Origin of the sequence: Deinococcus yavapaiensis KR-236, from assembly GCF_003217515.1 — a bacterium.
GTDB classification, from domain to species: Bacteria; Deinococcota; Deinococci; order Deinococcales; family Deinococcaceae; genus Deinococcus_A; species Deinococcus_A yavapaiensis.
In genome coordinates this window covers 1-52467 of the sequence record NZ_QJSX01000023.1, presented here as the reverse complement: position 1 = coordinate 52467, position 52467 = coordinate 1, and the positions used below count along the sequence as shown (strand labels likewise).

Here is a 52467-nt window from a genome sequence, read left to right as displayed (position 1 = left end):
TGTTATCTTGACCTTTGGTCCTTCATTTCACACTTTGCGTGTGTCGCTTCCGGTTGTCATCCTGCTCGCCTCAATCGAGGCTCAGAAAGAATAGTTCAACTTCAAAAATCTGTCAAGCGTCCAGCGACGCGACTTCGACGGGCGGTCTCGCGTCCACGAATTCTCGGTCCGTGGCAAGTTCCAGCGCGTGCGCGACCGAAATCAGACGCTCGTCGGCAAGCGCCGGCGCGATGAACTGAACGCCGACCGGCAGGCGCGTTCCACGCTCGTCGAAGCCAGCCGGAACAGACAAGGCCGGAACGCCCGCGAGATTCACGAGTACGGTGTCGACGTCCGCCATGTACATCGACAAAGGGTCGCTCGACTTCTCGCCGACTCCGAACGCGGCGAAGGGAGACGTCGGCGTGATCAAGACGTCGAACGACTCGAACGCCCGCGCGAAGTCGTTCGCCACGAGACGGCGCACCTTCATCGCCTTCGAGTAGTAGGCGTCGTAATAGCCGCTCGACAAGGCGTACGTACCCATCAGGATTCGCCGCTTCACCTCGTCGCCGAACGATTCCGCACGACTCGCGCTCATGGACGCATTGAAGTCGCCGCCTTGTGCGGCGCGGCGACTGTACACCATCCCGTCGTAGCGCGCCAGATTGCTGCTTGCCTCCGGCGTGGCGATGAGGTAGTAAGCGGCGATGCCGTACTCCAACGTCGGCAAACTCACCTCACCGACCGTCGCACCCAAGCTTTCCAGCAACGTCCTCGTACGCTCCAAGGCCGCCTCCACGCTCGCCGAGTTGCCGACGCCCAGCGCTTCTCGCACGAAACCGAAACGCATGCCCCGCACGCCCGCCCCGAGCGCCTCCACGAATCGATTGGGAGCCTGCAAACTCGTCGCGTCGAGGACGTCGTGGCCTGCCATGGCGTCCATGGTGGTCGCCAAGTCCTCGGCGTACGCGGCGAACGGGCCCACTTGATCGAGGCTCGACGCGAAGGCCACGAGGCCGTAGCGCGAAACGCGGCCGTACGTCGGCTTGAGACCGTAAACACCCGTGAACGCCGCGGGCTGCCGCACGCTGCCACCCGTGTCCGAACCCAGCGACACGGGAACCATGGCCGCCGCGACGCTCGCCGCGCTGCCGCCCGACGAGCCGCCCGTCACCTTCGAGGCATCCCACGGATTGCGCGCCGCGCCGAACGCACTCGACTCGTTCGAAGAGCCCATCGCGAACTCGTCCATGTTCGCCTTGCCGATCACCACCGCGCCCGCCGCTTGCAAACGGTGGACGGCCGTCGCCGTGTAAGGGCTGACGTAGCGCTCCAACGCGCGACTGCCGCACGTCGTGCGCGTACCCCGCACGTTCAGGTTGTCCTTCACGACGATCGGCACCCCCGCGAGTGCGAGCCGTTCGCCTGCACGCAGGCGCTCGTCGACAATCGACGCCTGCTGCTCGGCATCTTCGACAACGCTGATGAGCGGCCGCAACGGCGCGAGGTCCTCGGCAGCCTTCAGCGCTTCACGAACGAGATCGATCGAACGACGCTCGCCGCGTGAAACGGAGCGAGCGAGCGAAACGGCGGAAACACGAGAAACACGCATTCGACCAGTGTAAATCGAATCGTGACGGTCGCACGAGGAACGGTCGAGAATCCTCTAGCGCGCGTCGTGCTTTTGGGCGTCGTCCCGTTCCGGCGGACGGGCCAGCACGGACGTTCCACCCTGTAGTCCGAAGCGCATCAAGACATCCGGCGCCACGAGCAGGCGCACACCCAGGTTCGGAACGGCCACGAGCGGCACCCGCACGACCTTCCCTTCGTCGGTTCTCAGCAGCACTTCCTTGGGCGGAGCGCCGAGTTGCTGCGTCCACAGCGACACGATACTCGTGTCGAGCGCGACGGTCGATTCTCCCCCGCGCCACACCTCCAGCGTCAGGCGCGCCACCCGAACTTTCCTAGGTGCGAGCACTCCGAGGCGCACGAGTCGAGCGACCACGCCGCGCTCCACGCTTCCCTCCTCGAACGACCCCAAGGTTCGACCAGCCGCGACTTCACGCACCACGCGGGCCTCGTCGTCGAGCAGACCCAGGTCTTTGAGGGCCGCGTCGTCACGTACTTTGGCGGGACCGTCGAATATCAGTGGAGGGGGTGGCAAGAGGCGCGTCGCGCCGAGGAGCATGGCGAGCATGGGCGTGCTCGCCTCGCCCGGCACAGGACGAGGCACGAACGTGAACGAACCGCGTGGTTCGCGCAACAGCAGGGCGAGCGCCCCCTCTCCTCGAACGATGCCGAACTCCGCGTTTTGCACCACGCCGTCACGAAAGGCGAGCCGAAACAACCCGAGGCGATGCGTGACCTCAAATACGCCGCTTCGACCCGACTCGGCCAGCAGCAGCAGCAACTCCGCGACGTCGTAATCCTGCAAATTGCCGAGCATGTCCCGCGCCGTCACATCCTCACCTCCCTTAGCCGCGCAGCAACCCGGCAAACTCGCCATCGGTCAACGGAGGCAAGTCTTCAAGGCCGCGAAGCCCGAATTCCAACAGAAACTTCTGGGTCGTACCATACAGGAGCGGACGCCCCACTGCATCCCCTCGGCCAACGACCTTCACGAGCTCGCGCTCTTGAAGCGTGACAAGCGCGCCGGCCGGAGCGCCTCGCATCGCTTCGATTTCCGCGCGCGTCACGGGCTGCTTGTACGCCACGATCGCCAGCACCTCCAGCGCCGCGCCCGACAAGCCGGGCAGAGGCGGCGGCGCGAGGAGCGGGCGAAGGTGCGATGTCAACGCAGGCGGAACGATCAATCGGTATCCACCCGCGACTTCCTCCACCTCGAAACCGAGCGCCGCCTCTCGCAACATGCTGGCGTATTCGTCGAGGACACGACGGGCCGCCTCGCTCGGCACGCCGAGCACCTCGGCGAGTTCCGAAAGGGTCACGGGCCGCCCCGCCGCCAGAAGCGCCGCGCCGACGACTTCCCGTTCGATCACGCCAACGCCTCCAGCAAGCGGCTCGAGGAAAGCGCTCCTTCGCGCAGTACGCGCCGTAACGGCAAGTCGAAGACGGTGCTGGCGAGTTGCCCGGCGTCCGGTCCGGGCAAGACCACGTCGGCGATGTCCGCGTCGCACGCGGCTTCGAAGGTGTACACCGACGGCTCTCCCGAGCGGTTGAGGCTCGTCGCGGCGAGGAGACCTCCACATGCCGCGAGCAGATCGCACGCTTCGCGCGAGTTCGGCATGCGAATCCCGACTTTGCCGTCCTTGACGAGCCACGCCGGGCATGCCGCAGCTGCGGGAACCACGAGGGTGAGCGCGCCCGGCCACAAAGCCGTGACCCGCCGCCAATCGTCCTCCAGGAATGACGGGATGTCCACGAGGCGCGCGACTGCCGAGGCGTCGGCGCACAGCACCTGCAGCACCTTGTCTTGCGAACGGCCCTTTTGCCGGTACACCCGCTGGACCGCCACGGCGTCATCGTGCCGTACGCCCAGGCCCCACACCGTGTCCGTCGAAAACGCGACGGTGAGGCCCGCCAGCACCGTCGACCGCGCCTCGTCCACGGACCGTGCCACGGTGGAAGCGGACACCCTGCTCCTCGCCTTGTCGTCCGGCACGACTTCACGCGTCCCGTCGTCCACTTCGTCGTTGCGATTCACAGCCGTCCTCTCATCTACGAAACTTCACGCGACCTTCCACGACCACAGACTATAATCACACTATGCCTGTCTTTCAGTACCGTGTGCGAGACCGCAGCGGCAATATCATCTCGTCCACCATCGAGGCTGAGACCGTCTCGCAAGTGCGGGACGCGCTGCGACAAAAAGAACTGTTCATCGTCGACATCAAGGCTCCGAGAACCGGGCTTCAAGGCGACGTCAAAATTCCGTTTCTCGACAACCGCCCGCCGAATCTCAAGCAAGTGGCGCTCTTCTCGCGTCAACTTTCCACGATGATCAACTCGGGCGTTCCGCTCGTTCAGTCGCTGGCCATCATGCAGCGTCAAACCGAGCACAAGGGCTTCCAGGAAATCATCAAGAAGATGCGAATGGACGTCGAGTCCGGACAACCCTTGTCCGACGCGGTCGCCAAACACCCCAAGGTCTTCTCGCGCTTGTATCTCAACCTCGTGCGGGCGGGCGAGACGTCGGGCACGCTCGACTTGATTTTGGACCGCATCAGCAATTTCTTGGAGAAGCAGCTCGCCCTGCGCGGCAAGATCAAAAGTGCGATGACGTATCCCGCCATCGTGATGGTCTTCGCGGTCGCCATCACGTACTTCCTGCTGACGACGATCGTGCCGCAATTCGCGCAGATCCTCATCCAACTCAACGCGCCGCTTCCCTTGCTGACGCGCGCCCTGATCGCCGTGGCGGATTTTCTGCAGCACAGCAGTTGGATTCTGCTGGTCGTCGGAATCGCGGTCTTCTTCGGATACCGCGCGTACTACCGAACGAATCAAGGGCGCCACGTCATCGACGACTTCAAGTTGCGCATCCCCATTTTCGGAACGCTGCTGCAGCGTACGGCCATCGCGAGTTTCGCCCGCACGTTCGGCCTGCTTATTTCGAGCGGCGTGAACATCATCGAGGCGCTTGAAATCACGAAAGGCACGGCGAACAACATCATCGTCGAGGACGTCCTCGACAACGCCCGCAACGTCGTCATGGTGGGCGAGCAGATGTCGGGAAGCCTAGCGACGTCGAAGGTCTTCCCTCCCATGGTGGTGTCGATGGTCGCGATCGGTGAGGAGACGGGCGCGCTCGACAACATGCTCAACAAGGTCGCCGACTTCTACGAGCGGGAAGTCGACGAAGCGGTCGAGAGTCTCACGGCCGCGATCGAGCCGATCATGATCGTCGTCCTCGGAGCCATCGTCGGCGTGATCGTCGCGGGCATGTTCCTTCCGATGTTCAGCATCATCGGCCAGCTCAGCAAGTAAGGCTGACCGCCCCGGAAATCCATGTCACCACCCCGAGAAGCGCCCTCTTTGAGGGCGCTTCCCTTACTGTTGTTTCCCCTTGGGCCAGGTGATGAGGTTGAGCATCCAAGGTACGCCACGCCGAGCAATGATCGTGTTCGACGCTCTGCCAAAGCAGCGACCAAAGCGTGAGCGGAAGCTTTCGAGCATGACGGCTCGGTCCTCGACACAGCGTTCGGAAGGGCGCGTGCCGTTGCGGCGAATCTTCATGGGCCTCCTTGCTCGCGGCGGCGGAACGAAGGGCGGTGCGGCCCGAAGTCCGTCCACACGAGAGTGTACGGAGGCTCGGCCCGAGCGAGATACTTGCCTGGAACTCTGGATTTTTCACCTGATGCTCTCGGCGTATATGACGAACTCCGTCGGGTCGGGTGACACATCGAACTCGCCGCCGACCTCTACTGAAAGGAGGATCTCGACCTGACGACTCGGCATCACGCCCTCGTCGTCGGTCCACCCCACGGCAGCGTGAAGGAACAGGGACTCGGCGTGTACGCACAGGAGATGGCGAGGCGCGGCTTCGTCGCCCTCGCGTTCGACCCGTCGTACAACGGCGAGAGCGGCGGAACGCCACCTCACATCACGTCACCGGAGTGGATTTCCTTGGCACGCTATCGTACATCGACCGCTAGGCCATGGGTGCGATGGGCATCTGCGGCAGCGGCGGATTCGCTTTAAGCGCGGCGCAGGTGGACACGCGCATCAAGGCCGTCGTGCGACCGCTGCGAGGTACGACATCAGCCGCATCACCCGACAAGGCTGGCAGCACGGCACCACAAATGAGGCGCTCGACCGCCTCGCGAGGCAGCGCTGGAGCGACGTCGATTCAGGCGAATCGGCACTCACACCGACCTTCCCGGCCCAAATTGCCACCGAAGGCCTCGACGCTATCACGAGTGAGTTCTTCGAGTATTACGTCGCCGACCGTGGCAGGGGCGTTTTTCGCGGTGTCGCCCTGACGCTGGTGTGGCTGATGCCGAGCCTGCCGTCCATGCCCTCCGGTCGCGCCGTGCGCTGCGGGTCCGCGTTCCGGGTGCTGGGTCGACCGCAGGTGCCGATGGGCTTGCTGGCCGTCACGCTGTTCTTCCCGGGCAGTTCAAGCTGTTCACGTACCTGCCCCCCCTTCTTGGAGACGGTGACGCGCCTGGACGTCCCGACGATCTCGCTGCTGCTGATCAGCGGTGCGGCGGCCTTGCTCGGCACGGTTCTGATCGGCGCCGTGCTGCGCGGGCGACTGTACAACCTGCTGATCGTGATGCCGCTCGTGATGGCCGCTCTGGCCGTCCTGCTCGCGGTTCTCGGAAGCGCGCCCATCGTCGTGGGGATCTTGCTCGCGTTGTGGGGACTCGTCGGTACGGCCGCGCCCGTCGCGTGGTGGCTGTGGCTGAGCAGGGTGCTCCCCGACGAGGCCGAAGCGGGCGGCGCGTTGATGGTCGCGGTGGTCCAGCTCGCCATCACCCTCGGCGCGGCAGGAGGTGGCGTTCACTATGACTGGAGTGGCTTCCCGCAGCACCTTCACGGCGAGCGCGGTCACGCTGTGCGCCTCGGCCCTGGTCGCGTGGTTGGGTTGGCGGGCGGCGCGGCGGTCGTAGCACCACACGGCGTGGCCGCAAGGATCATTCACCAACTCGGCAGTTTGCCCACACGAGAAGCAACGCCGTGCAATCAAATTGGCGCCCCGCAAAGCACCGGGGCAGCTCGAGAAGGGCCATTCTCTCGCGCTGGCCCTTCTCGTCGATTCGTGATCCTCAATGCTTGCGTGGAATCAAGTGCAGCGCGGCGACGATGAGACCGCCTACGAGCAGTCCGACAAGCCCAGAGCCCAGGGTTTCCACGAACCACTCCAGCACGCCCTGCGCGAAGGGAACGGCGTGGCCGACGGCGAGGGCCGCGTCATGAAGGACGTGCGCGGGTGCGCCGAAGCCGAACTTGTCCAAGCCGTCGATCAGGATGTGCCCGCCCACCCACAACATCGCCGCCGTGCCGATCCACGAAAGCGCGCCCATCACGATCGGCATGCCCTTCACCAGTCCTCGACCGAAGGTTCGCCCGGCCCCCGACGATCCTTGCGCCAACTTCAAGCCGAAGTCGTCCATCTTCACGATGACGCCCACGACGCCGTAGACGAGCGCGGTGATCATGACGGCCACGACGACGAGGATGAGGGCGCGGGACACGAACGATTGCTCGGCGACTTCCGCGAGGGCGATCGCCATGATTTCCGCCGAGAGGATGAAGTCCGTGCGGATCGCGCCCGTGACCATGGCGTCCTCGTGCGCTTTGCTCGACAGTTTCGACGCTTCCTCGGTCGGCGTGTCGTGGTGACCCGCGACCGCTTCGTACAGTTTCTCGGCGCCCTCGAAGCACAGGTAAGCGCCGCCCAGCATCAGCAAAGGCGTGATCGCCCACGGTACGAACTGGCTGAGCAAAAGCGCGGTGGGCAGGATGAACACGATTTTGTTTCGAAGGGAGCCCTTGGCGATGCGCCAGATGATCGGAAGTTCGCGGCTCGGTGAAAAGCCCGTGACGTAGCGTGGCGTGACGGCCGTGTCGTCGACGACCACGCCGATCGCTTTGACGCCGGCCCGACCCGCGGCGGCCGTGATGTCGTCGAGGGACGCCGCCGCCAAGCGCGCGATGGCGACGACGTCGTCCAGCAAAGCGACCAGACCGCCGCTCATCATGCCCTCCGGAAACGACGGCACACCTCGGCGGCGTGCCGAGGCGACAAGGGAAGGCTTCTGCCGAGGGCACTTGGCACATCGTCATAACGCAGCGATGAAATCATGACTGCCAGCGTAGCAATCAACGCGCGCTCGAAGGTCAAGTGAACGTGGGGACCGCCGAGCGTTCTCATCTTGCAATTCGGATAAGCACGAATTCAATCCATGAACGTCAGCGTGGCGCTGATGGACAGCTTGAACCGTCACCTGCTCGAACCGTGGGGCGGTCATCCCGAACTTGACGCGGTTCGCTTCGCGCGCCTTGCGCTTCGATCGGCATTACGTCGGCTCGCTGCCGTGCATGCCCGCTCGACGAGAATTGTTCACGGGCCGCAAGGACTTCCTTTGGCGCGGCTGGGGCCACTTGGAGGCGTGAAGATCCGTTGCCTCGCGAAGCGGCTCGGCACGCTTACGCCACTCACCTCGTGACGGACCATTACCACTACTGTGAACTCGGCTCGCACGGCTACATGGAATCCTTTCAGCGGGCACGAGCTCGATCCTTGGAACACCGACGACGTGACCGAGGTGCCGCCTTGGGTGAGCGCCATCGAACGGTACCGTCCGGGGCAGGGACGCCGACACTACCGCAGCGTCCGGTCATTTCATGACGAGACGGACTTCTTCCCCGCGAAGGTCTTCTCGGCGGCCTGTTCGTGGCTGCGCCGAAATCACGGGCGGCGGTACTTCCTGCAAGTCGAGTCCTTCGACGTGCACGAACCCTTCCACGTCCCGGAACCTTACCGCTCCATGTGGACACCCTTCGTGGACGACGCCTTCGATTGCTGGCCTCCTTATGGCGACCCGGTCGTGGAAGATGCGTTCTTTGACACCATCACGCTTCAGGAACTCGCCTTCATTCGCGGACAGTATCTCGGCAAACTCACGATGACCGACCGCTGGTTCGGTCATCTGCTCGACACCCTCGACGCGTAGCGAGATACCGCCGTCGTCACGACCGACCACGGACACGACCTCGGAGAGCGGCGCAAGCTTGGCAAGCAGTTTGCACACTACGATTCGCACGCGCACATTCCCCTGCTGATCTGGCATCCCGACTTTCCCGGTCCGCGGGCGGTGGACGTGAGCGCGTCCACCGTCGACCTCAACGCCACCTTGCAAGACGTCCTGGGCATCGAAGACGTTCCTCGCGTGACTCGAAGTCCTTGATGTCGCTCGTTCGAGGCACCACGGCGCGAAGTCGAAGTGCGCTTCTGTATGACACGTGGGGTGCGGGCGCCTGCGTGAATGACGGCGAGAAGGTCCTGCTGCAAGGGTATGACAACGATCGTCACCCGTTGTACACGTACTCGGGACGGTTCTTTCGCCCCACGCCCCGCAACGCTTCGGTGGAAGCGGGAACGTTCATTCCCGGTGTGCCGTGCCGGTGTGGTGCATTCCGTCGAATTGGATGGGAGGCGCCCAGCCGACGCGGCTCGTGTCGCGTGACGCTTCGAACTGCCGTGACCGCGCGCCCGCCGAAGGCGCGGAAGTTCGGCGCCTTCAGCGCCTCATGCGCGAGCTGATGGATGAGGAAGGTGTTCCGGCCGAACACCTCGCTCGGCTGGACCTGATCTGAGCGAACGGCCAGCCGACTCCGAAACGGTTCGCTTGCCGAACGACGTTCAGATGCCGCCTGTCTCGTACTCGACGTTCGTTCCGAGGTACGTCACCTGCCCGTTCGAGATCGTCGGCTTCAACTCGAAGGTGGCCGTCGCCGTCGAGTGCGGTCGGCTTTCACTTGACTTCGCGCGCACTTCCACGTTGATCACGCCGTTCCCCTTGACGCGGCTGACGATCTCCAGGTCCTCCATGTCGACGTTTCCACCGTTCAGCAGGCGCTCGCCCAGCTCGGGCAGCTTGGCTTCCACGCTCCGACGAACCTGCACGTCGAGTTCTCTGGTAGGCATGCCTACAGTTTGGCGACGTCACCATGAGGATTTTCGAGGTCCCGTGGCGAGCTGTTCGTCTGCCGTTACGCTCTCCTTCAAAGAAAAGGTGGGCCACGAACTTCCGCAGCGGGAAAAGCCCGACGTCGAAGACGCACGCCTCGCTTCAAGCCCTAGAGTAGAAGGGTCGTCAAGCCGTACGACCCGATGGAGGACAAGGTGGAATCATTCTGGATCGAGAACGTCCGAGTCGTCACGGATGAAGGCATCGTCGAACGCGGAGCCGTTCAGGTTCGCGAGGGGCGCATCGAGGCGATCGTGGAAACGAATGCGCCCGCGCAAAGCTCGGCCTACGATGGGCGCGGCGCGCTCCTGATGCCGGGGATGATCGACGTGCACATTCACGGAGCAAACGGTCGAGACATGATGGACGGAACGACCTCCAGCATCGAGGAAGTGTCTCGGGCCTGCGCCAGCACGGGATGCACGTCGTTTCTCGTGACGTCCGTCAGTTCCAGCCTGGAAGACCTGCTGCGGCTCGTCGACGGCGTTCGCGTGGTAGTCGGACGCGAGCCGGGCGCGACCATCGTCGGGATTCACGCGGAAGGACCTTACCTCAACGCGCGCCGCAAGGGAATGCAAAACGAACTCTACTTGCGCCACCCGGACCTCGCCGAGATGGAGCGGGTTCTTCAGCACGCGGGTTCGCTGCTGCGCATGGTGACGCTCGCGCCCGAGTTGCCCGGAGGTCTGGAGTTGACGCGCTATCTGCGTGACCGAAACGTCATCGTGGCCGTCGCCCACTCGGACGCGACGTATGAGGAAGCCGCCCAGGCTTTCGCGTGCGGAGCGAGCCACGTCACGCACTGCTTCAACGGAATGCGGCCCATTCATCACCGCGATCCCGGCTTGGTCGTGGCCGCCCTCGAGAACGACGGGGTCAGCGTGCAAGCCATCGTCGATCACGTTCATCTGCATCCCGCGATCGTTCGGTTGATGTACCGCGTGAAGGGAGCGAGCGGCATGGTCCTGATCACGGACGCCTTGCAAGCCATGGGCCTCGGTGACGGCGAGTACATGTTCGGCGGCCACAAGGTGACGGTCCGAGACGGCGTCGCGCGCCTCGACGACGGAACGCTCGCGTCGAGCACGGTCACCATGAACGAGGCTCTGCGCAACACCGTGCGGCTCGGCGTGCCCCTCTCGGACGCCGTGAAGATGGCGACGTCGACGCCCGCCGAGCTTCTCGGTCTGCACTCGAAAGGCCGAATCGCGGTGGGAGCGGACGCCGACCTCGTGCTTGTGAACGACGAATTCGAAGTCCTCTGGACGCTCGTCGAGGGCCGCACGGTACATGGCGGCGCGAATTCGACTTTTCAGCGCGCGACCGGCGCTTGAGCGATCACGCCGTCGAAGGGGCGGTCGGACAGGCATCCGACCGCCCCTTCCGCATCGAAGCCATGCCGGGCTTTCTCACGCCGACGGCTCTTTCACGTCCGAAGAGGACGTTCGAACGTCCTCTTCGAGGAAGTCGACTTCTCGTGAACGGCCGTCCTTGCCGATTCGGTACGTCTTGATTTGATTCGCCGAGAGCGTCACCTCCAGGGAGGTGTTCAGCAAGTGCAAGTCCACGCGGGCGCGCGCAGCGCGCCCGTGCGGTTCGTAGAGGCGTACGATCCAGTCGTCGCCTTCCTCCGCCTTCTTCAGCGCCGTGAGGACCACGGTCCGAGGAGGTGAAATCGCCAGGAAGGATTTCGCGCGAGGCAAGGTCCCGGCGTGCGCGTATTCCCGCACGAACGTCAAAGGCTCGTTGAAATCCTGGGCCGCGTGAACCACCCCGGCTTCCTGCCAAGCGCCCGCGTGGGGCAGCAGTGCCCAGCGCGTCTCGGACACTCCCTGATCCAGGTACTGATCCACGTGGCGGGGATGATCGGGGCGGTCTCCTCCTCCGAAGATCGGGCTGCGAAGAATGGAAAGCCGCACCTCGCCTCCCAGAACGTCCGCACCGTACTTGCCGTCGTTGAGCAACGAGACGCCGTAGGGTACGTACCTTGCCCGCGCTTCGGCCATCGAAACGGTCTCGTCGCCGAGTTGCTCGACGTTCGCCTCGGTGGGCTTTCCCGTGCTGGTCAACAGGCCGGTCACGTCCAGCCAAGCTTGAGAGGGCATTTCCTGACCGCCGGGCGGTTGCGTCACGTGGCCGAACGGCACGGAGAACGTGGCCGTCACGTCCTCCAAGGCGAACGGAAACGCGAGCTTCACCATGCGGTACTCTTCGTGCCAGTCCATTTGAAGGTGCCCGTGAATGGCGGGCGAGTCCCGGTAGATGGAAATGTCTTGCCGAGCGGTGGATTGGCCCCAGCGCGTCGTGATTCGAATGGTGGCGCGAACGGGTCCCTCTTCGAGCAATTCGATTCGCGGCTCACCGAACACCCCGGCGAGGTGGCGAAAGAAGTCGCCTTTCCCCCAGGGGTTGGTGGGGTCCTCGATGACGAGGACTTGAGCGCCCGCACCCGACAGCAGTTCGCGGTCGAGTCGCTTGTCGTGCAGGCGTCGAAGCGCGCCCGTCCTCGCGTCGAACTCCAGACGCCACCACGCGTTTTCCAGGACACGCTCGCGGGCGAGCAGCGGGCGGGCGTCCTCGGCGGGCGGATGCGGCGGCGCGTCGATGATGCGGTACACGCGGTACCCGAGCGGTGGAATTTCAGCGAGGAACGCGGCCCGCTTGCGAGGCGGTTTGGCTTCGCTCGAGGCGAGTTGATGCACCACGGGACGGTTCTCGTCGTCGAGCACCCGCATGTCGGTCACGTGCCAGTCGTTGAGCTCGACGTCGATGACTTCTCGCCGTTCCCAGGGATTCGGATTGAAGACGACGATGGGAACGCCGTCTCCCATGTCGGCCACGGCGTTTCCGAAACCGGTGCGAACTCGGCGCATCGCCTCCTCGACGACCACGTGCTCGTCGTGGCGAGTGTCGATCTGATGGGCGACGACTTGCATCGCCTCGTGGATGGTTCGTTTTCCCGAGCCGATCGCTTCGCCGAGTTCGTACCGAACGTCGTCGTACGCCCGGGGAATGCTCGTGCCGCAGATAATGTCATGAAACTGGTTGAACAGCAGGTGCTTCCACGCGCGGTCCAAGCGCTCGCTCGGGTAGGCACGACCGTACGAGGTGGCGATCGTGGACCATTTCTCGGCGGCGCTCAGCGTGTGCTCGCCTTGCCGGTTGAGGCGCTTGACGCCGCTGTGCGAGGTGTAGCAACCGCGAAACGTGTACTGCAAGGGCGCGCGGAACACCGGGTGGTCGTCGAGCTTCTCGGACCGCTCGAAAAAGCCCTGCGCCGTCCCCATTCGAAGCGTCGGCCAGTCCGGGTCGTCCATGAGGATGCGGACGTTCGCGATGGCCTTCTTGGTGGGCCCGCCTCCGTGGTTGCCGACGCCGTACACGACGAGCCATTCGGGGCTGTGCGGCGCCCGCCAGTCGAGGGACGCTTTCAAGGTGTCCACGACGTCGCTGGGATTGGAGTTGTACGCCTCGATTCGGGCGCTCAGGATGCGGGTGCCATCTGGCCCTTCCCACCAAAACAAGTTGGCGGGCAAATTCACCTCGTGCGGATGGGGACGCCAAAACAGGAAGTAGTCCAGGCCGGACAGCTTGAGAATTTGCGGCATGGTGTTGGGGTGACCGAAGGAGTCGGGCAGAAACGCCACGCGCGCCCGCCGACCGAACGTGTGCTCGAAGAATCGCTGACCGTGCAGAGCTTGACGCGCGAGCGACTCGCCGGAAGGGATGTTCAAGTCGGGTTCCACCCACTGCCCTCCGACGAGTTCCCACTGTCCGGTGTTCACGGCGCCGCGGATCTCGTCGATCAAGGAGGGGTGGACTTGCATCCACTCGTATTGAGCGGCGGAAGTGTGCATGAAGTGAAAATCGGGGTTTTCCCCCATGCGGTCGAGCGCGCTTCGAAACGTCGCCTTGACGACCTCGATGCCCTCTTGTCGGTCCCAGAGCCACACGGGATCGATGTGAGCGTGACCGGTCAGCGTGAAGGTGAAGGCTTTGCTGCGTGAGTTGGACATGGCGCGTCCATCGTACAAGTTATTTAAAATTATTGAGAAATATCGAGACGTCACGTCCCGCGACACTCGATACGTTCAAGGAGACTCGGGGCGATTCGAATCCATCTCGGTCCACCCGTCGACGCGCTTCGAGGGGCGCCTCTCCCCTCTTGGCCGAGTACACCTCCTAGTCGATCGGACGGTCACAACGGTCCGGATCGCACGTCCAGACGCGGCAAGTGCGCCGCCAAACGCTCCTTCAAGTCACTCGCCGAACGCTCGGCGGGGTACGACCACACGACCTCGCCGAACGCGCACAACCTCGGGAACATCATGTACTCGGCGTGCTCGGGCGTCGCGATGTACTCCGTCCACACCTGCACCTGGGCTCCCAACACCCGATCATGAAGCGCGTCGGGCGTGCCCTTCGGATACACCGTCCAGGCGTACACGTCCTCCCAAGACGTGAGCCCACCGATCGCGAGCGGCTGCTCCACCTCCGCCGGGGGCTTCTGGTAGTGATCCAGGTAGGTGAGGTTGTTGGGCGTCATGACCACCGGAAAGCCCCGCAGCAACGCCTCGAGGCTGTTGTCCCTCGGCTGCCACGCCATGACGACCGCGTCCCGTTCCAGCCGGGTGTTCTTGAGCACCTCGTCCCATCCCACGAACGTTCGCCCGTGCCGTTTCACGAAGTCCGCCATGCGCCGCATGAAGTACGGCTGGACGTGCCCGACGTGCTCCAACTCGAGCTCGCGCATGCGCTCCGAGACCCGAGAGCTTCGTTGCCACTCGTCGACGCGGCACTCGTCACCACCGAGGTGGACGAAAGGCCCTGGAAACACGTCGAACACTTCGAGGAGCACGTTCTGCACGAACTCGAACGTCGACTCCTCCAAGTTCAGCACCGAGTCGAACACGCCCCAATGACAGCAGACTTCCGGCGACGCTTCGAGCTCGTTTCCGAGCTCCGGATACGCGGCGAGGGCGGCCAGAACGTGCCCTGGCAAGTCGATCTCCGGAACGATCGTCACGTGACGGTCGGCGGCGTACGCGACGAGGTCGCGCAGTTCCTCTTGAGTGTAGAAGCCTTCGTGAGGCTCGTCGTCGTATATCCGCGGGCGAACGTGGCCATGCCCGAGCAGCGTGCGGGCGCGCCGCGACCCTACCTCCGTGAGACGCGGATACTTACGAATTTCCACTCGCCAACCCTGGTCGTCGGTGAGATGAAGGTGGAGCACGTTCAGCTTGTGGTGCGCGAGCAAGTCGATGCACTTGCGCAAGAACTGCACGGGCATGAAGTGACGAGCGACGTCGAGCAGCATGCCGCGCCAGGCAAAGCGAGGCCCGTCCTCGATTCGCAAAAACGGCAGGTCCGTTCCGAAGCGGAGCAGCTGATTCAAGGTCTGCAGCGCGTAGAACACCCCCGCCTCCGCACCTGCACGAATGTCGATGCCTTCGAAGTCGATGCGCAGACGATACCCTTCGGCGTTCAACGCGGAGTCGAGGGCGATCGACAAGCCGACGTCGCTCATCTCGTCGCGCACCACTCCAGCGCTTTCGAGCAAAGACGCCGCGAGCCGCGCGTGCGGCGCGTTCGATTCGGGAAACCTCGACCGAGCGAGACGCAGGGTACCGGGATGCCGTTCGAGTCGGCGCGGGTAGGGCACGAGCGGAAGCGTGTCGCCTTGCGGCAAGGACACCATCGGGTCGGGATCGGGAACGGAAGTCACGCGTCGCTTCCAGCGCTTGAAGAGGCCACACCACAGTTTGATCCGCCCGGCCAAGAGGAGGCTCGACCTGTCTCAACGTCCACGAGAGTCGCTTTCCGTCGATTTCGTCGCACCGACGTCACCGATCCCGGAGGTGCCACGAGTCCGCCTCGCTCGTCACGCGACTTCTTGCCTCACGTACCTCGTTCCTGTTTTCGGCTCACTGGAAGTGGGTACGCTGTGAAAGCGAAAAGGAGGCACCATGACATCCATCGTGCGAGCAACCCTGCACAACGAATTCCGCCCCAGATTCGAGCGCGAGCAGACCTGGGAGGCCCACGCGTGACCGCCTCTCTCAAAGTCGGCGTGCTCGGCGCGGGCGGCGTGTCCCGCTTTCACCTCGCCGGGTACAAGGAAGCCGGGGCGCAAGTCGTCGCCATCGCCGATGCGCATCCCGCCACCCTCGAAGCCACCCAGACGGCGTGGCACGTGCCACGCGGCTACACCGACTTCGAAGCTCTGTGTGCCGATCCGGAAGTGCAGGCGGTCAGCGTGTGCCTGCCCAACGCCTTGCACCACCCGGCCACGCTCGCGGCCGCTCGGGCGGGCAAGCACGTCTTGTGCGAAAAGCCCATCTCGCTCTCCCTCGCGCAAGCCGACGAGATGATCGACGCGTGCCACGAAGCGGGCGTCATCTTGCAAATCGGACATCACCTGCGCTCCAACCCCTACGCGGCGCACGCCAAACGCTTGATCGACTCGGGCGAGCTCGGACGCATCACCTTCATCCGCTTGCGGCAAGCGCACGACTGGGGCGGACAGGAACCTCGCGCGTCCTTCCGTACCCTCGCGAGCGCCGGGGGTGGAACGCTCCTCGACAACGGCAGTCACGTCATGGACCTCGCGCGGTACTTCGGCGGGAACGTGCGCGACGTCTTCGCCCGCGTCGCGACGCTCGCGTACGACGTGGAAGTCGAAGACACCTCCGTCGTGTCCTTGCAGTTCGAGTCCGGCGCGATCGGCAGCGTGGAGAACGCCTGGACGGCCACCGGGTGGGAAGAAGCGTTCTGGGTGTACGGCACGAAGGGAGCCTTGGAGTACACCAACCGCTCCGGCACGCCGGTGATGCACCACTCCTTCCGCGCCTCGCCCGGCACGGCGTGGGACCGGCCGGACGTCACGACCTATCACTTCGCGGGACTCGAACCGCACTCTCGCAACGTCGCCGACTTCCTCGCCGCGATTCGCGGTGAACGAAGCGTCATTTGTACCGGCGAGGACGGCCGAGAAGCCGTACGGCTCATCCTGGCGAGCTACGAAAGTGCGCGAGAGCAGCGTCCCGTGACCGTTTCGAACGTCTCCTCGTCGGCGCGTTCGTGATCGCGGGCGGCGAGCGCCGTTCCGTCTGCCCTAGGAGCGAAGGAGCGGCGCCTCCGCGAGGACCGCAGAAATGGGCCGGACCCTCGTTGATTTCGCGGAAACTCGACATCGAAGACGTTCCGCGTGACCTCCGACCGTAGGACTCATCGCGCGGGCACTTCCACGTTGCTTCGAGCTTCCCGGCGAGCGAGGTAGTACGTGAGTGCCGCGCGGTCGATCCAGCTGAACAGCGTCGGCTGCTCGTCGAGCAGCCGCTGAAGTTCGCTCAACTCCACCCACCGAAGGTCTTTGCTGTCGTCGCCGCGCTCCAGAAGAGTGCCGCTCGCGTGACAACGAAAGTAGTATCCGAGCGAGTCCACGGGGCCGTGAAGGGTCTGGTACGCGAAGTACGGCTGAAGGCATTCGGCCGTGCCGTCGTCTCCCGCGACGAGCAGGGGGCGGGGGTCGTCGAGGATCTTCGTGACGTGCAAGCCGGTTTCCTCTCGCACTTCACGGCGAAGCGCGTCCAGGATGCCTTCGAACGGCTCGATGCATCCACCGGGCGTCTCCAGGCGCGACGGGACGCCATCCTCGTCTCGTCGCTGCAGCAGGAGGGCGGGCGCGTGGGGTGGTTCGGATTCGACGAGGGCTCGGGCGTTGATGTACATCACCGCAGAAGCTTAACTCTTCTCGATTTCGCGGCTCTCGAGGTCCGAGGCTTCGAATGCAAGAAGGAGGCTCGTGGTCGAAGGACCGTGTTCCCGAGCGCCCCTCGCCTTTTTGTTCACCGACCCAATCGTGTGAGCGCTGCACCGGGGCGGTCCAGCGCGGCGATCACCTGTCGACACCGCTCGGGATCGACGGTCAAGCCTCCCTCCAAGCCCGACAGCCAATACGCCACCGTGCGCACGTACACCCATCCCTCCAGGCGCCGAACGTCCAACGCGGCCGCTTCGGTCAGCACGTCCAACGCCCATCGGACTCCTCCGCGCGCCTCGATGTCCTCCAGCCGCCACCAGAGCAGTTGCGCCACGCCGTACTCCACGTCTCCGGCCACCACTTGCGGATCGATCACCTGCCAAGGTTCACGCGTTCCACGAAGCACGTTGTCATAGTGCACGTCCCAATTCACGAGCTTCTCGTCGACGTCGGGCAGCAAGTGGCGAGCAAGCGACCGAGCGCGCTCGACGACCGCACGAGGCATGGGGCGACGCAACTTCTCCCACTGCGCTTCGATGCCGTCGATGAGATCAAGCGCGAGGGACGCGAGGGTGGGCACGTCGAACGGAGCCGGAAGGGCGTGACGACGCAGCAAGCCGCCCGCTACCCGCAGAGCCTCCTCGATGTCGACGTGCCTCAGGCGGGTCGTCGCGTCCAACCGCTCGAGAAGGAGGGCGTGCCGTTCGGTGTCGGCGCGCAGCACACGCACCGCCCCGTTCCCGCTCCATAACTGCAAGACGCGCACTTCGCGCTCGAACGTGTCGCCGTGCGGCCACGAGACTTTCAGCGCGGCGGCACGTTCATGCTGCTGCACGGCGTACACGACGCTCCATGTTCCGAATCCGATGAGGCCTTGCAAGTCGAGCTCCCAACGCGTGCACACCTCGAGAATGCGCGCGGGTAGGGACGCGAGCCATCCAGAGCCGACTTCACCGAACCGACGCGTCACATCGGCGGCGAACGCGGAAGGAACGAGAGACATCACGGCGACCTTACCGAGTTCCGAGGGTCGCTGCAACCAACCATTCTTCTCGCCGAGCTTTCTTCGGCCTCGTCGCCGCCTGACACGCACGTGCCGCTTCGCCACCCTCCGAGCGTCGAACGAGGGTGACGCGCCCGCAAGGTCTTGGAGCGCGAGTCAGCACAACTTGGCTCTCAAGCTTCTGACGAGCGTCACCACGTCGACCGCGTCTTGCAATGACAGCTTCGAAAGGTCGATGCTGGAGGCGCTTTGCAAGAAGTCACGCACTTCCAAGAAGGCGAGACGTTCAGGCGTGGCCTTCACCAAGCGGTCCGTGGGAACACCGTGGGGAACTTGCAGGCGAATGTTCGACCGCGCGTCGTACGAATGGCCGTTCGTCGTGGTGATCACGTCATTCTCGAACGAAGCGATCGTCGCGCGCCTCCACGGACGGCCGCGACGTTCGACGACAACGTTCTCTCCGATTTTGAAGGAGTCCACGTTCATACGATAACGAAGGAACCTCGTGGAAAGCGCCGAATCTGACACCTTGCGACGAGCCGAGGACGCGAGGAAGAGCTTCGGCGAGGCATGAGTCAAAAGCGCCATGGCGTTTGGCTTACGCGCCCCGCCCGCTCGCTCGAAACGTTCAGGAACGCTCGAGCCGATCTTCGAGACGAGGCTTCGAGTCAAGGCACCGAACAAAGCCGACAAGTCCTGTTGCGCTGCGAGGCGCGCGCAAGGCAAGGCGGCCCACACCACCGCACGCTCCTCTCCTACCCCCATTCGCAGTCGGGCAGGAGGGGAGCGTGCGGACGTTCACATCGAATACTGCTGCTCGATGAACGCCATCAACTGACCCACGTGCGCTTCGTCGAACGCCAGCTTGGCGCCCGCCGCCTCGAACAACTGCGGCAGCGAGCGGGTACCGCCGAGGGCGAGGGCGTCGAGGTACCGCGCGAGCGCCGTTTCCTGATCGGCGAGCGCGCCGCGCCACACTTGAATCGCGCCGAGCCACGCGATCGCGTAATCGAGGTAGTACAACGGGTACCCGTACAGGTGCAGGTACTGCCAGCCCTTCTGAACGAACGACTCGAGTCCCGTGTAATCCACGTGCGGAAAGTACTGACGCATGAGGCTCAGCCACTTCGCGTCCAACTCGGCGATGGTGACGTCCTCGCCCGTCTCGGTGTACACCCAGTGCTGGAAGCTGTCGAGGACCGCCGCGAACGGCAAGAAGGTGACGATGCTGTCGAGCTGCTCTTCACGCACGCGCGGCAAGTCGGCCTCGTCGTACAGGCCGCCCTGTTCACGCGCCAAGTACGGCAAGGTGAGCAACTCCATCGACTGGGAAGCGACCTCGGCGAACTCCGCTCCGGAATGCCGAGCGAACATCAGGATGTCGGCGTTCGCCGTCGCGAACACGTGAAAGGCATGTCCCGCCTCGTGGAACAGCACCGTCGCGTCGCGGGCGGTTCCCACGAAATTCCCATGCAAGAACGGCATGCCTCTCGCCGGAAGCGACGAGCAGTACGCGCCGGGCGCCTTGTTCTTGCGCGCGGCGAGATCGAGGTAGCCGCCGTCGCGCATCGCGTCGAACTGCTCGCCGAGCTTCGGGGCGAGCTTATGGAAGATCCGCGACGCGGCGTCCTCCAGTTCCCGAACGTCCTTGAACGCCACGACGGCCGGACGGCCGAGCGGGTCGGCCCGCAAATCCCACGGACGCAGCGACGGAAGCTGCATCTGGACGCGTTGCGCTTCGCGGCGGCGTGACACCAGCGGCACGACGTGCGTGGCGATCGCGCGGTGCAAGGCGGCGCTGTCCTCGGGCGTGTAGTGGAAGCGTTTGAGTTGCTGCCAGCGGTAATCACGGTAGTTGCCGAAGCCCGCGTTGCGCGCCGCCTCGCGCCGCAGGCGCAACAAGTCGAGGAAGATCCGGTCGAGTTCGGGCGCGACGCGCGCGTTCGCCTCCTGCATCAAGCGCCAAGTGCGTTCGCGCAGCTCGCGGTCGGGGTTGAGCAAGTTCGCCTGGGCTTGCGGGAAGGTGAGCTCCTCGTCGCCGAGGGTGATGGTGAGCCCCCCGGTGAGCTTGAAGTACTCGTTGACGAGATTCGTCACGCGGACGTCCAATTGCACGTTCTCCTCGCGGTACAGCTCGGCGTCCGTGCGAATTTTTCGGAACATCAGCTCGTCCTGCTCGTCCGGTTCGTAGTTCTCGACCGAGAGCAGCTTGCGGTTGAGCGTCTGCGCGGCTTGCTGCACCTTCGGGCGGACTTCCCGCACGAACTGCAGGTACGCGTTTTCCGCCGCTTCGTTCGCCGTGTCGCGGTCGCGGGCACGCTGAAGGGTGGAGTACGCTTCCGAGACGCGTTTTTCCAAGTTGCTCCACGCACGCAGGAAGCTCGGCACCTCGCCGGGCGTGAGGTCCTGTTGCTGCAACGCCTGGTAGGAAGGTTCGAAATCGGTCCAGTTGAACGTAGGCTGTGAAGTGCTTGTCATTTGTAGATACCCGCGTTCAGGGTACCACCGCGACATGGAGCGCCGTCTTCTCACAGGTCGATCGAGGGCGCGCCTGCCTCCTCCTGCTTTCCCGAGCTTGCCAGCGATACCATGAAACATGCCAAGCATCGATGGTGTCGTCTGGTCGATCTCGGTCGGAGTTGAAGCGCGGGCGGACGTTGGACTTGCGTGAAGTGCGCTCGATCCGCGCGACGCGCCTCGTCCTCAACGGCGTGCGCGAGCTTGCTTTGGAACAGTTCGCGCTTCCCGAGCCGGGCGCCCTCCAGGTGGTTCTTCGCACCCGCTTGAGCGCCGTCAGCGTGTCGTCGGAGCTCGGCGTCGTCGAGGGTCGCGTCCCGACTTCGTTTCCGACGACGCTCGGCTACCAAACGCTCGGCGTCGTCGAAGCCGTCGGCGAGGGTGTGACCTTGCCGATCGGGACGCGGGTGGTGACGACCCTCGGGCACGCGAGCGCGGGAGTCGTGCCCGAAGCCCGCTGCCTCGTCGTGCCGCCGCACGTGTCCGACCGCGCGGCCCTCGCGGCGATTCTCGGCGAGGAGACTTTCAAGGGCGTGCGCAAGCTCGCGGCGTCGCGGCACGAAAGCGTACTGATCGCCGGGGCGGGATTGCTGGGCCTCTTGACGGTCTTCAACCTCACGCGGCGTGGCGTCTCGAACGTCACGGTCGTCGAGCCGAACGCCGAACGTCGCGCCCTCGCCGAGACGTTCGGCGCGGTAGCCACGTCACCCGGTCATCTCGCTCGTGAAGACTTCGACGTCGGCTTCGAGTGCAGCGCGAGCCCCGAGGGCTTCGCCGAGCTCTTGTCGCACCTTCGGCCGAGAGGACGTGCGTGCGTGCTGAGCGACGGCAACTGGGGCGCGTTGACCCTCCCGCGCGCTTTTCACGAGCGAGAACTTTCCGTCGTCGCGTCGAGCGACGGCGAAGACTATCAAGGGTACGCGGCGTGGCTGTGGACGCATTCCCGAGAAGGCCTCGAGCGGCTGTTCGAGACCACGGTCGCCCCGTCGGACGTTCCGAGCACCTTCGAGAGGCTGCGCCGTCCTCCTCGGCCCGTGTCGGTCGTCGTGGACTGGTCGCTCGAAGGAAGCTGAGCAGTTCGAAGAGGAAGCGGCGAACGTCCCGTGGGCGAGTCATGCGGCAATCGGGCGCGACGTCCTTTCAGCGCGACCCCGCCACTTTCCCGAAGGTTCGCCCGAACGACCTTCGGGCGCCGAGCGACCTTCGTCCGTGCTTGCGCCCTTTCCGTGCCGCCGTCGCCTTGCGTACACTGCGCTAGCGGCTTCGCCACCCCGTCGCGAACGCATCGAACGCGAGGAGCGGGACCGACGTCGAGGTGCTTATGAACGCGTCGCCTTCACCGTTGTTAGCGTTGTACCGCATCGTGCTCGTGGTGCTCGGCCTCGTGGTGCTCGTCGCGTGGCTCTCCGAACGCCCGTGGGAGGGGCGAGACCGGTTCGATCAAAGGTTCCAATCCCTGAGCGCGCTCACCTATGGCGACGGTTGGCCGTTTCGAGTGGACCGCGCCATGCTGGAGTGCGTGGACGGCCGTTACCTCACGGTTCGTGCTGCCCCCGACGGCGGGATTTCCGATGAGCCATTCGCGCTCGACGACGCGGCGAAGCGCGTCGCGGAACATCGAGGGTGGCGCGACGTGCGTGAGATCCAATTGCGGAACGCCGACGTGTCACCGCTGCTCGACGTGGGCCGACGGCTGTGCGATTGATCGTCCTTCAAGCCATCGCCCACGTCACCACGCGCCTCCGGCGGGAAGTGCAACCCTCCCCGACCGAACTCGACCTCACGGTGCTCCTCGGAACGCTCGGCGGGCTCGACCGTGTCGGCCCCTCGCACCTCGAACATGAACGCCGGGCCCGTACCTTCCAGGAGCCTGCCGTCGAGCTTGCCTCGGGGAGCAAAACGTCGTTCGCGCCGTGCTGCACACGCCCTTACCGCCCTCTATTCACCCGCGACGAGGTCACCGCATGAACAGCGACGTCACCAGCGCCCCTTCGAATACCACAGCGCGCCCTCAGGCCGTCATCCTCGTGCTGCTCATCGGCGCGTTCGTCGTGATCCTCAACGAGACGATCATGAACGTCGCCCTGCCCACGCTGATGAGCGAGTTCGGCGTCACCGCCAGCGTGGTGCAGTGGCTCGCCACGGCCTTCCTGCTCACCATGGCCGTCGTCATTCCCATCACCGGCTACCTCCTTCAGCGCTTCACGTCTCGCACGGTCTTCTTCGCCGCGATGGGCTTTTTCAGCCTCGGTACGCTTCTCGCCGCGCTCGCCCCCTCCTTCGAGTTGCTGCTGCTCGCGCGGATCGTCCAAGCGGTCGGCACGGCGATCACGCTGCCCCTCTTGATGACGACCGTCCTGACCCTCGTGCCGCCCGCTCGACGTGGCGTCGTCATGGGGAACATCAGCATCGTCATCTCCGTCGCGCCCGCCCTCGGCCCGACCCTCTCCGGATTGATCCTCCAGACGCTGTCTTGGCGCTTCATGTTCCTGCTCGTGCTGCCCATCGCCCTCGCCGTGCTGACGTACGGAGCACGCACCCTCGTCAACGTCGGGCACCCACGTCGGCTAACGCTCGACTTGCCCTCCGTTCCCCTGGCCGCCGTGGGATTCGGCGGCGGCGTGTACGCGCTGAGTCGCCTTGGAGAAGCTCGCGCGAGCTTCACCGACGCGCAGGTCCTTTGGCCGCTCGCGTTGAGCGCCGTGAGCCTCGCGCTGTTCGTGGCGAGGCAGCTGATGTTGCAGCGTCGAGACGCGCCGCTGCTCGACCTGCGCACCTTGCGGTACCCGATGTTCACCCTCGGCCTCGTGCTGTTGATGCTGGCGATGACGGCGCTGTTCGGCGGCGCGATCCTGCTGCCCTTGTACCTTCAGGCGGTCGTGGGGCTCAGCACCCTCCAGACCGGCCTGCTTCTGCTGCCGGGCGGCGTGCTGATGGGCGTGCTCGCACCCATCGTGGGTCGCTTGTACGACCGGTTCGGACCGGCTTGGCTGACGACGCCCGGCGCGGTCTTGCTGACGTTGGCGTTGTGGCGCTTTGCCCAACTCACCGTCGACACGAGCGTGCCGGTCCTGCTCACGCTGCACCTCACGTTGAGCGTCGGCCTCGCGCTGCTGTTCACGCCGCTCTTCACCAGCGGGCTGAGTCCGCTTCCGGCGCGGTTGTACTCGCACGGCAGCGCGCTCCTGAGCACTTTGCAGCAGGTGGCGGGTGCGGCGGGCACGGCGCTGCTCGTGACCGTCATGACCGGACGCGTCACGCGCGCCGTGGCAGACGGAACGGCGCTGCCCGTCGCGCAAGCGGAAGGCGTCCGCGCCGCGTTCGGCCTGGCGGCGGGACTGGCGGTGCTGATGGTGCTCCTCGCGCCGTTCACACGCCGGACGTCTCCACGAAACGACGCTTCGAGCGACGAGGAGCCGACCGTGACGTCCACGGGGCACTGAACTCGGGCGCGCAGGGAGAGCTTCGTGGCCCGGCGTCACTCCAGAAGGCCTTTCCGTAGCACGCCAGGGTCAGGCAGGGGGAAGGCTCGGCAAGCCGCTGAAAGCTCCGCGCGCCCAAACGGCTCGAAGCCTCGTCTCTTGTCTGTCCTATGTGCAGTCTTTCCGACAGGACGGCGTTGCACGACTTCGTACAGTTGAATCGTGGCGAAGCAACCACCCTTTCATCCACGCCTCCTCGTCATCGACGACAACAACCGCGACGCGAAGCTCGTCGTCGAAGGCTTCCGTGAAGTCCGGCCCGACGCCATCGTCGCCACGGCCATCAACGGCTCCGACGGCCTTGAAACCGCGCGACGAGAGCTGCCCGACTTGATCCTGCTCGATCTCGTGTTTCCCTCGGAATCCGGGCTGGACATCCTCCAGACGTTGAAACGCGACGAGATCGCCAAGCGTATTCCCATCGTGGTGCTGTCCGGTCATCCGCGCGACGACCTCGTCTGGTCGGCGTATCACGAGTACGCCGCCGCGTTTCTCCTCAAACCTCCGACGTTCGACGAGTTGCTGCAGATGCTGCGCGTCATCGCCGACTTCTGGTTTTCGTCCGCTCGCCTGATCGGTTCGTCGCGCGCGTTGCTGCAAGCGCCACGCCAAGACTGAACGAAGACGGGGCGCTCCAGCCAGGCTCGCTTCCCGTGATGGAGGAGGCCGCTCGTGCTCGCCCGCGACGGCTTCTTCGCTGCTCGCGGTGCGCGAGGCAGACGCGAGTGTCGACTCGCACCCCGTTCGCTTCCTCCTCTTCGCGCGAGCATCTTGACAACGCCAAGATGCCGCTTTGTACACTGCGTCGTCATGTCGTCGTTGCAGCCTGTCGTCGTTCTCGCCGTGAAGGATGACTTGAAAGCCCTCGGTCTCCGCGCGGCCCTCCAAGCCGTCGAGAGCGCCACGGCGCGTTCGTTCACGTTGCGCGTCGAGTGCTACATGGAAAGCGTCTTGAGCGCCCTTCAAGAAGCGCGACCCGACCTCATCGTGCTGGACCTCGACGCGCGAAGCGTGGACGCTTGGACATTCCTCGACACCGTGAAAAGCGATCTGGGCACGACGGCGATTCCCGTCGTCGCGTTCTCGCGTGACGACAGCCCTTCGCAAGCCGAGCGAGCTTACAACCTCGGCGCGAACGCCTTCGCGCCGAGGCCGAACACGGACGAGCAATGGCACGAAGTCGTTCGCGGCTTTCAAATGTTCTGGCTCGGCCCGATCATCCGACTTCCGAAGCCGCCCGAGCAGTGGTAGCACCACGACGATCAACAGTGGCGCGTGGCATACGTCGAGGGTGCCGGAAGTACTCGGCACGACTGAGCAAGGGAGAGAAAACTGTGCTCGGCACAGCGACGAGCGGGAGCCACAGTGGTTCCCGCTCGTCGCTGGAGGAGGCATGAAGCAGGCTGAGATTACTGCCCGTTGTTGGTGACGACGACGTTGGCTTGCACGTCCACGCTCTGCCCCGTGGACGTGTTCTTCAACGTCAACACCACCGGGTACACGCCGTTGCCTTGCCACCCGTCGCTGTACGCGATCACGTCCACGCGCAGCATGCCGTCTTGCAGAGCGGTCGACGCGATGGAGGCGGCGTTCAGGTCGAATGACACTCCACTGACCGACGTCGTGATGGCCGTGAGTTGCACGCGGCCGCTCTCGTCCGTACCGGAGACGTCGTCGAGGCCGAGCAGACCGGCGGGTACGAACAAGCTGGTGGTGACGCCGTATTGATTGGCGTCCAAGGTGGCGACGTTGCTGTAGTAGCCTTGCGCGTCGTACGTGGTGACGTACGACAAGACGCTGGACGCCGAGGCGAGGCTGGTGGTGAGGGTGAGGGCGGCGAGGGCGGACAGGGCGAGCGTGCGGATCGTGCGGGTCATGGTGGGTCTCCTTGGTGAAGCGGTCTCGCTTCTGATGCAGACAGTGTCGCCGTGCCGCGTTCAAGCGCCGCGTACAAGATGTTCACGATTCGCGTAGAGCGCGAAGGGATATCCGTTCTTGGCGGCCAGAAGCAAGAGCCGACCGCCGTCCGGCTCGACCTCGGCGGTAACGGGCAGCGCAGGGTAGGCTGGAAGCATGTCACCGAGAAGGCCTTCGCGAACCCTCGATCGTGCTTGGTACGTCCAGCCTTTGCTGTGCGCGCCGACCGAACTCACAGCGGGCGAGGCGAGCATCGAGGAGCTCGCGCACGTCCCGTGGTGCGCGTGAGCGGCGTCGCGCTCGGCCTTCTCGCGGCGCTGAGTTGGGGCATCGCGGATTTCCTCGCGCGCTTCGCGTCACGCGCGTTCGGAGCGTACCGCGCGCAGTTCTACTCGACCTTCGTGGGTCTCGCCGCGCTCACGGTGGCGCTCTTGACGACGGGAGAGTTCAGCCGTTTCGGCGCGTACGACTCGCCGAGCGCGTGGACTTGGGCGGTCGTCTGCGCCGCCCTCATCAGCGTCGCGTCCCTGGCGTTCTTTCAAGCGTTCGGTCAAGGGGTGCTCGCGCTCGTCTCGCCCATTGTGGCGAGTTACGGCGCGGTGACGGCCTTGCTGGCCTGGTGGAGCGGAGAATCGCTCACGGTTCGAACGGGCATCGGGCTGGCGTGCGTGCTCGTCGGAATCGTGCTGTCCGCCATTCCAGGGCGCGCGGCTCCCGGCGAACCGAAATCGGCGGGGTCGGCGTGGCTGTCACCCGGGGTGATCTGGGCGGTGTGCGCCGCGTGGGTGTACGGCATCGCCTTCTACCTTCTCGGCGCGCACGTCACGCCCGATCTCGGCGGGCTCACGTCCATCTGGATCTCCCGCCTGCTCGGTCCCTTCGCGCTCGCGTTCATCGCGAGGGCGGCCAACGAACCGCTCGGCCCCGTGCCGCGTGGTCGAGCGGGATGGGCGCTCGTCGGGGTGGGCGGCCTGGCAACGCTCGCGTCGGTAGCGACCGCCTTCGGTCTGGGCCGAGGCGAGGACGCGGTCGTGACCGTGCTGGGCTCCATGTCGACGGTGGTGACCGTCCTGCTCGCCCTCGTGGTTCTGCGTGAACGTCTCGCGCGGCATCAGTGGCTCGGCGCGCTCGTCACCTTGGCGGGCATCCTGCTCGTGGAAGGTTGACGCGCACGGGCCGTCATCCGGCGCGACCCGGATTCGTCGGTCCGCTCCGAACAGGTCAAGGGGCGTCGCAGGTGAGGGCACGAAGCTCAGCAGTACATCGAAAAGGCGATCCTCGGCGTCTCCGGCGAGCGGCCACGACGTGCGTCCGCACCGCTCGCCGGGCCGTTTCTGCGCCTCGAGTATTTGGCCCGCGTCGGCGAGCCGGGGGAACGTGACGCCTTGAAGGTGAGCCGCGCTGCGGCCACGGTCGCGGGCGGCTCGAACCGCCCGGCTCGACGCGACGACACGTCGAACGGCTGGCACGACGGGCTCGTCAATGCATCCTCGGATCTCGCGTGGGGTCGGCGTACAGGGGTGGGCAGCCTCGATCGGTCGCCTGAAGGCGCAGTTCGTAGTGCCAAGGTTCGTTTCTGTAGATCTGGCACAGCCCGTACGTCGCCCCGTGCTTGGCCAACCACGCCGCAGCACTGGAAGGTCCGACGTCGACCGCGTCTCCGGACACGTGAGGAGACGTATCGGCCGTGGCGACCCACCTCGCAGCTCGCGCGACCGAACCGTACTTCGAGACCGCCTCACGAAGAAGCTCGTTCTGGTACGCGCGGGATCGCCAACCGCTCTTGACGAGGAGCGTCACGCCATCTTTCGAAGCGTCTGCTGCCGCGCTTCGAAGGGCGCGGCGGAGGTCGGGACTGAGCTTCGCCACGGCGGGGTATTCGTCCTCGAAGATGGTCACGCCGGGAGGAACGACTCCGTCTTCCTCGCCGGAAAGACGAGCGGGCGGGCGGGGCGAAAGCGGTGGCGCGGTGATGGACGAGGGTGCCGGAGACGGAGCGGCCGACGACTCGTCGTGGTAGGCGACGAGAATGGCCGCGCCGACGAGGACCATGGAAGCGAGGACGGTGCGTCGTGGAGCGCGGGGCGCCGATCGAGTCGGGTGACGGGAGGACATGCCTTCAGTGAAGGCCGCGAGGCGTTGTCGGAGCGTATGTAATTTTCGATATGCCGACGATATGCTCCGACTGGGAGCATGAAGCGCATGCGTGTGTTGATCGTCGAGGACGAACCCTACTTGGCGCAGGCCATTCGCGACGGCCTGCGGCTGGAGGCGATCGCCGCCGATATCGCCGGTGACGGTGATACCGCTTTGGAGTTGCTGAGCATCAACGCTTACGACATCGCCATCCTCGACCGTGACATTCCCGGACCTTCCGGTGACGAAATCGCGCGAAGCATCGTCGCCTCGGGCAGCGGCACGCCGATCCTGATGCTCACCGCTGCCGACCGACTCGACGACAAGGCCTCCGGATTCGAGCTCGGCGCCGATGATTACCTCACCAAGCCGTTCGAGTTGCAAGAGCTCGTACTCAGGCTCAGGGCCCTCGATCGACGCCGCGCCTACAGCAGGCCGCCCGTTCGGGAGCTCGGAAGCTTACGCTTGGACCCGTTTCGGCGCGAAGTCTACCGGGACGGCCGTCACGTGGCGCTGACCAGGAAGCAGTTCGCCGTGCTCGAAATCCTGGTCGCCGCCGAGGGTGGGGTCGTCAGCGCCGAGGAGCTCTTGAAGCGGGCTTGGGACGAAAGCGCCGATCCTTTCACCAACGCCGTGCGCATCACCGTCTCGGCGTTGCGAAAGCGGCTCGGCGAACCGTGGCTGATCGCCACGGTGCCCGGCGTCGGCTACCGCATCGACACGGTGCCCGGCGCCGAGCGCGAGTGGGAACGCCGTGGGTAGAACGCCCGGAGTGAGCGTTCGCTTCAAACTCACCCTCAGTTACGCCGCATTTCTGATGCTGGCGGGCACTTTGCTGCTGCTGGTGGTGTGGGTGTTCCTGCTACGGTATGTCCCCGAGGAGATCCAAATCCAGCCACGGTCCTCACCGAACCACGTGGCGACGGGAGCGAGCTCGTCCGCTCCAGGGTCGGTTCGCCCGCTCTTCGTCCCGAATCGCTCGGATTTGGTGCGCGCCTTCGTTCCCAAGGCAGCGGTGGTGCTGATCTTCCTCCTGGTCTTCGGGCTCGTCGGGGGTTGGCTGCTCGCCGGACGAATTCTCGCTCCCCTGACGCGAATCACCGACGCCACGCGCCTCGCCGCGACCGGCTCGCTCTCTCATCGAATCCGGCTCGCGGGCCACGAAGACGAGTTTCGCGAACTCGCCGACGCTTTCGACGCCATGCTCGCGCGCCTCGAAGCGCACGTACGCGAACAGCGGAGATTCGCAGCCAACGCCTCCCACGAGTTGCGCACGCCCCTGGCGATCACGCGGACGCTGCTCGACGTGGCCCGCAAAGATCCGAATCGCGACACCGACGAGCTGATCGACCGCCTTCACGCGGTCAACACCCGGGCGGTCGGCCTCACCGAAGCGCTTCTCGTGCTGAGCCGCGCCGATCAGCGGTCCTTCACGCCAGAACACGTCGACTTGTCCCTCGTCGCGGAAGAAGCCACGGAAACGCTCCTTCCCCTCGCAGAGAAACGCGGCGTCAGGATCGAGACTTCCGGTGACGTGACGCCCACCATCGGATCACGCACGCTTCTGCTGCAGTTGACGACGAACCTCGTGCACAACGCGATCGTCCACAATCTGTCCGAGCAGGGCCGCGTGTGGATCACGGCCAGCGTTCACGGGCGCGGCGTGGCGCTCACCGTCGAGAACACCGGCGAGAACCTTCCCCCCGAGTTGGTAGCCACGCTCGTCGAGCCGTTTCTTCGCGGCACCGAGCGTACCGCCACCGATCACGCGGGCGTCGGTTTGGGCTTGGCGATCGTCAACAGCATCACCCGAGCACACGACGGAACCCTTTCCCTCACGCCTCGGGCCGCCGGGGGACTTCGTGTGACGGTGCGACTCCCCGCCGCGCCGCCAGATCGTCACGAAGCTAAGCGAGACCACTCTTGATTCGAACGTGTCGCGGGCCGTCACCGACGTGGACGGACGTCGGGCGGCGACGAAGTTCGAGGGCCGTACAAGGCCAAGGTAAGCCTCATCGTCGCCGAGCCGAGCTTCAGGTCCCATGAAGTTCACGCCGCTCGTCGTGAACGGCGGCATGGAAGACTTCACGGCGTCCGAGACGATGGCGGGTCACGCGAAGGTGGCGAGCGGCGCGAGCTTCATTCCAGCGTGAACTCCATCGACCTTTCCAACCTCCGGGCCTGGCCGCTGGGTGCTTCGTCGACTTGCCGCGCGTCCCGTTCGGCCTCGCCCTTTCGATCGCTTCAAGCGTGAAGCGCCGCGCTCGCCGCGACCGTCAACCGTTCCTGCACCTTGCCGCGCGCCGAGCTCGCCGAGGCGTGTCCCGCCGCGTCGCCGATCGCGTCGTACGACGTCATCGCCAAGGTGTAGAAGTCGTGCGCTTCTTGCCAGCGAGACGTCGCCTCGGCTTCCACGCCCGCTTCCAGCAACAGGGGAGCGGCGCGCGCGTGCTCTCCCCCGATCAGCCAATGGCGGGCCACGCGCCCCGGGGACGCGGCGTGGCGTGTCAAGACGCGGGCGGCGCTGCGGTGCAAAAGCTTGCGGACCGCCTCGGGAATCGCCGCTACGAGCGCTTCGTACACGAGATCGTGCGTGAAGCGCTCTCCGTTCATAATCTGCGCCCGCTCGAGTTCCTCCCAAGCGCTCGCCGTGGTCAGCAAGGGAGCGCCCAGCACTTCGGCGACGAGATCCAGCGTGAAGTCGCTTTGCAGCACGGCGGCCGCGCGAGCCGTTTGCAGTGCGGGCACGGACAATTGTTGCAAGCGGCGCGTCAACACCTCGCCCACCTTCGGCGGTAAAGGCAGCGTGTCGGCGTGCGGGCGCACTCCGTTCGTTTCCACGAGGTGCTTGACCGCTTCGAGCAAAAACTGCGGGTTTCCGTTCGAGAACCGCGTGAGCCTCGAAGCGAGACCGACGAGCTCAGGAACGTCGAGGTCGCCGAGCAGGCGATGAACGCTCGCTTCGTCCAGCGCGTCGAGTTCGATCAGGACGGCCTTGCCCGCCACGACTTGCTGTTGTACGAACGCTTCGGCTTCCGGCGACAATTCTCCGCGGCGGTACGCGGCGAGCACGTGCGGAATGCCGCTCGCGCCTCCCAAAGGAAAGGCCGATCCGAACAAGATGAATCCCGCCTCGATCGTCGCAAGATCGCAGTACTGCATGTCGTCCACCGTCAACACGTCCACGTGCCGCAAGCCTCGCTCGAACACGGCGCCCACGGCGTCTTGCAAGCGGGCGCCGAGTTGCGCGCGCACGCCGTGCACGTCACCCAACTCGGGAACGAGCGGCTGTAGCGCGTCGCGCGTCCAGGCGTCGAGCGACACGTCGGGATTCGCGTCGAGGATCCGGCGAACGTTGCGGGCGGTGGCCGTGAACGGAGCGGCGTCGTCGCCCGGTCGTCCTTCCAGGGCCAGCACGCGCCCCTTGGACGCGGCGAAGTCGGCGACGAGACGAGTCTTTCCCATGCCGGGCTCGCCCGTCACGAAGATCAGTTGTCCGTTCGCCCATCCCTTCTCCATGCGCTCCCACGCCGTTTCACGACCGAGGAGAACGGGCGGCCGAAGGGCGCTTCGAGGAACTTGCCGTCGAGGAGGAGCCACGTGAGCCACCGCCTCGCCGCGCAAGATGTCCTCGGCGAGGGCGCGCGTCTCGGGAAGCGGCTCGGTGTGCAGTTCGGTCCGCAGCACGTCGGCGCAGCGCTCGTACGCGGCGCGCGCCGCCGCCGGGTCGCCGTTGAGATAATGCAGGCGCATGAGGCGGCGGTACGCGTCCTCGGACACGGGATCGAAGTGCAGCGCGCGGCGTGTGAACGCGAGCGCGTTCGGCCAGTCACCCTGCACTTCCTTGCGCTGCGCTCTCCTCATCAAGTGCCTCGCGCGGAGACCGTCGAGCCGTTCGCGTTGAGCGCGAAGCCAATCTTGAAGCTCGTGGGCCTCGGGAAAGGACAGGCCGTCGAGCAGGACGTGGTCGGGAACCTCGACCTCTTCCTCGTCGCCCTCGAAGGCGCAGACGAGAACGTCGACGTCGGTTCGCACGATGTCTCGCAGCGTCAGCGGGTCGTGCGGATCGACCAGATCGGTGCCGCACGCGGCCGCGAGGCGGCGCAAGAGCTGCACCAAGTTGTTGCGGGCGACGCTTTCGGTGTTGTCGGGCCACAGCAGACCCGCGAGGCGCGAGCGCATCGTGGGCCCCTGCAAGGCCAGGAAGGCCAAGGCGGCCAAAGGGCGTCCCTCGCACCGCACGCGACGACCATCAGGCGCGACGAGGCGTCCCAAGCCCAGCAGCGACAGCCGCCACTCTCCCGGTCCGGTCATGGTGCCTCCACACTAGCAAACGATGGTCGACACCGCGTGAAACGACGGTCGCGCTCAACCCACCGAAGTCATCGCCGCCGTCACCCGTGCTTGCTCGCGCCTCGCCCGATCGGCCGCTTCCATGTCGGCGCTCTTGTCGAAGGCCTCGGCCGCCGCGGCGTAGAATTCGGTCGCTTCCCTGAAGCGCAGCGTCTCTTCGGCCGCTCGAGCGGCCCGCAGCCACCAAGGCGCGCTTTGGCCCGCGTCACCGCCGTCGAGCCATTGTCGCGCGACTCGTGCGGGCGCGGCGTCGTATCGGGCGAGGACGCGCGCCGCCGCGCGGTGCAGCAACTTGCGAACGTGTGCAGGCGTGCTCGTCAGGATCGCTTCGGCCACGAGGTCGTGACTGAAGCTTTCCCCGGCGACCACTTGAGCGGCGTCGAGTTCCTCCCACGCGTTCGCCGTGTCGAAGACGGTGACGCCCAGCACTTCCGAGATCTGCTCCAACGTGAAGTCGGCACGCAGAACGGCCGCCGCCCGCGCCACTTGAAGGGCCGCGCTCGACAGACGAGCGAGGCGACGCTCCACGAGGGCCGCGTGACCACGCGTCAAGCGCTTGGGTTCGAGGAGGGTCTCGACGTCACCCGTTTCGATGACGTGCCGAATCGCCTCGAGCACGAACTGAGGATTGCCGCCGCCGTACTCGTGAAGGCGGGCGGCGAGATCTCGAATCGGCAAGCGTGTGCCGAGCGACTCGGGAAGCGGCAAGTCACGCAACAAGGACACGACGTCCTCCGGTTCGAGGGGAGTCAAGTCCACACGCACGGCCAAGCCCGCCATGACGAGACGCTCGATGAGCACTTCTTGGTGAGATGTCAGCTCTCCCCGACGGCACACCGAGATGAACCGCGCCGACGGACCTGAACCCTCGGCGAGGACGTGCGAGAACATGAAGGCGCCCAAGTCCATCGTGGCGCTGTCGTAGTACTGAATGTCGTCGTTGAGCGTCGCCTGGTAAGTCGAGGCCGTCGCCCGCACCATCTCCAGGTGCGCGAGGAAAAACATGTAGCGCTCGGAGTCCGCACCGAGCGGCGCGAGATCGTCGTCGTCGCGAAGCTCCGGCAGCAAGCGTGACAGTTCGCGGCGCACCCACGGTGACAACGCGGCGTCCGGTGCGGCGGCGAGTCGGGCGCGGGCGTTGCGAGCGGCGGCCATGAACGGGACGTCGCGGTCGCCCGGGCGGCTCGGCAAGTACAGCCACGTTCCCTTGCTGCGCAAAAAATCCTGCGCGAGGCGCGTCTTTCCGGCTCCTGGATCGCCGAAGACGAAGATCTGCTTGCCCGCCGCCCAAGCGTCCTCCATCTCCGCCCACGCGACGTCGCGGCCCACGAGGCGCGGCGGGCGCAGCACCGCGATGGGCAGACGCCCATCCGACGCGTCGGCGTTCACGACGCCCAAGTCGATTTCCCGAGCGAGCCGCGCGGTCGGCGCGGACGGCTCGGCGTCGAGTTCACGCCTCAACAAGTCTTTACAGCGCCGATATGCCCGAAGCGCGGCCGGACGGTCGCCCGCGTGCGAGTGCAGGCGCATCAAGGTGCGCCACGTCTCCTCGGAGAGTGGATCGAGGACCAGGAGGCGCTCGGCGACCGCGATCGCGTCGGAAACTCGACCGGCAGCTTGAAGCCGATCGATACGCCGATGGTACGACTGCAGGCGCCGCATGCTGAACTGCTCGCGCGCGGCGAGCAGCCAATCGGCGAGGTCGGGAAGGTCGTCATAGTCCACGCCGTCCAAAAACGCCCCGTCGGGAAGTGCGTCTCCAGCTTCATACGCGCCCGAATGGTCCTGCACGTCGGCGATGTCCGTTCGTACCTCGGGGCCGAGCGCCAGCGTTTCGTGCCCTGGCACCAAGGAAGCACCGCACGCTTTTCGTAGGCGGCGCAGCAAGTGCACAAGGTTGTTTCGCGCGGCGCTTTCCTCGGTCTCGGGCCACAACAAGCTCACCAGGCGGGCGCGCGACGTCGCGCCTTCGACGGCGAGGTAGGCCAGGAGCGCGAGCGTCTTGCCCTCGCAACGAATGAAACGCCCGTCGGGCGCGATCAGCTGAGGACTGCCAAGCAGCGTGAATCGCCAATCGGAAGACCCGGTCATGATGCCCCAAGGTATCTCAACCTCCATCCTCACGCGCAAGGCGGTTCACGAGAAAGACGAGGGCGTTCGTGCTCGTCGATTCGACATGGCAACCGGATGACAGGGAGGAAACGACGGCCGAGAGGGAAAACCTGTCTGCTGCACGCGGTTTCGGCACGAAGCTCGACACGACGGGCCGCCCCCTCGTCATCACGACGGGGCCATGCCGCGTTATCTACCTTCATCTCGGAGGAAAGATTCCATGCGCCACACCTTGACGCTCGCCCTGCTCACCCTGGGTCTCGCGACCGCCGCCCCCCTCACGCTGTCCGGCACCGTCTCCGCGCCGAGCGGCGGAAACGTGAAAGGCACCCACGTCATCGCCTGCTTTCCAAAGGGTGACGCGTGCGACGAGCAATTTTCGGTCGGGACACAAGTTACCGCGAGCGGGCCTCACGCCGCGTTCTCCCTCACGGTTAAGAAAGCGGGCGAGTACCAGTTGATCGCCTGGAAAGACATGAACGGCTCCGGTGACATGGACGACGGCGACTACTCGGGCTTTTTCAGCAAGGCGGGAAGTGGCACGCCCGGTCGAGTCGCCGCGCCCGGCACGAACCTCGCCTTTTCCATGACGGTGCGAGGCCGCTCTTCGACGTCGAACGGCGACCGTTCCTTGTCGGGCACGGTGGAAGCGCCGAAGGGCGTGAACCTCGAGGGAACCGTCGTGATCGCTTGCGTCGTGCGAGGCGACGGGTGCGACGAGAACGCCAGCAAGATGATGGCCCTCGACGTGGCGGGCACGAAGGCGTCGTTCAAGATCGAGGGGTTGGAAAGCAGCGCCTACCGTCTCGTCGCTTGGAAGGACGTGAATCGCAACGAGCAATTCGACGACGGCGACTACGTGGCGCGCCTCACGAGCGCCGACGGTCAAGCGCTCGAAGTGAAAGCGCCCCGTGCGAACATCGCGTTGCGACTCGCCAAAGTCGGCGAGCCCGCTTCCTTGGAACAGCCGACGGCGGCTCGAGCGGCGAATCCGTCTCCCGTGATCACGAAAGGGCAACCCGGATACGTCACGGGACAAGTGTTCGATTCGCTCGGACGTCCCTTGCCGGGCGCCTCCGTGAAGATCGACCCGGCGGTGAGCGGGTACTTCGTGCACAGTCTCGGAGAGTACCGAACGGACGCCAAGGGCGCGTACAAGGCGCGCCTCACGCCTGAAGTGGCTTGGAAGGCGACGGCGAGCACAAGCGTGTCGTGGCTGGACATGCCGATGTGCCTGCCGAGCCTACCGTACGGTGACGGAGCATTGTTCTTCGCCGCCGACGGCGCGGTGAGGCACTTCAAGATCGACACGAACGTCGCGCACTTGATCGTCGCGCAGCAATTCGTGGTGACCACCAATCCGGCCGAGCGTCCCCGGTTCATCGGAGATCAGCGCGTCAACAAGTTCAAGGTGACCTTGCGCCCCCTCGGAAACGCGGTCGACGGCGCGCGCGTCCCAGGCGTCGACACCGTGGTTTCCGTGGCCAAAGGTGGCTGGAGCACCGACAGTACGTCCTTCGACTTGAACGAACTGCCCCTCGCCCGCTACGAACTCAAGGTCGCGTACGTGGAGTCGGACGGCTCTCTCACGCCACTCGTCGTGCGGAACACCACCGGGCGAGCGAACGCGCCCTTCGCGGGCAGTACGGTTGTCGAATTCGAAGACATCAGGGGGTGCGCCGCGCAAAGCAAGATCGAATTCCAGTTTCCCTGAACGGCCTTTGCGAGGTGACTTCCACGTCGCCGCCGCTCTCCGGCTTTGCGCGAGCTTGTCTTCTTCGTCTCCCCCGTTGCCAAGCCGATGGAGGTGGTTACGACGTGAAGGCAAAAAGGAGCTTTCGGGGCAGCACCCTTCGCCAGTTTCTCGTAGCGCGTTGTCACCCGACGGTGCCCGTGGCGGCGCGTAAGTCGAGGTTGTACGGACCCCGACAATGACGAACCCACGGCGAGGTCATCACGTTTCCACCGTTCCGGATCGCACGCGGGAAAGCTCGGCGTGTTCCAGTCGTCGGAGGGCGCGCATCTGCTCGAACGTCGAGTCCCGAGGTGCCTCGTCACGACGCCGCGGTTTCCCGGTGTGACGCGACGCCGCCCTTGCCGCTGGGGGTGCAGTGCACGTCTGGCAAGGACCGCGTGGGCGCCGTCACCGCCGTGCCGATCCATCAGCGAATGGAGTGTGCTCACCGCTCCGCGTGCTCGCCTTCGCAGCAACCTCGAACGCATGTACGTGAAGGCGCCGCGCGTTGCCGTCCGCCTCTTCACGCTCGGCGCCCGGACTACGCCGATGCGCTCAGCGCCCCTGAGCGAACAGGCGCAGGACACGCCGCGCCACGCTTGCTACGCTGACGATCGGCGGCTCAGGACGCGCTTCCTTCTCCTAACCTGTCCAGTTCGCAGCGTGTCCGCTTTCCGCCTCGCAATTCATCGCCGCTGGCTCAGGGCGCGCTTCCTTCTCCGCTTGATTGAAACTCAAACACGCAGCGCGCCCGCTTTCCAGCGGCGCTTTTCCATCTCGAGGTGCCCATGACCTTCCACGCGAACGACGACTTGACCACGCTGCTGCTCCGCACCTCCAAGCGGGTGTTCCTGCCTGCCGCGTCGCCCGCGCACGCACGACCGGGCAACGCGGTGAAGGCGCTGCGTGCGTTGGAACGGCGTTTGTTCGAGTTGGGGTACGTCCTGACCGAAGATCTCCACGTCGCTCTGCGCACTCTCGACGACGTGACCCTCCGCCACGTCGGCGAGCACCTCACGCGGACCCTCGAGCGAAACGTCGGCGCGCACGCGACGCACGTCACGCTCTTCCGCCGTTTTCCCCTGACGACGCCCAACGACACGTTCGCGTTCTACTTGCGGCGCGTGCTGACGTGGTCGGCGCGCGATCCGGGCGAACCGTGCGCGCTCGACCACGACGACCTTCCTCGTGGTGCGAGCACGCACGTCGGGCCGCACAGCGCGCCTGAGCGCGCGTGCGCGTACGGCACCTTCGACCCGGCGGAGTTCGGCGGGTGCCCCATCTGCCACCGCCGCCTCGCCACGCCCGCCCTTCCCGCGGAGGAAGCGTCACGCGAGCCCACGCGGTTGCGCGCCTTGCACCTCGGCGGGAACGTGCACGTGGAAGCGACCGCGCTCCTCACGCGTCTGCTGAGCCGCACGACGCCACTGTCGCCTCAAGATCGCGAGAGCCTCGCGGTGCTGCTGATCTCGCTCGAGGGCGAGGCCCTGACAGTGGTGCCGGACGTCGTGCCGATGCGTGAAACGATGGCGTTCGCGTTCACCACGCTGCTGCGAAGCGAGCGCACGCGCGACGCGGCCCTCGCCGTGCTGCCCCGGCACCTCAAGACGGCGACGGACGTCCTGCGCGTCATCGACGCGTACGGCGGCGGGAACGGCACGCTTACGGAAGCGGCGAACGTCTCTTCCATGCCGCGCGCGCTACGGCGCGTGCTGCTCGGCGCGCTCGACTCGCTCCGGTTTGAGGCGCTCGTGGAGGACCTCGGCCGTCACCCCGGCGATTGGAAGCGGGCGGGCGAGATGCTGCACCCGTTCGAGCACGCCGCGCGCTTTCAGAGCGTCGCGCTCGCGTTCGCGGTGCTGCGCGGCACGGCCTTGCGCGACGACGCGCTCGCGCACCGCGTGGAAAGCGCGGCGAACGCCGTACGCGGCACGCGACTCAGCGGGAACGTCGTGCGGTACCGCGCGTGGAGCGGCGACGTCGAAACGGCCTTCGCGCGTCACGACGTGCATGACGCGCTGCGTCTCTTGCGGCAGCGTCCGGGAGAGTTCGGGCGGCGCTTCGACAAGTTGCTGCGCGAAGTCGTCGCGCGCGAGCCCGCGTTGCTCGCCGACGTCGAAGCGACCGCGCGGGCAGTCGCGCCGCGCCTGACGGCTCCGATGTTGCTGAGCCTCAGCGCACATCTCGCCCGTCGCCACGAGCCTCACGCGCGCCGGGTGTTCTTTCCGAAAGGCGACGCGGCGCACGCGCGCGCGATCGACGATACGCGCCCGCTTCTCCCGCACGAGGTGACCGCGCCGTTCACGGCCGTGTTCGACGCGGAGCTCGTGAGGCGCGCGAGCGCCTTGCCGTCCTTCGAGCGCGCCGTGCTCGACGAAGGACTCGCGCGCGTGCCCGTACCGGTCGCGGCGCGCAAAGCGTCGCGCGCGCTCGTCGCCTGGCCACGAGGCGCGCACCTCGACGTACCGCCCGAGCGCTTTCTGCGCCTCTTCGTGCACTGGGTGCAACCGCAGGACATACGAGTGGACCTCGACCTCAGCGTGGCGTTCTATGACGACGCGTGGACCTTCGTGGGCTTGTGCGACTTCACGAACTTGCGCTTCGGCGCGGGCGCCGTGCATTCCGGTGACTTCACGAGCGCGCCCGCGCCCGAGGGAGCGTCGGAGTTCCTCGACCTCGACGTGGACGCGCTGCGCGGCGCGGGCGTGCGGTACGCGGTGCCGGTGATCTTCAGTTACAACGACGTCGCGTTCGACGTGATGCCCGAAGCGTTCGCGGGCGTGATGCTGCGCGCCGAGCGGGTCGGGAAGGTATTCAACGCGCGCAGCGTCGAGCAACGCTTCGACCTCTCGGGCAGTGGGAAAGTGGCAGCGCCGCTGTGCGTTGACTTCGCGCGGCGCACGCTGCGCTGGCTGGACGTGAAGGTCAAGCCGCGCGGCGGCATGCACCGCGTCGGCACGTACAAGCATGCGCTCGGGAAGGTCGTGCGGGACGTCGACGCGCACTTCGAGAGTGGTGGGCGCGCCACGTTGTGGGACCTCGCGCTCGTGCACGCGGCGGGCCGCGCGCGGGAAGTGCTCGTCCTGGGGAAAGGGGGCGGCACGGAAAGGTACCGCCGCCGACCCGAGGAGGATGCCGCCGCGTTTCACGCGCGCGTCAACAGTCGGTCGGACGCCGACGAGGCGAACGTGAACCTATCGATAGGCGAAGAGGCGGTGCTCGGGGCGTTCGTGCGCCGCGCGTTGGAGTTGCCGCCGGGCAGCGTCGCCTTCGCGGTGGACGAAGGGGACGTCGTGGACGTGCACGTTTCGCGCATTGACAGCGGCGCCTTGCTTTCCGAGTTGCACGTGCGTGAAACCGCGCCCGCCTGATCACGCGGTTCTCGAGGCAGGTCGTCATTGCACGTCGTGTAAGCGTAGGTTGACGACTTGCTTCTCTGGCGGTCATACCCGACGCCCAGGTACCGAGTGGGCGTCACCGAGGCGACACTCGGCTTCGGCAGTCAGGCGTTCGAGCGTTCAAGCCCTGCTCCGAGCGTGAATGCCCCTCGAGCAGCCTCGGCTGGATCTTTCAAGCGCGAAGCGCCGGACAAATCGTGCTGCCGTGCGCCACACACTTCGGATTGGCGTCGTTCCGAGCGCCGAGGGGTGGAACGTGCACGACGAGCCGCGCCTCTTGTTCTGAGGGCCGTTCACGTGCCTTGATCGCTTGCCACGCTTCCGCAATCGTCGACATCATGGAGTGTGTCCCGCCTCACCCTCCAGTCCTATCGCCCTGAGAACGCCGAGCGCTTCCTGACGCTTTTCAACCAGAGCTACCACTCGCCGATTTCCCTTGATCGCTTCAATCTCGTGGAATCGCTCCGAGTTCCCGACGCGCCATTCGCGCGACTCCTCGCGTTCGACGCGCAACGACTCGTGGGCGCCGCCACGCTCCAGCACGGTGCGGGGAACTTGCCCGGCTGGTTCAATGTCCACGTGATCGTCGATCGAGAGCGACGCGGCGAAGGCGTCGCTCGCACCCTTTTGGAGGCTTTGGGACCTTTCTTGGACTCGGCGCGTCCGGTGGGCGTGGAAGGACGTGTGCTCGACGCGGACCCTACCAGCCGGGCATGGGCAGAACGGCGAGGGTTGCACGTGGCCTCGCACTCGTTCGCGTCGGTCTTGCCGCTCGAAGCATTCTCGTTCGAGCGATTCGCGGCGCAGGTGACGCGTGTGGAACGCGAGGGCGTACGATTCGTGCCGCTGCACTCTTGGCTGGAGCACCATGCGGCGCAAGACCTGCACGCCCTCGTGAGCGCCGTCATGCAGGACGAGCCGACGGCCGCACACCGCGCACAGGAACCGTTCGAGCACTTCGAGCGCGGCGTGATTCGCAATCCCTTCACGTCCCGGGTTGCCTCGTTCGTCGCGATGCGGGCAGACAGACCCGTCGGCTTCACGCTGGTGCGCTCACCGCGCCAGGACGGCACCATGATGATTTGGGGAACGGGCGTCGCGCGGGACGAGCGCGGCAGTGGTTTGAGCGCCGCTCTCAAGGCCTTGTCGGCCCGCGCGGCGCGCAACGAGGGTGGAACATGCATGCAGACGGACAACGACGCGCGGAACGCGGCGATGCTGCGCGTCAACGAACGTCTCGGCTTTGTTCCGACGGTGGGCGTATGGCGCATGCGCACTTCATCTTGAGGTGCCGACCGTTCCCCGGCTGCACCGGGATCAACGGTGGCTCGTGGAACTCGTGACCATACTGTTCAGGTCCGGACGTGCCGCCTTATTGCCCGTGTGCATTGGACCGAACGATTTTTGTCGACGCGTCAACGTCGCTTGCCGCGCCGCCTCGACGGGACTGGAGTACCCTCGGGTATGCTTCGTGTTTCCTGGCCTCAAACGCAGGATTTCGTTCATGGCGAGCCCTTGCCAGCTCCGCCACAATGGAGTCGGCCGGGGCTCGTGATGTTCTTCAATGTGGAGTGCGCGGCTTGCGTCACGCGGGGTATTCCCTTTCTGAAGCGCTTGCATCACGAGTACGGCGGTCAAGTGAACGTCCTTGGAATTCACACGTCGCGTGGGCACCGACTTCTCGAACGCGACCGAGTCGAGCCGACCGTGCGGCGCTTCGCCGAGTCCTTCGCCAAGCTCCCGTTTCCCGTCGCGCTCGACCTTGACGGGCACATCGCCGAGACATGGCAAACCGAAGGCACGCCGCATTGGTTGGCATTCGCGGTCGATGGAACGCTGCTGCGCAGCGTGTACGGCAGCCAGGAGAACGCGCAGACGCGCTTGGAGTACCTCCTCGCCGAGCTGGTGCAACGACCGTGACGCCTCATCCGCGAGCAGCAGGAAGGCGCGCCTGCTCAAGAAGGCGCGCGACCGCGAGTGCGCCGTCCTCGCGCCACGACCTCGCCACGATCTGCACACCGAGCGGTCGCGAATCGCGCGTTTCTCCGAACGGCACGACGACGGCCGGTTGACCCGTTAGGCTCCACGGGGCCGTGAAGTCGATGCCGCCCTCGTCCTCGCCGTGACGCACCGCGCCGCCGCGCGTCACGGGCGTCAGCACGACGTCCACGCTTTCCATGAAGCGCAGGACCTCGCGGCGAAAGCGGTCCCACTCGAAGAGATGGCGCTCGACCTCGTCGGCGGTGAGCGTCGAGCGCCCGTCCGGTTCCCACTCGTCCCACGACGCGGATTCGGGCCGCGCCCAGTACTGCCGCGTGAGGCGCATCGCCGCCCCGAGGTTCGGTGGTGCGGCCTCGACGACCTCACAGCCGAGGTGCGCGAGCGCCGCCGCCGCCGACCTCGTCACCCGTGAGGCGTCCTCGCTCACGCGCGTCTCGCCGTCCTCGCCCGCGAAGGCGTCGAAGAAGGCGACACGGAGCGCCTCGACACGCACCTCGCTCGCGCGGCCCAAGTGCGCGGGCACGACGCTCGCGTCGCGTCCGTCCTCGCCCGCGACGACGTGAAGCGCGAGCTCGAGGTCCTCGACCGAGCGGGCGAGGGGGCCGATCACCGTGCGCGGATCGGCGAGCGGATTGATGCGCGGCACGTGCCCTGTGAGGGGCACTCGGCCTGACGTCGGCTTGAGTCCGAAGACGCCGCAGAACGCCGCAGGCTGGCGAATCGAGCCGCCCGAATCGCTGCCGAGTCCGAGCGGACTGCAATGTGTCGCGACGAGCACCGCCTCGCCGGAACTCGACCCGCCGGGACTGAGGTGCGCTCCCCGCGGGTGAGACACGCGGCCGTACACCGCCGTATCGGGTAGCACGGCACTCTTGCCGAGCACGACGCCTCCAGCTTCGCGCAGGCGAGCGACGGCTGAGGCGTCCTCGCGGCAGATGACTCCGCGGCGGGCCTCGTCGCCCGCGAGGCATGGCAAGCCCGCGACCTCGATCCAGTCTTTGACCGTCAGGGGCACGCCGTGCAACGGCCCTGCGCGGTCGCCACGCGCGAGACGCTCGTCGAGGTGGCGCGCCTCGCGCCTCGCCTCGTCGAAGGCGGGCAGCACGAGGGCCCCGAGCGCGACCGCGCGCTCGCAACGCGCGATGTACGCGTCGACGACTTCGAGCGACGAGCACTGCTTCTGAGCGACGAGGCGGGCGAGGACGGCGGCGGACAAGTCGGTGAGGACAAGTCGGTGAGGTCGGTCATGCAGGCTCCTGAGGGGTGAGGAATGATGGTCGTGAGCCCAACATGCGCCTTGCGGCATGGCTGAGCTATGACGCTCGCTTTAGCGGCTATGCGGCTGTTCAGCCGCTCCTTTGCTCACGCAACGCCGTGGGCCCGTATGCTGAAAGCCACTCCCAATTCAACCCGCCCTCCGCCCAACCCGAGGCACGCACCCACAAGGTCGAAGGAGGTCCCTGCCATAAAAATCTCCCCCTGCACAGGCCGCGCAGTACCAATTGCAAGGCCGTCTCCTCGACCTGCCCGAGACGGAAGCAGCCCGCTTTTCGAGCGAGCAAACGTGCCGAACGTCGAGCGAGCTCGTTCGCCGGGATGTGTTCGCCATGAATTCGAGGCGCGGTTGAAATCTCGTGAAGATCACGGTCTTCCACGATGACACTCAACTCGAGAGTGTCCCATTCGATGTCGTCGAACGGCGATCATCACAGCGCTTGATGTTGGAAACCAGCTTGCCATTGGCGGAGCCTCGGGGAAAACAACGGTTCCTACTTCACGGGTGAGCAAGCACGTCAGCCGTGCGAACGAGAGTGTGATCGTCGAAGGTCGACGTTTTATCGATTCCGACGTGGGTTCGAGTGCATGAGATGGCGGCCAGATTGAGGTGCGGTACGTACCGTCAGCTTCGCCTTCGACTCATCCAGCGTCCAACTGCGAAGCGCGAGCTTCCCCGAGCGGTAACTCCATGAACACCCAGTGTCGTTGGAGGTCGAGTGGAATCTCGCTTCCCGAGTACGGAGGCGTGATATGAAATCCCACGCTTCGGTAGAGCTCGTGTGCTTCGTGCATGAACTCCGCGCTGTCCAACCGCAGCAGCTTCGCGTCCTCGATGGCGCGCTCAAGCAACGCCCGGCCGATGCCATGCCGTCGGCTGTCAGGCCGTACATACATGCGCTTGAGTTCCGCCGCACCGTCTTCGTGGAACTTCACGGCGAGCACTCCGACTGGAACATCAGCCTGGTGTGCGAGCCACAGTCGACCGTACGAAGCCAAGAACAGCCTGAGGTTCGCCCGATCCGCTTCACGGGTGGCTGCCGCGTCCCAGTCAATTCCGTAGTGCTGCTCGAGCGCCAAGCAGTTCGCCTCGATGTACTCGTTGAAGAGTTCGAGCGCCTCCTCGTGCTGCTGCCGTGCCGTGGCTGGCTGGATGGTGAACATCTGACCTCCAGAGGAATTCACTGGAATCGACCCAGGAGTGCCGGTGGCATTCATAGGGCATCACCGGATCGAGTTCGATGTGCTGCCATTTGGTTTTGCTGTCAACTTACATCGCCAAGGATTGAGCATCGGGGTGCCAGCGTTTGAATGGATGGAACTGGGTGAAAGCCTTGGACGTCGGGTACCTTTGGTAGTCGCTCGGCATGACAGCTCGGTTTTCGTGACACTCGCCATCGTTGCCTTGCACGCACCGTTGTCGACGGTCCTGGCGGTTCATGCGGCGTTGTACTTGGTGTTTCCGTGGGTATTTTACATCAGGTCTGAAAATGGGCTGAAGGCCATCTTTCGGTCCGATCGCTCGGAAGGCGTTCCTCCCAACGATTGATTCGGGAGTCCCCGGACACTCCGATTCACGGCCGAGCTCTAACAGCTTGAATGTTCTCGACGATTTGCGACATGCCCTCAGGCTGTGGCGTTCCGAGCGGGGTGACGACAACATAGGTCGGAGGGGTGGCGTTGAGCCGTTGCCCGCCGACGCACCACCCCGCGTGCTCACTTCCCCCGTGAAAGCCTCCTTCATGCTTCTTGCACCCTTGGCCCTCACGACCCTGCTCGCCGCGTGCGCCCCGAGTCCGACTTCCAACGCCGCCGACACGCTCAACGAGACGCCCTTCAAACAAGACCAAGTTTGACACGTCGAAGGAACGTACCGGAACCAACCGGTGGGATTCACGATCCCACTCAAGCAGTATCCCCACCCCGACGGCCACGACACGTTCAGCAACTCGAGCAAAGCGGACGACCGCAAGATCCTAACCACTGAACTGGAGTCCAGTTCGACCGCTCGATTCACGTCCCTGTCCGGGTACGCGGGCTTCGACGCGCGAGGGAACGCGGTGTGGTTCGTACGGACGCAACCTGCCAAGACGCTCAAGACGGCGACCGACTGCTTCGAATGTCGCGTGACGCAGTACGGGTCCGGTAATACTCGATTTCAGGGCACGCTACGCGGGTACACGATGCCGTATCGTCATCCTTGGCATCCCTTCCGCCCTACGTTCCGCAGCCGCCTCCGACTGACCCGGATGACTCCTCGGCGTGGACAATGACTTGAGTCGGGTACGTGGACGGACACCGGCGGCATGCACAGCGACACGTCAACCCCTGTGAGGGCGGTCGTGTTATTCAAGCCGCGCTCGGTCGAAACGATCCTGCTCCAGCGAGATTCTCATCGACGTCCACAGTCGTGCGGAAAGTAGCATGAATGTTTCGACGACGAAGGCCAAGAGTGATCTTCTGGCCTTCGTCGTCGTGTCAGAGCTTGTTTTGGTTCGACCTCAGGCGCTGTCGGCGTACGGATTGACTTCAGCCTTGGGGTTCGGTCCCCACTTGTTGCTTCCAGCTTCGCCTTCTTGGACGTCGAAGATCAGCAGAACAAGGGCGCCAACAAGCGGTACCAGGCCGATCAGGGTCCACCAGCCGGATCGGCCGGTGTCATGGAGGCGGCGAATGCCGACCGCGATGGAGGGCACGAGGACGGCAAGGCCATAGATTCCACTTAAAATTCCAAAATTCTCATCACCGAGACCCAGAGCCACGTCCAACACCGTCAAAAGGATCGTGACGATCAGATTGAAGAGGCTGAACATCCAAAACTCGCGTCTCCTTCCAACGCTCACGATTCCCCTTGGAGGCTCGTTGAAGTCAGGATGACACTCGACTCTTTTTCATGATGTGCGAATGTGCGAGGACCCTTCCGTTTGAAACTCGAGGTCCCTCCTTGGTGATCTTCAAGTCAGTCTTCGCGTTCCTTCCGCCCACCAGCGATCCTTCGCCTTCTCGCCCGCCATCCACGGGAGCACGATGGCGTCGATGATCCTATCCTCGCTGCATCACGAAGACCTCATATTGACAGTAGCCATACGCGAACGTACGTCGGACGCTCGGGCGTGCTCTCCGCCACGCTCGAATTCTTCGGCGGCCGCTTCGAAGAAGCGCGCTGCCTCGTCGAGCTGAAAACCTTCCAACGCATCCTCGCCGGCCCGCACCCACCATGGCGCGGCCGTCGACGCCTTGCCACCGGCACGCCAATGGTGCGCGATGCGAGCCGCGCCGCTGCCGAATCGCTCGAGCATCCGAGCGACACTTCGATGCAGCAGTTGACGAACCGAGGATGGCATGGCCGCCTCGACCGCCTCGTACACCAGGTCGTGCGTGAAGCGATCTCCGGATACGACTTGCGCGCGCTCCAGTTCCTCCCACGCCTGCGCGACGTCCAGCAAGCCACCTCCAAGCACCTCCGCGATCTGCTCGAGGTCGAAGTCGCTTTGCAGCACGGCCGCCGCGCGCGCCACACCGAGAGCGGGCGCGGACAGTCGCTCGAGGCGGCGCGCGATGACTTCACCCACCTTCGGCGTGAGCGGCAGCTTGACGGTCGCGAGGTTTTCATCCGTCTCGAAGGCGCCGCTTTCGACGAGGTGCTTGACGATCTCCAGCGCGAACAAGGGACTGCCACCCGAGTACCGCGCGAGCCGATCACGGAAGCGTTCATCGTCAGGTACGCCCAAGTCGCTGAGCAACGCGTGGGTGTCGGTCATGGCGAGGTTCGGCACGTCGATGAGGACCGCCAAGCTGAGTCGCACCAGCTCGTCGATTTCGCGCTGCATGTCAGGCTGCAACTCGCCTCGTCGAAACGTGCACACGGCGCGCGGAAAGTGACCGGGATGCTCAGGTTGTCCGAAGAAAAACACGCCGTCCACGAGCGAGGGGTGGTCGTAGAACTGGATATCGTCGACGAGGACGACGTCCACGTCGCTCCACGCCGCACGGCAAAGTTCGAGCATCGCTCGGCGGTACCGCAGCAAGTCATCGCTGTGACCCAGCGGCGGCAGGATCTCGCCATGCGCGGCGAATTCAGGCAGCACCCGCCCGAGTTCACGGCGCACCCACGGTTCGAGCACGACGTCGGGCCGACGCTCGAGGGAAGCGCGGTAGTTGCGGGCCGACGACGTGAACGGCTGGTTCGCGTCGCCATGCCGCCCTTTGAACTCGAGCACCACGCCTTTGCTGCGAGCGAAGTCCATCGCCAAGCGCGTCTTTCCGACCCCTGGGTCGCCCATGACGTAGATGTACTGACCACGCGCCCACGCTTCCTCCATCCGCTCCCACTCGCGCTCGCGTCCCACGAGCACGGGAGGGCGCAGCACCGCGAGCGGAAGTGCGACATTCGTGGTGCGCACGGAGGTCGGCACGGCGCCACGTTCGATGGCCCGCGCCAAGTCGTTCGTTTCAGGCAGCGGCTCGACGTTCAGCTCCCGCCAAAGGACGTCACGACACTTCTGGTACGCGTGGAGCGCGGCGGGACGGTCGCCCCGCAGGTAATGCAGGCGCATGAGTCGTCGGTGGGCATCCTCCGACGTGGGATCGAGGTCGAGCAGCGTGTACGCGTGCACGAGCGCACCATCGTAATCGCCGGTCTGCTGGACACGCTCGATTTCCTGACGAAGCGCGATGCGCCGCCACGTGTCGAGCCGCTCGCGCTCGCCGTACACCCATTCGTCGAGGTCCGGGCAGTCGTCGTACGTCAAGCCTTGGAGAACCTCTCCTTCGAAGGAGAGGAACGTGGTGTGATCTCCACGCACGAACGCTTCGCGAGCGCTCGAGGCGTCGATGGACATCCCTTTGGCAAGCGTGAGGATTCCACCGCCTTCGATCAGGTCGCTGCCCGTGTGGCCGCGGAGTTTGCGCAGCAGGTGCACGAGGTTGTTGCGAGCCGCCTCCTCGCGCGTGTCCGGCCAGAGGAGCTCCGTGAGTTGCGGGCGCCGCGTCGGCCCTTCAAGGGCGAGGTAAGCCAGCAAGGCGGCTGTTTTGCGTTCGAGCGGCACGTTGAGTCCGTCGTTCGACTCGAGCTGGGCTGCTCCTATAAGGTGAGCGTGCCAGGCGTGAAGCGTCATGGTACGGCTTCACAATAGCAAATCGAGTTGGCGGCTCGTTGGCTCACAGTGCTTGATGTAGCGCGTGGACATAGTCACTGCGAGGTAGCCTGCAAGGGCAAACGCAATGAACCCGGATTCTTGTTGGAGTACTGATGATTGCGAACGTGGCGCTTTCGATCCGTGGATTTGCACGAGATGACATCTACGCCGCATGGTCGAATCTTGGTCAGCTCTTCCTCTTGGCCCTGATCCTCATCCTGCTGGATCGCATGAAACGCCCTTGAAGAACTCCGTTATGGGGTGGGACATGGCAGCAAGCGATTCACAAGCGCCTCTGCGATTTCCCGAGCTTCCAACGCTTGGGCAGACCGAAAGCTCACAGCCGTCACGTTGCTCGAGACACTACATTCGGGCCCGTGAAACGACTGCTCCTTCCTCTCTTCGTCCTTCTGGCACTCGTCGCGTGCGCTCCGACGGCCACCACGACCATAGCCTCGAACTTGAACAATGCGCTCGATTCGACTCCCCTTCGCGTTGGACAAAGTTGGGCGTTGGAGACCACGTACAGTCAATTTGCCAATAATGGACAGTTTGCGTCTACCGTCATCTCCACCGCTTCGATGAATGGACTGGGGCGCCCGACACGTTCAGCAACGTGGATGCGGCGGGTTACACGAATATAATGACAAGCTTCGCGCCGCGATCCAACGTATCAGCGGGCGATAGCAGGCCCCTCGGCTATGTTGGCTTTACGCCTGAAGCCAAGGTGATCCGCTTTGTTTGGTTCGGTCCGGTTCGTTACCGAACGGTGATGAACGTCTTGCCAATTCGCGGGTTGGAGTGCACGATTCGCGCGTTCACACCGAATGCCACGACGCTCAAGGGGACGTTGCGCGGCTCGCGTTTCGAGGACAAGACCGACGTGGACCCGAGCAAGTGGACGGACATTGGAACGTGCATGGCGACGCTCGTAACTGACTCGAGCCTTTGAGCACCCTCTGAAGGCTTTGTAGAGCACAAGGAACTTGCCATCAAGCTTATGGCGTTGGCGCACGTGTACCTTTCAGGCTCATCGACTGCCATCCCGCCAGTGCTTAGAGGGTGTTTGAACACATTCAGGACGCACTTTTCTCGCTTGCAAGTCGAGTGAGCATCAAGCGGACCATCGCGGCGTACATCAGCGCCTCTCCCATTTCCGGTAAGCGCTCGTAATCCTTCGCCAATCGACGATTTCTCGACGTCCAGGCGAAGGTCCGCTCGACCACCCAGCGCCTCGGAATAACCTTGAAATCTCGAAACCCTCGCAAGGTCTTGATCTGCTCCGGCGTCAATTCGTGCCCTTCTAGCAACCAGTAGCCGCGGATATTCGCATCCGGACGCTGCACCACCTCCACGGTCCAGTGCAACGTCTGTTTGACCCACTCGACCCACTTGCCCTTGTACCCACCATCCACGAACAGATGAGACAATCGGGCAAAGAGCGGCTTGGCGAGCGGCAGCAAGAGTTCACCGCCGAGCCGGTCCGTCACGTTGGCCGCCAGGATCTTGACCTTCAACAGCAGACCCTGAGTGTCGACGAGTACGTGGCGCTTGCGACCCTTGATCTTCTTGCCTCCATCGTAGCCCTTCACGCCGCCTTGCTCGGTGGTTTTCACGGTTTGACTGTCGAGAATGCACGCGGAGGGCTGTGCGAGTCGACCTGCCGCTTCTCGAACTCGCTCGCGAAGTTGTGCGTTGAGCACTTCCCACAAGCCTGAAATGCGCCAAATGTGGAAATAGTGGAAGGCCGATTGCCAGGGCGGATAGTGATCGGGTAAGTACCGCCAGGCGCAGCCGGTGCGTAACGAATAGAAGATGCCGTCGAGGATGAGGCGCAAGGACCACTTGCGTGGTCGACCGGGGTGTTCTGGGACCGGCAGGAGGGGTGCGAGAATGACCCACTCGGCATCCGTGAGGTCGCTTGGAAAGCGTGTCATAAAAGATGGTACGGTGCTTTTACATCGTTCAGCACAGCCTTTTCAAACACCCTCTAATCTGAGGTTTTGCTGGGCGCTCTGAGAGCATCACTACTTTCACGAAAACTTCGCGTCGCATCTCTATCGGCGCCCAAGACCAATTTGTTATCATAGTAGTAAAACAGTTTTCTGTAAATACCAACGCCTGTTCTGCACTCGCCGGGCGCAGTACTATAATATTTACACACCTTAAGGTCGACGGCAGAGAACTCAGGGGCTGCCACAAATTTCCAGATTCCCACCACCTCGGAGCCATCCGGTCTTTTTAGTCTCACCTCGTGATTATCGAGAAGAACATAGCTGGAGCCGTATCCATTGACGTACTTACCGACGACCTCTTCTTCTGTGATACGAGCAAGTCCATAGCGATGGGAATCGCAACCAATCAGTAAGGTAATGCACACAACCGAAACAAGCAAACTCTTCACTCTCAGCCCCCGGCACGTCCCATAATCGAAACAACATTCACCTACCGCGAATAGATATTGACATCCTGCCGTGAGTGAATCTATATACCGATATTGCAAAATAGACGTCGACATCATTGCCTTGGAGTGTCGTCGACGTCGTGAGCAAACTACCGATGGACTGCAGAATATTCCATGTCGTTGGCCAATACTGCCGCTTCATCCGAGGCAGCATCACCTCTCCAGAGAAAGAGGCACTGGAACAATCATGATGCCCCCGCTCGGGCGGTCAGGAGGACGCATGGTCCGAGACTTGCACGACATCATCTTCAAGCATGCCTTGAAGCGGCCATGGCGCTCGTAGTGCATCCCGTTGAGTTGGCCATGCGGGACACACCTCACACACTCCGAACCCATCACCTTCCGGCAGAGCGAGTTGTGGCGGAGCTTAGAGCCGAGGTACTTGTGCATGGCACGAAGAGAGCCAACGTCCATAACCTGACTTTTTCGAAACCAAAAAGCGCGGGCGTCATGCTGACCGCCACCATCGCCCCATCGTCACCCGGCACCCAGCGGGCAGCACACGCGGCAACTTGGCCGATCAACTCCACGGCGAGACTGGCCATGGCGACCTCGAGAGCAGCGCCGAGCGTATGCCCGGCGCCTGCTGCGCCATTCAATTGACCTTCGAGTTGGGCCAGTCCGGCGGTGCCGCTGACGGCGGTGATGCGCAGCGTGACGTCGGACGTGAGACCCAGGCCGTCACGCTGGCGAGCGGCGGGAGGGGTGCCGGGGCTTGGTCATCCCAGGCTCGGAGCGGTAAGGCAAGGGAGCCAAAGGAGGGAGGAACTTCACGCCGACCGTCAACGGCGTCTCATGACAAAGCAGGAGGATACAAACCTATGCGACGCTATTTAGCCGCGCTTGTCCTATCAACGGGTCTTTCCGCTGCTCAAGATGCCAGCACGCCAGCCCCCATGAACGGCATCTGGAGGTTGACGAAGATGACTTCCGTGGGAACAGCCCCTGTTTTATCCCCGCTCCCCACGACGGATCTTTTCATCGTGGGGAACTCGATTCGAGGTCGTTTGGGCTGCGGGACGTATGAAGGCACCATTGCCGCTGCTAACAACGCGATGCAGATGAAGGTCGCCCCCCTGCCGCCCAAGCCGAGCGAGCGGTGTCTGTACGCCGTTCCTGGAGTCTTTCATCAGGCGATGAATACGTCGTGGGGTTACATCATCAGTGGGGACACCCAACGCCTCGTCGTCTTCTCGGAGACGGCTTGGCTCTCCTTCGAACGAATCGGCTACGTCACGCCTACGCAGAAGTAGTAAAGTCCCAAATAGAAAGGCCCCCGTCGAAAGGATGGGGGCTTGCTCTTAGGGTCCACGGGCGTCGCGACGTAGAAGTCATTGCTGTGCTCGCTGGCATCGACGATGATCTTGTCACTGAAGCCGTCGGGATTCGTCATGAACATTTCTATAGAAATCGGAGGAGATCACGTTGGGGTATGGCAGAAGAAGGCGAGCACAAGGTTCTTGTGGCGCACCAACGCGAAGCCTTGCGTCCATCGCCGCTTGAGGTCCTGCAGGTCCTTCGCCACGAAGTTCC

General features: G+C 64.7%; 47 protein-coding genes and 1 pseudogene. 25 read left to right on the top strand and 23 right to left on the bottom strand.

Features of this window, described 5'->3' with window-relative positions:
* Positions 1-112: 112 nt before the first annotated feature.
* From gatA to DES52_RS20520, 4 genes are read right to left on the bottom strand one after another with little or no spacing between them, the layout of a single operon-like run.
* Positions 113-1594 (bottom strand): Asp-tRNA(Asn)/Glu-tRNA(Gln) amidotransferase subunit GatA, encoded by a 1482-nt coding sequence (gene gatA / locus DES52_RS20535; RefSeq protein WP_110888704.1) that lies wholly within the window; start codon positions 1592-1594, stop codon positions 113-115.
* Between the two features lie 54 nt (positions 1595-1648).
* Positions 1649-2443, bottom strand: coding sequence for a DUF4388 domain-containing protein (locus DES52_RS20530; protein ID WP_170131201.1), 795 nt, complete (start codon positions 2441-2443; stop codon positions 1649-1651).
* 13 nt (positions 2444-2456) lie between these two features.
* Positions 2457-2981 (bottom strand): SMC-Scp complex subunit ScpB, encoded by a 525-nt coding sequence (gene scpB / locus DES52_RS20525; RefSeq protein WP_110888702.1) that lies wholly within the window; start codon positions 2979-2981, stop codon positions 2457-2459.
* Positions 2978-3646 carry an L-threonylcarbamoyladenylate synthase gene (locus DES52_RS20520; protein ID WP_110888701.1) on the bottom strand — a complete coding sequence of 223 codons (669 nt, stop codon included), beginning with the start codon at positions 3644-3646 and terminating at the stop codon, positions 2978-2980. Before DES52_RS20520 ends, scpB begins: the two co-directional genes overlap by 4 nt.
* A 62-nt stretch (positions 3647-3708) precedes the next feature.
* Between DES52_RS20520 and pilC the strand changes: the two genes are divergently transcribed.
* A complete protein-coding gene (gene pilC / locus DES52_RS20515) occupies positions 3709-4929 on the top strand; it encodes a type IV pilus assembly protein PilC (RefSeq protein WP_110888700.1) in 1221 nt (406 codons plus the stop codon).
* Between the two features lie 63 nt (positions 4930-4992).
* Here pilC and DES52_RS20510 read toward each other — a convergent pair whose 3' ends face one another.
* Entirely contained in the window at positions 4993-5178 is a 186-nt protein-coding gene (locus DES52_RS20510) for a hypothetical protein (protein ID WP_110888699.1), read from the bottom strand.
* Positions 5179-5956: 778 nt separating this feature from the next.
* On the opposite strand from DES52_RS20510, the gene DES52_RS20500 reads away from it, so the two are divergent.
* A complete protein-coding gene (locus tag DES52_RS20500; protein WP_146237412.1) occupies positions 5957-6754 on the top strand; it encodes an MFS transporter in 798 nt (265 codons plus the stop codon).
* Here DES52_RS20500 and DES52_RS20495 read toward each other — a convergent pair.
* Positions 6714-7646 carry a DUF808 domain-containing protein gene (locus DES52_RS20495; protein ID WP_110888707.1) on the bottom strand — a complete coding sequence of 311 codons (933 nt, stop codon included), beginning with the start codon at positions 7644-7646 and terminating at the stop codon, positions 6714-6716. The genes DES52_RS20500 and DES52_RS20495 overlap by 41 nt on opposite strands.
* 280 nt (positions 7647-7926) lie before the next feature.
* On the opposite strand from DES52_RS20495, the gene DES52_RS20490 reads away from it, so the two are divergent.
* From DES52_RS20490 to DES52_RS20475, 4 genes and pseudogenes are all read left to right on the top strand, one after another.
* The gene (locus DES52_RS20490; RefSeq protein ID WP_170131199.1) at positions 7927-8064 is read left to right on the top strand and encodes a hypothetical protein; all 138 of its coding nucleotides are present in this window, start codon (positions 7927-7929) and stop codon (positions 8062-8064) included.
* 71 nt (positions 8065-8135) lie between these two features.
* Positions 8136-8624, top strand: a complete 489-nt coding sequence (locus DES52_RS20485; protein ID WP_110888695.1) for an alkaline phosphatase family protein — start codon at positions 8136-8138, stop codon at positions 8622-8624.
* A 24-nt stretch (positions 8625-8648) separates the two neighbouring features.
* Positions 8649-8858 (top strand): annotated as a pseudogene (locus DES52_RS23800) (sulfatase-like hydrolase/transferase); the annotation flags it as partial.
* Positions 8859-9069: 211 nt separating this feature from the next.
* Positions 9070-9267: a hypothetical protein gene (locus DES52_RS20475; RefSeq protein ID WP_110888693.1), complete on the top strand. Its 198-nt coding sequence runs from the start codon at positions 9070-9072 to the stop codon at positions 9265-9267.
* A 46-nt stretch (positions 9268-9313) separates the two neighbouring features.
* Here DES52_RS20475 and DES52_RS20470 read toward each other — a convergent pair whose 3' ends face one another.
* Entirely contained in the window at positions 9314-9598 is a 285-nt protein-coding gene (locus DES52_RS20470) for a hypothetical protein (protein WP_110888692.1), read from the bottom strand.
* 198 nt (positions 9599-9796) lie between these two features.
* Between DES52_RS20470 and nagA the strand changes: the two genes are divergently transcribed.
* Positions 9797-10975, top strand: a complete 1179-nt coding sequence (gene nagA, locus DES52_RS20465; RefSeq protein WP_211317973.1) for an N-acetylglucosamine-6-phosphate deacetylase — start codon at positions 9797-9799, stop codon at positions 10973-10975.
* A gap of 75 nt (positions 10976-11050) precedes the next feature.
* On the opposite strand, the gene DES52_RS20460 is transcribed toward nagA, so the two are convergent.
* A complete protein-coding gene (locus DES52_RS20460; protein ID WP_110888690.1) occupies positions 11051-13657 on the bottom strand; it encodes an alpha-mannosidase in 2607 nt (868 codons plus the stop codon).
* Positions 13658-13839: 182 nt separating this feature from the next.
* Complete coding sequence (locus tag DES52_RS20455) at positions 13840-15366, bottom strand: beta-N-acetylhexosaminidase (protein ID WP_146237411.1); 1527 nt, start codon at positions 15364-15366, stop codon at positions 13840-13842.
* A 321-nt stretch (positions 15367-15687) separates the two neighbouring features.
* Here DES52_RS20455 and DES52_RS20450 point away from each other — a divergent pair, with 321 nt between their 5' ends.
* Positions 15688-16725 carry a Gfo/Idh/MocA family protein gene (locus tag DES52_RS20450; RefSeq protein WP_245901195.1) on the top strand — a complete coding sequence of 346 codons (1038 nt, stop codon included), beginning with the start codon at positions 15688-15690 and terminating at the stop codon, positions 16723-16725.
* Positions 16726-16868: 143 nt separating this feature from the next.
* On the opposite strand, the gene DES52_RS20445 is transcribed toward DES52_RS20450, so the two are convergent.
* From DES52_RS20445 to DES52_RS20430, 4 genes are all read right to left on the bottom strand, one after another.
* Complete coding sequence (locus DES52_RS20445) at positions 16869-17372, bottom strand: NUDIX domain-containing protein (RefSeq protein WP_110888688.1); 504 nt, start codon at positions 17370-17372, stop codon at positions 16869-16871.
* A gap of 116 nt (positions 17373-17488) precedes the next feature.
* On the bottom strand, positions 17489-18406 hold the full coding sequence (locus DES52_RS20440; protein ID WP_146237409.1) for an aminoglycoside phosphotransferase family protein: 918 nt from the start codon (positions 18404-18406) through the stop codon (positions 17489-17491).
* A gap of 156 nt (positions 18407-18562) precedes the next feature.
* Complete coding sequence (locus tag DES52_RS22700; protein WP_146237408.1) at positions 18563-18886, bottom strand: hypothetical protein; 324 nt, start codon at positions 18884-18886, stop codon at positions 18563-18565.
* 318 nt (positions 18887-19204) lie between these two features.
* Positions 19205-20884, bottom strand: coding sequence for a M3 family oligoendopeptidase (locus DES52_RS20430; protein ID WP_110888685.1), 1680 nt, complete (start codon positions 20882-20884; stop codon positions 19205-19207).
* A gap of 194 nt (positions 20885-21078) precedes the next feature.
* On the opposite strand from DES52_RS20430, the gene DES52_RS20425 reads away from it, so the two are divergent.
* The 5 genes from DES52_RS20425 to DES52_RS20400 all read left to right on the top strand — a co-directional run bounded on the left by DES52_RS20425 (position 21079) and on the right by DES52_RS20400 (position 25656).
* Positions 21079-21996 (top strand): zinc-dependent alcohol dehydrogenase, encoded by a 918-nt coding sequence (locus tag DES52_RS20425; protein WP_245901193.1) that lies wholly within the window; start codon positions 21079-21081, stop codon positions 21994-21996.
* Positions 21997-22244: 248 nt separating this feature from the next.
* Positions 22245-22628 (top strand): hypothetical protein, encoded by a 384-nt coding sequence (locus DES52_RS20420; RefSeq protein ID WP_110888684.1) that lies wholly within the window; start codon positions 22245-22247, stop codon positions 22626-22628.
* 259 nt (positions 22629-22887) lie between these two features.
* Entirely contained in the window at positions 22888-24366 is a 1479-nt protein-coding gene (locus tag DES52_RS20410; RefSeq protein WP_110888682.1) for a DHA2 family efflux MFS transporter permease subunit, read from the top strand.
* 201 nt (positions 24367-24567) lie between these two features.
* The gene (locus tag DES52_RS20405) at positions 24568-25023 is read left to right on the top strand and encodes a response regulator (protein WP_170131198.1); all 456 of its coding nucleotides are present in this window, start codon (positions 24568-24570) and stop codon (positions 25021-25023) included.
* Positions 25024-25215: 192 nt separating this feature from the next.
* Complete coding sequence (locus DES52_RS20400) at positions 25216-25656, top strand: response regulator (protein ID WP_110888680.1); 441 nt, start codon at positions 25216-25218, stop codon at positions 25654-25656.
* Positions 25657-25814: 158 nt separating this feature from the next.
* On the opposite strand, the gene DES52_RS20395 is transcribed toward DES52_RS20400, so the two are convergent.
* Complete coding sequence (locus tag DES52_RS20395; RefSeq protein WP_110888679.1) at positions 25815-26282, bottom strand: hypothetical protein; 468 nt, start codon at positions 26280-26282, stop codon at positions 25815-25817.
* Between the two features lie 196 nt (positions 26283-26478).
* Between DES52_RS20395 and DES52_RS23640 the strand changes: the two genes are divergently transcribed.
* Both DES52_RS23640 and DES52_RS20390 read left to right on the top strand, forming a co-directional pair.
* Positions 26479-26610, top strand: a complete 132-nt coding sequence (locus tag DES52_RS23640) for a hypothetical protein (RefSeq protein ID WP_281268593.1) — start codon at positions 26479-26481, stop codon at positions 26608-26610.
* Complete coding sequence (locus DES52_RS20390) at positions 26598-27488, top strand: DMT family transporter (protein WP_170131197.1); 891 nt, start codon at positions 26598-26600, stop codon at positions 27486-27488. The genes DES52_RS23640 and DES52_RS20390 overlap by 13 nt, the downstream gene beginning before the upstream one ends.
* Before the next feature lie 313 nt (positions 27489-27801).
* Here the strand turns inward: DES52_RS20390 and DES52_RS20385 are convergent, their stop codons facing one another.
* On the bottom strand, positions 27802-28437 hold the full coding sequence (locus tag DES52_RS20385; protein ID WP_110888677.1) for a M15 family metallopeptidase: 636 nt from the start codon (positions 28435-28437) through the stop codon (positions 27802-27804).
* An 87-nt stretch (positions 28438-28524) separates the two neighbouring features.
* On the opposite strand from DES52_RS20385, the gene DES52_RS20380 reads away from it, so the two are divergent.
* Together DES52_RS20380 and DES52_RS20375 are read left to right on the top strand one after the other, a co-directional pair.
* Positions 28525-29220, top strand: a complete 696-nt coding sequence (locus DES52_RS20380) for a response regulator transcription factor (RefSeq protein WP_110888676.1) — start codon at positions 28525-28527, stop codon at positions 29218-29220.
* Positions 29221-29230: 10 nt separating this feature from the next.
* The gene (locus tag DES52_RS20375; RefSeq protein WP_281268592.1) at positions 29231-30385 is read left to right on the top strand and encodes a sensor histidine kinase; all 1155 of its coding nucleotides are present in this window, start codon (positions 29231-29233) and stop codon (positions 30383-30385) included.
* Between the two features lie 317 nt (positions 30386-30702).
* Here DES52_RS20375 and DES52_RS20370 read toward each other — a convergent pair whose 3' ends face one another.
* Positions 30703-32772 carry an ATP-binding protein gene (locus DES52_RS20370; protein WP_110888674.1) on the bottom strand — a complete coding sequence of 690 codons (2070 nt, stop codon included), beginning with the start codon at positions 32770-32772 and terminating at the stop codon, positions 30703-30705.
* Between the two features lie 54 nt (positions 32773-32826).
* Complete coding sequence (locus tag DES52_RS20365) at positions 32827-34902, bottom strand: ATP-binding protein (protein ID WP_170131196.1); 2076 nt, start codon at positions 34900-34902, stop codon at positions 32827-32829.
* 241 nt (positions 34903-35143) lie between these two features.
* On the opposite strand from DES52_RS20365, the gene DES52_RS20360 reads away from it, so the two are divergent.
* The gene (locus tag DES52_RS20360; RefSeq protein ID WP_110888672.1) at positions 35144-36637 is read left to right on the top strand and encodes an Ig-like domain-containing protein; all 1494 of its coding nucleotides are present in this window, start codon (positions 35144-35146) and stop codon (positions 36635-36637) included.
* 809 nt (positions 36638-37446) lie between these two features.
* Positions 37447-40029, top strand: coding sequence for an MXAN_6230/SCO0854 family RING domain-containing protein (locus DES52_RS20350; protein ID WP_110888670.1), 2583 nt, complete (start codon positions 37447-37449; stop codon positions 40027-40029).
* A 199-nt stretch (positions 40030-40228) separates the two neighbouring features.
* On the opposite strand, the gene DES52_RS23190 is transcribed toward DES52_RS20350, so the two are convergent.
* Positions 40229-40396 (bottom strand): hypothetical protein, encoded by a 168-nt coding sequence (locus DES52_RS23190; protein WP_170131195.1) that lies wholly within the window; start codon positions 40394-40396, stop codon positions 40229-40231.
* A gap of 5 nt (positions 40397-40401) precedes the next feature.
* Between DES52_RS23190 and DES52_RS20345 the strand changes: the two genes are divergently transcribed.
* Both DES52_RS20345 and DES52_RS20340 read left to right on the top strand, forming a co-directional pair.
* The gene (locus DES52_RS20345; RefSeq protein ID WP_110888669.1) at positions 40402-41343 is read left to right on the top strand and encodes a GNAT family N-acetyltransferase; all 942 of its coding nucleotides are present in this window, start codon (positions 40402-40404) and stop codon (positions 41341-41343) included.
* 267 nt (positions 41344-41610) lie between these two features.
* Entirely contained in the window at positions 41611-41976 is a 366-nt protein-coding gene (locus tag DES52_RS20340) for a TlpA family protein disulfide reductase (protein WP_245901197.1), read from the top strand.
* Between the two features lie 4 nt (positions 41977-41980).
* On the opposite strand, the gene DES52_RS20335 is transcribed toward DES52_RS20340, so the two are convergent.
* Positions 41981-43273 carry an amidase gene (locus tag DES52_RS20335; RefSeq protein ID WP_170131194.1) on the bottom strand — a complete coding sequence of 431 codons (1293 nt, stop codon included), beginning with the start codon at positions 43271-43273 and terminating at the stop codon, positions 41981-41983.
* A 701-nt stretch (positions 43274-43974) separates the two neighbouring features.
* Positions 43975-44496, bottom strand: coding sequence for a GNAT family N-acetyltransferase (locus tag DES52_RS20330; protein ID WP_170131193.1), 522 nt, complete (start codon positions 44494-44496; stop codon positions 43975-43977).
* A 43-nt stretch (positions 44497-44539) separates the two neighbouring features.
* On the opposite strand from DES52_RS20330, the gene DES52_RS22695 reads away from it, so the two are divergent.
* Positions 44540-44881, top strand: coding sequence for a hypothetical protein (locus DES52_RS22695; protein ID WP_146237407.1), 342 nt, complete (start codon positions 44540-44542; stop codon positions 44879-44881).
* A 952-nt stretch (positions 44882-45833) separates the two neighbouring features.
* Here DES52_RS22695 and DES52_RS20320 read toward each other — a convergent pair.
* Positions 45834-46175 (bottom strand): DUF805 domain-containing protein, encoded by a 342-nt coding sequence (locus DES52_RS20320; protein ID WP_281268591.1) that lies wholly within the window; start codon positions 46173-46175, stop codon positions 45834-45836.
* A 213-nt stretch (positions 46176-46388) separates the two neighbouring features.
* The gene (locus DES52_RS20315; RefSeq protein ID WP_110888663.1) at positions 46389-48449 is read right to left on the bottom strand and encodes an ATP-binding protein; all 2061 of its coding nucleotides are present in this window, start codon (positions 48447-48449) and stop codon (positions 46389-46391) included.
* Positions 48450-48583: 134 nt separating this feature from the next.
* Here DES52_RS20315 and DES52_RS23635 point away from each other — a divergent pair, with 134 nt between their 5' ends.
* Together DES52_RS23635 and DES52_RS22690 are read left to right on the top strand one after the other, a co-directional pair.
* Complete coding sequence (locus tag DES52_RS23635; protein WP_281268590.1) at positions 48584-48715, top strand: hypothetical protein; 132 nt, start codon at positions 48584-48586, stop codon at positions 48713-48715.
* A gap of 482 nt (positions 48716-49197) precedes the next feature.
* Positions 49198-49422 (top strand): hypothetical protein, encoded by a 225-nt coding sequence (locus DES52_RS22690; protein WP_146237406.1) that lies wholly within the window; start codon positions 49198-49200, stop codon positions 49420-49422.
* A gap of 124 nt (positions 49423-49546) precedes the next feature.
* Here the strand turns inward: DES52_RS22690 and DES52_RS20310 are convergent, their stop codons facing one another.
* Entirely contained in the window at positions 49547-50407 is an 861-nt protein-coding gene (locus DES52_RS20310; RefSeq protein WP_110888662.1) for an IS5 family transposase, read from the bottom strand.
* Between the two features lie 1423 nt (positions 50408-51830).
* On the opposite strand from DES52_RS20310, the gene DES52_RS22685 reads away from it, so the two are divergent.
* Positions 51831-52187 carry a hypothetical protein gene (locus tag DES52_RS22685; RefSeq protein ID WP_146237405.1) on the top strand — a complete coding sequence of 119 codons (357 nt, stop codon included), beginning with the start codon at positions 51831-51833 and terminating at the stop codon, positions 52185-52187.
* Positions 52188-52467 lie beyond the last annotated feature (280 nt).

Coding starts and splice junctions, on each gene's coding strand:
- gatA (WP_110888704.1), bottom strand. CDS start 1,594: ATGCGTGTTTCTCGTGTTTCCGCCGTTTCGCTCGCTCGCTCCGTTTCA.
- pilC (WP_110888700.1), top strand. CDS start 3,709: ATGCCTGTCTTTCAGTACCGTGTGCGAGACCGCAGCGGCAATATCATC.
- DES52_RS20510 (WP_110888699.1), bottom strand. CDS start 5,178: ATGAAGATTCGCCGCAACGGCACGCGCCCTTCCGAACGCTGTGTCGAG.
- DES52_RS20500 (WP_146237412.1), top strand. CDS start 5,957: ATGCCCTCCGGTCGCGCCGTGCGCTGCGGGTCCGCGTTCCGGGTGCTG.
- DES52_RS20495 (WP_110888707.1), bottom strand. CDS start 7,646: ATGAGCGGCGGTCTGGTCGCTTTGCTGGACGACGTCGTCGCCATCGCG.
- DES52_RS20470 (WP_110888692.1), bottom strand. CDS start 9,598: ATGCCTACCAGAGAACTCGACGTGCAGGTTCGTCGGAGCGTGGAAGCC.
- DES52_RS20460 (WP_110888690.1), bottom strand. CDS start 13,657: ATGTCCAACTCACGCAGCAAAGCCTTCACCTTCACGCTGACCGGTCAC.
- DES52_RS20445 (WP_110888688.1), bottom strand. CDS start 17,372: ATGTACATCAACGCCCGAGCCCTCGTCGAATCCGAACCACCCCACGCG.
- DES52_RS20440 (WP_146237409.1), bottom strand. CDS start 18,406: ATGTCTCTCGTTCCTTCCGCGTTCGCCGCCGATGTGACGCGTCGGTTC.
- DES52_RS20430 (WP_110888685.1), bottom strand. CDS start 20,884: ATGACAAGCACTTCACAGCCTACGTTCAACTGGACCGATTTCGAACCT.
- DES52_RS20420 (WP_110888684.1), top strand. CDS start 22,245: ATGAACGCGTCGCCTTCACCGTTGTTAGCGTTGTACCGCATCGTGCTC.
- DES52_RS20410 (WP_110888682.1), top strand. CDS start 22,888: ATGAACAGCGACGTCACCAGCGCCCCTTCGAATACCACAGCGCGCCCT.
- DES52_RS20400 (WP_110888680.1), top strand. CDS start 25,216: ATGTCGTCGTTGCAGCCTGTCGTCGTTCTCGCCGTGAAGGATGACTTG.
- DES52_RS20395 (WP_110888679.1), bottom strand. CDS start 26,282: ATGACCCGCACGATCCGCACGCTCGCCCTGTCCGCCCTCGCCGCCCTC.
- DES52_RS23640 (WP_281268593.1), top strand. CDS start 26,479: ATGTCACCGAGAAGGCCTTCGCGAACCCTCGATCGTGCTTGGTACGTC.
- DES52_RS20385 (WP_110888677.1), bottom strand. CDS start 28,437: ATGTCCTCCCGTCACCCGACTCGATCGGCGCCCCGCGCTCCACGACGC.
- DES52_RS20380 (WP_110888676.1), top strand. CDS start 28,525: ATGCGTGTGTTGATCGTCGAGGACGAACCCTACTTGGCGCAGGCCATT.
- DES52_RS20370 (WP_110888674.1), bottom strand. CDS start 32,772: ATGACCGGACCGGGAGAGTGGCGGCTGTCGCTGCTGGGCTTGGGACGC.
- DES52_RS20365 (WP_170131196.1), bottom strand. CDS start 34,902: ATGACCGGGTCTTCCGATTGGCGATTCACGCTGCTTGGCAGTCCTCAG.
- DES52_RS20360 (WP_110888672.1), top strand. CDS start 35,144: ATGCGCCACACCTTGACGCTCGCCCTGCTCACCCTGGGTCTCGCGACC.
- DES52_RS20350 (WP_110888670.1), top strand. CDS start 37,447: ATGACCTTCCACGCGAACGACGACTTGACCACGCTGCTGCTCCGCACC.
- DES52_RS23190 (WP_170131195.1), bottom strand. CDS start 40,396: ATGATGTCGACGATTGCGGAAGCGTGGCAAGCGATCAAGGCACGTGAA.
- DES52_RS20340 (WP_245901197.1), top strand. CDS start 41,611: ATGTTCTTCAATGTGGAGTGCGCGGCTTGCGTCACGCGGGGTATTCCC.
- DES52_RS20330 (WP_170131193.1), bottom strand. CDS start 44,496: ATGTTCACCATCCAGCCAGCCACGGCACGGCAGCAGCACGAGGAGGCG.
- DES52_RS20315 (WP_110888663.1), bottom strand. CDS start 48,449: ATGACGCTTCACGCCTGGCACGCTCACCTTATAGGAGCAGCCCAGCTC.
- DES52_RS23635 (WP_281268590.1), top strand. CDS start 48,584: ATGATTGCGAACGTGGCGCTTTCGATCCGTGGATTTGCACGAGATGAC.
- DES52_RS20310 (WP_110888662.1), bottom strand. CDS start 50,407: ATGACACGCTTTCCAAGCGACCTCACGGATGCCGAGTGGGTCATTCTC.
- DES52_RS22685 (WP_146237405.1), top strand. CDS start 51,831: ATGAACGGCATCTGGAGGTTGACGAAGATGACTTCCGTGGGAACAGCC.